The organism is Aquimarina sp. Aq78 (assembly GCF_900299525.1).
Classification (GTDB): Bacteria; Bacteroidota; Bacteroidia; order Flavobacteriales; family Flavobacteriaceae; genus Aquimarina.
On the sequence record NZ_OMKA01000031.1, the window covers coordinates 288358 to 346028 of the forward strand.

At 34.1% G+C, this 57671-nt stretch carries 35 protein-coding genes (2 of these 35 only partly in view); 16 read left to right on the plus strand and 19 right to left on the minus strand.

The window, feature by feature from the left end; all coding sequences use genetic code 11:
* The 3 genes from DG435_RS24370 to DG435_RS24380 form a co-directional block, all read left to right on the plus strand.
* Positions 1–1303 carry the 3' end of a T9SS type A sorting domain-containing protein gene (locus tag DG435_RS24370; RefSeq protein WP_106790863.1) on the plus strand. It extends 1928 nt beyond the left edge of the window, so the window shows 1303 of its 3231 coding nt (coding positions 1929–3231); the start codon falls outside the window, past its left edge; the stop codon is at positions 1301–1303.
* Between the two features lie 720 nt (positions 1304–2023).
* A complete protein-coding gene (locus tag DG435_RS24375) occupies positions 2024–10918 on the plus strand; it encodes an MBG domain-containing protein (RefSeq protein WP_106790864.1) in 8895 nt (2964 codons plus the stop codon).
* Between the two features lie 63 nt (positions 10919–10981).
* Complete coding sequence (locus DG435_RS24380; protein WP_106790865.1) at positions 10982–11680, plus strand: hypothetical protein; 699 nt, start codon at positions 10982–10984, stop codon at positions 11678–11680.
* Between the two features lie 325 nt (positions 11681–12005).
* Here DG435_RS24380 and DG435_RS24385 read toward each other — a convergent pair whose 3' ends face one another.
* The 3 genes from DG435_RS24385 to DG435_RS24395 all read right to left on the minus strand — a co-directional run bounded on the left by DG435_RS24385 (position 12006) and on the right by DG435_RS24395 (position 17041).
* Positions 12006–15563, minus strand: coding sequence for a caspase family protein (locus DG435_RS24385; protein WP_106790866.1), 3558 nt, complete (start codon positions 15561–15563; stop codon positions 12006–12008).
* 91 nt (positions 15564–15654) lie between these two features.
* Positions 15655–16368, minus strand: a complete 714-nt coding sequence (locus DG435_RS24390; protein WP_106790867.1) for a hypothetical protein — start codon at positions 16366–16368, stop codon at positions 15655–15657.
* Positions 16369–16378: 10 nt separating this feature from the next.
* Positions 16379–17041: a hypothetical protein gene (locus DG435_RS24395; RefSeq protein WP_106790868.1), complete on the minus strand. Its 663-nt coding sequence runs from the start codon at positions 17039–17041 to the stop codon at positions 16379–16381.
* Positions 17042–17243: 202 nt separating this feature from the next.
* On the opposite strand from DG435_RS24395, the gene DG435_RS25770 reads away from it, so the two are divergent.
* The 4 genes from DG435_RS25770 to DG435_RS24410 all read left to right on the plus strand — a co-directional run bounded on the left by DG435_RS25770 (position 17244) and on the right by DG435_RS24410 (position 21549).
* Positions 17244–17408 (plus strand): hypothetical protein, encoded by a 165-nt coding sequence (locus DG435_RS25770; RefSeq protein ID WP_159025425.1) that lies wholly within the window; start codon positions 17244–17246, stop codon positions 17406–17408.
* Between the two features lie 73 nt (positions 17409–17481).
* A complete protein-coding gene (locus tag DG435_RS24400) occupies positions 17482–19416 on the plus strand; it encodes a tetratricopeptide repeat-containing sensor histidine kinase (protein WP_159025426.1) in 1935 nt (644 codons plus the stop codon).
* A gap of 9 nt (positions 19417–19425) precedes the next feature.
* A complete protein-coding gene (locus tag DG435_RS24405; protein ID WP_106790870.1) occupies positions 19426–20094 on the plus strand; it encodes a response regulator in 669 nt (222 codons plus the stop codon).
* A 141-nt stretch (positions 20095–20235) separates the two neighbouring features.
* Complete coding sequence (locus DG435_RS24410; RefSeq protein ID WP_108840681.1) at positions 20236–21549, plus strand: CsgG/HfaB family protein; 1314 nt, start codon at positions 20236–20238, stop codon at positions 21547–21549.
* A 177-nt stretch (positions 21550–21726) separates the two neighbouring features.
* On the opposite strand, the gene DG435_RS24415 is transcribed toward DG435_RS24410, so the two are convergent.
* The 11 genes from DG435_RS24415 to DG435_RS24465 form a co-directional block, all read right to left on the minus strand.
* Positions 21727–22287, minus strand: coding sequence for a 3'-5' exonuclease (locus DG435_RS24415; RefSeq protein ID WP_106792726.1), 561 nt, complete (start codon positions 22285–22287; stop codon positions 21727–21729).
* A gap of 49 nt (positions 22288–22336) precedes the next feature.
* Positions 22337–22870, minus strand: coding sequence for a tetratricopeptide repeat protein (locus DG435_RS24420; RefSeq protein WP_106792727.1), 534 nt, complete (start codon positions 22868–22870; stop codon positions 22337–22339).
* 3 nt (positions 22871–22873) lie between these two features.
* Positions 22874–23569: a peptide chain release factor H gene (gene prfH / locus DG435_RS24425; RefSeq protein WP_106792728.1), complete on the minus strand. Its 696-nt coding sequence runs from the start codon at positions 23567–23569 to the stop codon at positions 22874–22876.
* Positions 23570–23706: 137 nt separating this feature from the next.
* Positions 23707–25098 (minus strand): RtcB family protein, encoded by a 1392-nt coding sequence (locus tag DG435_RS24430; protein ID WP_106792729.1) that lies wholly within the window; start codon positions 25096–25098, stop codon positions 23707–23709.
* Between the two features lie 945 nt (positions 25099–26043).
* Positions 26044–26412, minus strand: a complete 369-nt coding sequence (locus DG435_RS24435; RefSeq protein WP_106792730.1) for a nuclear transport factor 2 family protein — start codon at positions 26410–26412, stop codon at positions 26044–26046.
* Positions 26413–26423: 11 nt separating this feature from the next.
* The gene (locus DG435_RS24440; protein WP_106792731.1) at positions 26424–27167 is read right to left on the minus strand and encodes an SDR family NAD(P)-dependent oxidoreductase; all 744 of its coding nucleotides are present in this window, start codon (positions 27165–27167) and stop codon (positions 26424–26426) included.
* Positions 27168–27172: 5 nt separating this feature from the next.
* Entirely contained in the window at positions 27173–27367 is a 195-nt protein-coding gene (locus tag DG435_RS24445; protein WP_106792732.1) for a 4-oxalocrotonate tautomerase family protein, read from the minus strand.
* A gap of 300 nt (positions 27368–27667) precedes the next feature.
* On the minus strand, positions 27668–28231 hold the full coding sequence (locus DG435_RS24450) for a Crp/Fnr family transcriptional regulator (RefSeq protein ID WP_106792733.1): 564 nt from the start codon (positions 28229–28231) through the stop codon (positions 27668–27670).
* A gap of 176 nt (positions 28232–28407) precedes the next feature.
* The gene (locus tag DG435_RS24455) at positions 28408–29070 is read right to left on the minus strand and encodes a hypothetical protein (RefSeq protein ID WP_106792734.1); all 663 of its coding nucleotides are present in this window, start codon (positions 29068–29070) and stop codon (positions 28408–28410) included.
* 12 nt (positions 29071–29082) lie between these two features.
* Positions 29083–29823 carry a phytanoyl-CoA dioxygenase family protein gene (locus DG435_RS24460; protein WP_106792735.1) on the minus strand — a complete coding sequence of 247 codons (741 nt, stop codon included), beginning with the start codon at positions 29821–29823 and terminating at the stop codon, positions 29083–29085.
* 87 nt (positions 29824–29910) lie between these two features.
* Entirely contained in the window at positions 29911–30537 is a 627-nt protein-coding gene (locus tag DG435_RS24465; RefSeq protein WP_106792736.1) for an HAD family hydrolase, read from the minus strand.
* A 307-nt stretch (positions 30538–30844) separates the two neighbouring features.
* Between DG435_RS24465 and DG435_RS24470 the strand changes: the two genes are divergently transcribed.
* The 7 genes from DG435_RS24470 to DG435_RS24500 all read left to right on the plus strand — a co-directional run bounded on the left by DG435_RS24470 (position 30845) and on the right by DG435_RS24500 (position 36868).
* Complete coding sequence (locus DG435_RS24470; protein ID WP_106792737.1) at positions 30845–31348, plus strand: N-acetyltransferase; 504 nt, start codon at positions 30845–30847, stop codon at positions 31346–31348.
* Between the two features lie 103 nt (positions 31349–31451).
* Entirely contained in the window at positions 31452–31904 is a 453-nt protein-coding gene (locus tag DG435_RS24475) for a hypothetical protein (RefSeq protein ID WP_106792738.1), read from the plus strand.
* A gap of 210 nt (positions 31905–32114) precedes the next feature.
* Entirely contained in the window at positions 32115–33149 is a 1035-nt protein-coding gene (locus DG435_RS24480; protein ID WP_106792739.1) for a toxin-antitoxin system YwqK family antitoxin, read from the plus strand.
* 106 nt (positions 33150–33255) lie between these two features.
* Complete coding sequence (locus tag DG435_RS24485; protein ID WP_106792740.1) at positions 33256–33861, plus strand: macro domain-containing protein; 606 nt, start codon at positions 33256–33258, stop codon at positions 33859–33861.
* A gap of 156 nt (positions 33862–34017) precedes the next feature.
* Entirely contained in the window at positions 34018–34854 is an 837-nt protein-coding gene (locus tag DG435_RS24490; RefSeq protein WP_106792741.1) for a LytTR family DNA-binding domain-containing protein, read from the plus strand.
* A gap of 124 nt (positions 34855–34978) precedes the next feature.
* Positions 34979–35641: a CPBP family intramembrane glutamic endopeptidase gene (locus DG435_RS24495; protein ID WP_106792742.1), complete on the plus strand. Its 663-nt coding sequence runs from the start codon at positions 34979–34981 to the stop codon at positions 35639–35641.
* Positions 35642–36007: 366 nt separating this feature from the next.
* Positions 36008–36868 carry a polysaccharide deacetylase family protein gene (locus tag DG435_RS24500; protein WP_106792743.1) on the plus strand — a complete coding sequence of 287 codons (861 nt, stop codon included), beginning with the start codon at positions 36008–36010 and terminating at the stop codon, positions 36866–36868.
* Between the two features lie 256 nt (positions 36869–37124).
* On the opposite strand, the gene DG435_RS24505 is transcribed toward DG435_RS24500, so the two are convergent.
* From DG435_RS24505 to DG435_RS24525, 5 genes are all read right to left on the minus strand, one after another.
* Positions 37125–49097: a LysM peptidoglycan-binding domain-containing protein gene (locus tag DG435_RS24505; protein WP_106792744.1), complete on the minus strand. Its 11973-nt coding sequence runs from the start codon at positions 49095–49097 to the stop codon at positions 37125–37127.
* A 73-nt stretch (positions 49098–49170) separates the two neighbouring features.
* Positions 49171–52776 carry a hypothetical protein gene (locus tag DG435_RS24510; protein ID WP_106792745.1) on the minus strand — a complete coding sequence of 1202 codons (3606 nt, stop codon included), beginning with the start codon at positions 52774–52776 and terminating at the stop codon, positions 49171–49173.
* Positions 52777–53008: 232 nt separating this feature from the next.
* Positions 53009–53701 carry a hypothetical protein gene (locus tag DG435_RS24515; protein ID WP_106792746.1) on the minus strand — a complete coding sequence of 231 codons (693 nt, stop codon included), beginning with the start codon at positions 53699–53701 and terminating at the stop codon, positions 53009–53011.
* A 44-nt stretch (positions 53702–53745) separates the two neighbouring features.
* Positions 53746–54522 (minus strand): hypothetical protein, encoded by a 777-nt coding sequence (locus tag DG435_RS24520; protein ID WP_159025585.1) that lies wholly within the window; start codon positions 54520–54522, stop codon positions 53746–53748.
* A gap of 491 nt (positions 54523–55013) precedes the next feature.
* Positions 55014–55292, minus strand: a complete 279-nt coding sequence (locus tag DG435_RS24525) for a hypothetical protein (RefSeq protein ID WP_106792748.1) — start codon at positions 55290–55292, stop codon at positions 55014–55016.
* A gap of 312 nt (positions 55293–55604) precedes the next feature.
* On the opposite strand from DG435_RS24525, the gene DG435_RS24530 reads away from it, so the two are divergent.
* Positions 55605–56333 carry a S24 family peptidase gene (locus DG435_RS24530; protein WP_159025586.1) on the plus strand — a complete coding sequence of 243 codons (729 nt, stop codon included), beginning with the start codon at positions 55605–55607 and terminating at the stop codon, positions 56331–56333.
* Between the two features lie 406 nt (positions 56334–56739).
* Positions 56740–57671, plus strand: the 5' portion of a protein-coding gene (locus tag DG435_RS24535; RefSeq protein WP_106792750.1) for a SusC/RagA family TonB-linked outer membrane protein. 2278 nt of this gene lie beyond the right edge of the window; 932 of the gene's 3210 nt are visible here — the first part of the coding sequence; the start codon lies at positions 56740–56742; the stop codon falls past the right edge of the window.

A 57671-nucleotide genomic window follows, 5' to 3' on the forward strand; every position in this document is an offset into this window, starting at 1 on the left:
TTATATTTCATCTAATGGATTCATCACTTTTTCTGATGAGAATGAAGATGGATGTTGCAGCGGTCAATCGTTACCAGATACTAGTACACCTAACAACCTGATCGCTTTTGACTGGACTGATCTTAACCCAGAAGTAGGAGGTACAATACGCTATACTACGATTGGCACAGCCCCTAACAGAATAACGATTATTGATTTTGACGATGTAAGATATTATGATAACGATACTCAAGGGACCACGTCACAAATCAAACTATTTGAAGGTACAAATCGTATCGAAATCCATGGTACAAGTACCTTTGATTCTGGAGGAAATGATAAAACTCAGGGAATAGAAAATAGTGATGGTACAGCAGCTATTACTGTTCCGGGACGTAATGCAGATAGTTCCACATGGTCTACAACCAACGATTATGTTGCCTTTGCCCCTATAACGGGTGCTTTTGATAATTGTGGTATCGATACGATTGAGGCTTCACAAACCATTTTTGGGATTAATGATGCAAGAGGCACTGTCGTGACCCTAACCGTTACCGATGTTAATGGTAATGTTTCAGAACAAACAGTTACAGTGACTGTAATTTCACCTTGCCCTATTGATGAATTGCCAGATCATAATTTTCAGCTTCAGACTTCCAGTGAAACTTGTGTAGATAAAAATAATGGTGTCCTAAGTATCAATACTATAGAGAATTCAAACTATATAGCGACTCTTAACGGAGAAGCTTACCCGTTTAATTCTAGTCTTATTATTGAAAATTTACCTCCTGGTACTTATCCGATATGTATTGCCATTGATGGGATTACCGATTGTGAAAAATGCTATGAATTTGTGATTGAAGAAGCTCCTGTGTTAGTAGGAAAAGCAACTATAGATGATTTTAATAACCAGGTGTTTGTCGAAATTGAATCAGGTACAGCACCATATACGGTCACTATTAATGATAAAGTAGTTGGCGAATATAGTACTAATAGTTTTGTGGTCGATGCTAAAAACGGAGGGATTATAGAGGTGTCTTCCAGTATTGCCTGTCAGGGAAAATTATCAACCACCGTTGGTGGATCGGGAGATATTGCAGCATACCCTAATCCAACTCAAGATTATATTACACTCAATTTACCGCATATAAATACTGATACGGTTACTATTGATATTCATAATGCATTAGGAGTAACCGTTTCTTCTGAAGTGTATATTATCGAAGGAAATAAAGTAGAAGTATCAATGCAATCTTTACCCGCGGGAATATACTTTATTATGCTACAAGGTAGATCCAAAACAATAAGAATTAGTAAACAATAGATAAAATAACTCTCTTTGCTATAAATGACTGTATCTGTACAAGATGTACTAGTAGAGAGTTGTTGTTAAAATTTAAAAACAAGGGGCTGCAATTAGTCAGGTTTGGAATTATAGAACAGAATACTCTGAATTCATCAACAAATTGACTTTTGCAGAAACCACTCAAGAAATTGAGTGGTTTTTTTATGCGATACAAATAACAATTTGTACTGGTAATCTTTTGTAGGGGTGTTTGTAGGGGTGCTTTTTTCTTTAAAAACTACTGCCTAATATACTTTTGTCGAACCCAATCCCAAATCTTTAAACCTATATATTATGAACGCTATTAGCCTAATTTCTTTCTCGTGTAAAAGCCCTGCCAATAGGGTAACGCAAAAAAAATAAAAAAAATGCAACTAAAAATAGGGTATCCTAAAACTTAGCTGTACTACTTATAGACCAACAGAATATTATGGTCTGCTATCAGAACATGATACAGCAAATAATTAATTAGTAACTAAAGCCCCAAGCTTATGAAAAAAATTACTTCTTCAGTATGCTCAACAGTCTTTAATGACTTCTATAGAAAGTTTTTACCCGTACGTGGTAAAATCTATTTTCAATTCTTAAAGATATAGCAAAAATTAAACTGGATACCTGTCTGGGAATGTATGTCTACGACACGATCTAGATATGTAGTTATCTGTAACACTTTTAAACCTTAATAAACCCCCTTTTACTATGAAACAATATTATCAACGAACATTTTTTTTACGAAAAGCATGGTGTCTATTGCTCCTGTTGTTTATAGGAGTTAGCGGCATTTTTGCGCAAAACCTTGTAGAAACCGAACCCAATAATGCTTTTGGCGATGCAGGAATTCAAGAGATTTTTGACAGAGAAAGCCTTTGGGGAGAAACTGCCAATAATCCTTTTTTTGGTAGCCCTGATCCAATTGATATTTGGCATATAACCCCTACTTCAGGGACAGACCGTTATTTGTATCACAGTTATCAAGGAGCAAAAGTGTTTTCAAGTCCAGCAGGAGCATTTACAACTCCTGATGTATGGTTAGTAACTCGTAATGGAGGTCATAATGGTACAATGGTGAGTCAAGTAAAACTTGTAAATTCGGTGACGTCACGTTATTTATTAGATTATACAGGAACTAACTATTATTATTCTATCGAGGTAAGAGGGAATGATGGTTTGTATAATGCACAACCAATATTTGATGCGCGTATTACGGTACGTTCTAATAGTACTACATTTTGCCAGGATCCTAATTCAGTAACTGCTATTTCATCAACTTCTTCGAAGAATGCAATTAGCCTGAATGCAATCACAGTACCCGCCGGAGGAGCGACAGGATATATGGTAAAAATTAGTGATACGAATAGTTTTACAGATCAAATGGATAATTTTGATGTACTACCAACTGCGGATACTGCGTATAGTGGTACAGGAGAACAAGTAGTGTATTCAGGTACATCGGCAAATCCAAATATTAGTATTACAGGATTGACTAATGAAACTGAATATTATGTAAAAGCATATGCGTACACATTATGCGATGGCGATTTTTATTTTTATAACAATGCTGGTAGTAGTATCCCTGTACAAACTTGTGTTGCTCCAACAGCTCCTGTAGCAAACATCACCTTTGGAAATGAAACCAATAGCACTATAAATTTAAGTAGTTTTGATGCTGCTCTCGATGCAGAAGGATATATCATTAAAGTAAATACCGTTAATAGTTTTACTAATTTAGGAACAGTTTCAACTTTACCATCTACAAATACTATATATAATGGTTCTGGAGAACAAATAGTATATGCAGGAACAGCTAATAACCCTGATATTACTATTACTGGATTAAATGCATCTACAGAGTATTTTGTGAAAGTATATGGGTATAATGAGTGTTTAAGTAATTTTTATATTGAAAACACAGGAGCTACAGCTTCTTCTACGACATGTGGTAGTCCAACAGATGGTCAAATAAACTTAACCGCTAATAATGCTGCTAAAACAGAGGCTTCGGTTCAGGTACAGCAAACAAAACCGGCAACTGTTAGTGGCGTTTTAGTATATATCAACACAACAAATTCTTTTACCGCACCAACAGATGGAAACACATTACCAACTGCCAATGCAGTATATTCTGGTAGTGGGCAACAAGTAGTTGCTTCTTCGACTTTGGCAAATTCATCTGTAGCTATAACGAGCTTAAATCCAAATACTACGTATTATTTTAAAGCATATGGATATAACTCTTGTGCCGATGGGACTTATTTTTTCGAAACTACAGGAACAAGTCATTCTGATACAACGTGCGGAATTACAACCAATACAGTAAGTAACGAAGTGATTTCTTCAGTAAAAATGAACGCATTATCTATAGATAGTTTTGATGCACCTGTAGCAGATACTTTTGGGAATGACCCTACAGGATATGTAGTTGTGATGAATACAACAAACACATTTACACCATTAACAACTAGTGTTTCATTACCAACTGCCAATGCAGTGTACGCTAGTGGACAACAAGTAGTGTATGCAGGAACTTCTAACACCCCTAATGTAGCTGTTAGTGGACTTACAGAAAATACAGAGTATTACGTTACCATATACGCATACAAACAATGTGATACCAATATTTATTTTCAGCAAACGGGATATTCATTTACACAAAAAACGGAAGCAATTACTACTAATTTAGCGAGTACTGTTGTCGTATCTAATGTAGTAAAAGAGTCATTACAACTAGATAGTTTTACAGCAGCTGCAACCGATGCTAGTGCGGTAGATATAACCGGCTATGTGATAAAAATGAATACTTCTAATACATTTACACCTATAGGCTCAGGAAATATGTTACCTGTTGCAAATGCTGTGTATATTAGTGGAGAGCAGGTAATATATGCAGGAACTTCTAATACTCCTAATCTATCCATTACAGGACTTACAGAAAATACAACCTATTATTTTACAATAAATGGATATGCACTACAAGATGGAATTTATAATTATCAGTCAACAGGATATACCTTTTCACAAACTACCTTAACGATTAACTTTACGACACCAAGTTTAATTTTTGGTGGAGCAGATGTCACTTTAAGTGGAAATGCAAGTTCTAGTGGAGTTGTTAGTTTTAGTTTAGTAGATGATCCGACCACGAGTAGTATTAGTGGTGACATGTTTACTATCGGAAACGCTGGGGATACTACAGTACGTGTAAGTGCTGCTGCAAATGGAGTTTACGGAGCAGATTCCAAAGATTTTCCGGTTACGATTAACAGAATAAATCCAGTAATCACCTGGAGTCCAGTATCATCAAGTATCCTTATCAATGTACCTTTAGATGCCAGCTATTTAAATGCAGTAGCAAACACACCAGGTACTTTTGAGTATTATGAAAATTATTCATCATTTTATAAGGTTTATTCAGGTAGAATTACAGCAGGTGTTACAGCATTAACATATGCAGGGCCGCGTACAATTTACGCCAGGTTTATTCCTGCTGATGTAAATTATAATATTGTACCAGCGAGTATAGCAATTACAGTAACTGCTGCCCCGAAAATGGTCGATATTACCCCTGTTGATGCTACCAAAGCATTGGGTAGTGCCGATCCAACATTAACGTCTGCGCTTACAGGTGGGGTTTTAGCTTTTGGAGATAAAATGTGGGTGCCTTTAAAAAGAGAACCAGGAGAAACTGTGGGTACCTATGTGATTTCTATAGATCAAACCGCTCAGGCACCTGCAAGTTTTGATCCTTCAGGAGTTTGTACTACAGGTATTTGTATCCTAACTCCAGATTTAGATCCATTTGGTGAAGGAGGCGATATATTGGGTACCAGTAACTATACGATCCAAACGAATACAGGAACATTTACTATTGCTGATAAGGAACAAGTAACAATTACGTTAGATCCTTTTAAAGTAAGAAACAGATATTATACGGGTAGCCCATTTATTCCAGTAACCGTTTCTAATATGGTGGTTACGGGTACAGCAAATCCACCTGCACCAGCACCAACAGTAAATATGGTATATGCTGGTAATGATCAGCTTGGTGGTTCGTATGGGCCTTCTATAACGCCACCAACCAATGCAGGGACCTATACGGTAACGGGTAGTATTGATGCTACTGATCCTAATTATTTTGGGACAGCTACAGGTAGTTTTACCATTTACCAATCCGGTATTGTTACTTTTACAGCATCGAATGCACAAGTGAAAAAGTATGATGGTACCCCAAAAACTTTTGAGGTTACTGCTACAGGAGAATTAGGAGAAAGCTTACCTATAATTGTTAATTATGATATTGACCCAGGTGCCGGAACTTTATATTCTGAAGCCCCGCAAGTAGCCGTAGGAACGTACCCTGTTAGAGTAAGAACAAGTTTTGCAATGAACTATAACTCTGAGTATACTGGTACCTTAACGATAACCGATAAAACAATAGTAACTATCAATCTTGCAGGGTTAACACAGCCTTATACTGGTACTCCAAAATCAGTAACGGTTAGTAGCATAGAAACAAGCCCTGGCGTAGCGGCTACACCAACACCAGTAGTAGATATCACCTATGAAGGAATTAATGGGACATTCTATACTAAACAAAGTACACCCCCAACCAATGGAGGGCAATACAGAGTCATAGCCGAAGTAGATGCTGCAGATCCTAATTTTACAGGAACTGGGAGCGAAACTCTTAGAATTACTCTTAAAGAAAGAGTAACCTTTAATTTTGATACTTCAGATTTAAGTAAAACATATAACGGAAGCGGACAAGGAGTAACCATTATTAACGTTACAGATAGTGATGACGTGGTGATAACTCCTGGTTATACTTTTGTGTATAGTGGAACTGATGCTGATGATAATGCTTACGGGCCGTCACCTGTAGCACCAACTAATGCCGGTGATTATACGATAACAGCAACAGTAAGTCCTTTTGATACAACATATCAAGGAAGTGGATCAGAAAACTTTAGTATTAGCCGGATAGCACTTACTTTAATTGCAGAGGCAAAAAGCAAAGTATATGGTGATGCCGATCCAACCTTAACTTATCAAGTTACAAGTGGAAGTTTAATAGGAAGTGATGCCATCACTGGAAATTTAGCAAGAGCCAATGGAGAAGATGTAGGAACGTATACTATCAATAAGGGAACTTTAACAGCAGGTGTTAATTATGGTATTACATATACCAGTGCTGATTTTGAGATTACAAAAGCGGACCAAACGATAAGTTTTGATGCTTTAACAACGGTAACGTATGGAGATGCTAGCTTTAATTTAACCGCGACAGCTTCATCAGGTTTCGATATTACATATATAAGTTCAAATACTTCGGTAGCAACGGTTTCAGGAAATACGGTAACTATTGTAGGAGCAGGAAGTGCAACCATTACAGCAAGTCAAGCAGGGAATATAAACTATAATGCAGCTACCAATATAGATCAAGTATTAACAGTAAAGAGGAAAGATTTAAGTGTGTTTCCAGTGGTAACTACTGTTGAGTATGGCTTAATTATTGACACATCAGGAACAGTTCCTGTAATGGCTACAGGATTTGTTAATGGAGATGATATCAATACATTAACACCAAGTGGATTACCATATAGAGTAGATTATTATGATAATACAATTCCTGGATTTGTAGCAAGAGATGTAGGGATTTATCCTAATGGAGCACGTATTTTTGATGTAGCTGATCCTTATGAGTATCATCCTAACTATAAATATGTATTTACAGCAGCGCCTGTAGAAATTGTTCCTCTAGAAGTTACTATAACAGGAGATGTAAATCAGACTAAAACATTTGGAGATGCAGATCCTACATTAGCATATACAGTAACGCCGCTACCTGTAAATGGAGCAGAAAAAGCATACAATCACAGTGCATTTGCATTGTCTGGTAGTTTAGAAAGAGTTTCAGGAGAAAATGTAGGAACTTATGCTATTAATCAAGGAACCTTAGCCCTTACTACAGCAAATTATACGATAAACTTTGTAGCAAACGATTTTGAAATAACCGCCAGAGCTATTGAAATCACTGTAGATGCCAAATCAAAAATTTATGGAAATGCTGATCCAGCATTAACCTATCAAATTACTTCAGGATCATTAGCGGGTAGCGATACTTTTAGAGGAGTTTTAACAAGAGCTTCAGGAGAAAATGCAGGTACCTATGCGATTCGGCAAGGTACGTTGGCAGTAGATGCAAATTATGCAATTAGCTTTATAAGTAATGATCTTACGATTACTACAAGAACAATAGAAGTAACTGCCGATGCAAAAACAAAAACGTATGGAGATGCTGACCCTGCATTAACTTATCAAATTACCTCGGGTAGCTTAGCAGGAAGTGATACTTTTGCAGGTGCGATAGCTCGAGTAACAGGACAGGCACAAGGAAACTATGTCATTAATCAAGGAACTTTAACCTTAGGAGCAAACTATGATCTTAGCTTTGTTAATGGTAACTTATATATTGATTATCGTTTTATTAGAATCATACCTAGTGCTATCCAGAAGATTTATGGAAATCCGGATCCTGCTTTTAGTGTACCTTTTGCAATTACGATAGGCTCACTAGCTTATGATGATGCAGTTGTTGTTACAGGTAGTTCGAGAGATCTTGGAGAAAATGTAGGAGGATATCAAATTAGAGGCTTAAGAACCCAATTTACATCTACTAATGGAGGCCAATCTTCTTATAGTGTATCATTTATGAATGCTCCGTCTGCAAGATTAAATATTCGCTCTCGTGATATCCAAGTAACTGCAGATGCACAATCAAAAGTCTATGGCGATACCGACCCTGTATTAAGCTATCAAGTTACCAACGGTGCCTTACAGTTTAGTGATGCCTTTACAGGAAGTTTAACTAGGGTAACAGGAGAAAATTTAGGTACGTATGTGATTAATCAAGGTACATTAAGTACAGGTAGTAACTATACGTTAAGTTATGTAAGTGATGACCTAACGATTGGTCAGAGAGCTATTGAGATTACAGCAGATGCCAAATCTAAAACCTATGGAGATATTGATCCAGCATTCACCTATCAAATCACTAGCGGAAGTTTAGTAGGAAGTGATGCCTTTACAGGAAATTTAACAAGAGTTGCTGGAGAAACTATAGGAACATATGCTATTAATCAAGGAGATTTAGCTTTAGATTCAAATTATAATATAACTTATATAAGTGATAATTTTAGTATTGCTCCTGCCGATGTAATCGTAACCGCCATAGCAAAATCAAAAATTTATGGAGACTCGGATCCCGCATTAACGTATACAGTCACTACAGGAAGCGCAATAGGAAGTGATGCATTTACCGGTAGCTTAGCAAGAGTTTCAGGAGAAAATGTAGGAACGTATGCAATAAACCAAGGAACATTAGTAGTAGACTCTAACTATGCATTGACCTTCGTGAGTAATGATTTGACTATTGGTCAAAGAACTATCGAAGTTACAGCTGATGCACAAACTAAAACCTATGGAGATGCAGATCCTGCATTAACCTATCAAATTACGAATGGTAGTTTAACAGGAAGCGATGCTTTTACAGGAAATTTAGAAAGAATAACCGGTGAAAATGTTGGAGCCTATGCTATCAACCAAGGAAGTTTAGCGTTAAACAGTAATTATACGTTGAGTTACATTGGTAATGATGTAACGATCACTCCTCGACGGATTGGTGTAATTGCAGACCCTAAATCAAAGGTTTATGGAGATGCAGATCCTACGTTGACTGCTGCAGTATATCTTGGTTCGCTTGTAAATGGGGATGTTTTAACCGGATCTTTAATTCGTGACCCTGGAGAAGATGTAGGATTCTATCCGATTAGACAGGGAACTGTTGTAGTTAATGGAAATTATGATATTGAATTTAGGTCTGAGAACTTAAATATTACTCCTCGTGCTATCCAAGTAACGGCAGATGTACAACATAAAACTTATGGAGATGCAGACCCAACGTTAACATATCAAATTACCAATGGAGCTTTACAGTTTAGTGATACCTTCTCAGGAAGTATAACACGTGCAACAGGGGAAGCTGTAGGTGCCTATACAATTAACCAAGGAACTGTCGCGCTTAATAGTAACTACTCTTTAAGCTATATAAGTAATGACTTAACGATTGGTCAACGTGCTATTACGATCACAGCAGATAGTCATGTAAAAGTAATTGGTGCGGCAGATCCTACACTTACCTATCGAATTACCTCTGGTGGGTTACAATTTTCTGATACCGTAACTGGAAACCTTACAAGGGTAACAGGAGAAACCTTAGGAGATTATGCGATTAATCAAGGAAGTCTGAGTGTAGGAGGTAATTATAATCTAACCTTTATACCAGGTACATTAACCATTACCAATCTGATTCCGCAAGTAATTACTTTTGGTACATTAACTGATCGTTCTTTTGGAGATGCAGCTTTTGTATTAGCGGCAACAGGAGGTGCTTCTGGTAATCCGATAACTTTTGTGAGTTCGAATACAGCGGTAGCTACCATATCAGGAAATACTGTAACTATTGTTGGAGTAGGAACTACCACTATCACAGCATCACAGACAGGTAATACTACTTATGCAGCTGCTATAGATGTACCACAGGTGCTTAATGTGAACAAAGGAAATCAAACGATTACTTTTGCTCCTTTGGCAGATGTGAGTGTTGAAGCTCCTACTTTTAGCCTAAATGCAACCGCTACTTCTGGATTGGGAGTTACATATACCAGTTCAAACCCTGCCGTGGCTACAGTTTCTGGAAGTGTAATATCTATAGTAGGTATTGGAACCACAACGATTACCGCTTCACAAGCAGGAGATGTTAATTGGAACGCAGCAACCGATGTAATACAAACCTTAACTGTTGTAGAGGCTTGTCCACTAGCGAATCTTCCTGCAGACAATTTACAGGTACGAGCTTTTGGTGAAACCTGTACAGATAAAAACAATGGAATCATTAGTATAAATGCCGGTCAGGCTCAGAATTATATCGCAACGATAAATAGTCAAACCTATACCTTCACGTCTGACCTTACTGTAGCAGATCTGGCATCAGGAACCTATCCTGTATGTGTTGCTATAGCTGGATTTACCAATTGTGAGCAGTGTTTTGAATTGGTTATAGAGGAAGCTCCGATATTAAACGGTAAGACAACGGTAAATACAAACGGAAGTAACGCAAAAGAAGTATTTGTTGATATAGAGACAGGTACAGCTCCTTTTACGGTTAAAATTAATGATGCTATTATAGGAGAATATAATACCAAGAACTTCACGGTAGAAGCGCAAAGTGGAGACACGGTTGAGGTTTCTTCTAGTAGAGAATGTGAAGGTAAATTATCTAAAACTATTGATGCCTTTGCAGATGTTACCGCATATCCTAACCCTACCAGAGCAGGAGTGACACTTACGCTTCCTAATATAGGGATTGATACAATAGCAGTGGAGATTCATAATGCATTAGGAGTAAGTGTATCGACAAGAAGATATGCTGTTGCAGGTAGTAAAGCAGTGCTGCCTATGGAAAACTTACCTGCCGGGATATATTTTGTGACGATAAAAGAAGGAACTTCAAAAACATTTAAAATCATAAAAGAATAAATCAAATAGAATACGCTCTCCTATTTTTTGATAGGAGAGCATTATTATTTAAAAATAAATACAATGAAAAACATATTATATTTTATACTACTAGGTTTATGTGTACTACTATCATGTAGTCGTGAAGAATTTTCAGATGAAGGTCCAAAACCTGAACCAGTAAATGAAACTCCAACTATACCAAATTTGATATTTCCTGCTAATAACCAGGTTTGTACCAATTTTAAGCTAACATTTGATTGGGAAGCCTCATTAGATGGTAATGGAGATGCTATCGCTTATCAAATCGATATTGCTACGAATGATACATTTGATAATATCTTATTTTCGATAATAACTTCAGAAACGACCAGAGCATTCAATCTTGAAAAAGGAATTACATATTATTGGAGAGTGAAAGCAATTGATAGTAAACAGAGTGAAAGTGAGTATTCTGAGGTTCATACATTTTTTACAGAACCCAATGCAGGAATAAATCATATTCCTTTTTCACCATCAGTCACATCTCCTAAACCCGGAGATGCAGTATCAGGAAATACCATAACATTAGATTGGGATTCTACTGATAGTGATGGTGATCCATTATTGTATGATTTATATTTCGGAACTACAAATCCGCCTATACTACTAGCTCAGGATTTTTCGGTATCAAACTTTGATGTAAGTGTATCTCCAAATACTACATATTATTGGAGGGTTGTAGCCAAAGATGATAAACAAGGAGTTGCTATTGGTAGAGTTTGGAATTTTACAACTAATTAAATGATTTTTTTGATAAAGATTTAGATGTAATTATGCGTGAATAATGTTTAAGGACAGATACGTCACTTCGAGTGAAATTCTGTGAGAATTTAGTATCGAGAAGCACTTTTTAGCTATAAATTTTCTTGTTTTCGATACATCAAACCAGAGATTTGGCACTCAAACTGACGAAAATTTCTTATCCATTATTTACGTTAATTATAATTGTTTTTAAGAAAACGGCACATCTAATTTATGTGCCGTTTTTTTTATTAAGATTATAGTCTACGCACGGATGTTTAATCAATACCTACGATATTTTAGTTCGTAATCTACTCTTCAGAGCTTACCACATCCTGAAGTTATTATATATATTGTTGTGTCTGATTAATGGAATGTTTTTGTTGAGTTTACTCTCAAAAGGATCTTCATTACTTTTTGCTGTACAAAATTGAATGATGTCTTTACAAAATTCCTGAACTGTAATTTTTTCCTTCAAATTAAGTATATCTAAAATCGCAAGCGTTATTATCCCATTTCCTTTAGTATTACTTTCATAATATTTATTAGTTCCTTCTGAAGCAGAAATAACCGTAGTACCATTGGTTAATTTCAGATCCTCAAAAACTTTTCTCATTAGATTAACAGCTTCTATCTCTTTTATAGTATTGGCTTCAAAAACTTCACCAGAATAACATGTATTTAATATGAGTAGCCTGTTTCTGGATCGTGTATTTCCAAGAAGATCATCAAAATCGGTATAAGTAATACCAGTGGTGGTAATATTGTCAATTTTTGAAGTACTTGTGCAAAAGAAATATTCACTTTTTGCTTGAATTGCATGACCAGAAACAAAAAATAAAATCACATCGTTTTCTTTAGCTTGTGACAAAAATTCAGAAATTTGTTTTAAATTATTTTGGGTTACCTGCTCATTGATTAAGCTTAATGATTTTATTGTGGTCTTATTAATTTGCTTAAAAGCTTCTGCTATTTTTTGAGCATCTTTTGAAGAGTTAGGAGTGTTTTTTAGATGCTGATATTCTGAAACTCCTAACGAAACGATATACAAATCTGAAGAGATCGGTTGCCCCACATATTCTATATGTATTTCCTCCTGGTCAGAGGATGTTCCTTGTTCATTAATTACAGATATCAAGATTTTGTTTTTTTTATTAGATAAAACCAATGGGACAGTTTTAGAAAATGATTTTTCTTTTAACTCATAATCCGGATTTCTGATCAAAACACCATTAACGCTAATTTGAAGATTTTTTAATTGATATTTACGATCCGTTGCCTTTACATCAATATGGATTACCTGGTTATCTGTTTTGTTGGGTAATAGAGACTTATTTGTAATGGTAAGCTCTGGTACATTATCGTATTGTAATTCTTCTTCTTTTTTGCCAATTCGTTGTAGCCTTTTTTTATAGGCTAACTCATAAAGCTCTTTGGTACTATAGATGCTATCGCTTATGGTCTCTTTTATAGATGCTATAACCAAATCGGGTCTATGGTATTTTAGATCGAATTGCTCAAAACCGTATATTTTGTTGTTTTTAAACAAGGATACCAATTCATATCCTTTTCCTTTAATTGAATAATAATTATTAGGAAGAATGGTAATACTGCTATGATTATCAATGTGGTAGTATTTGTTGTAGAGTTTATTTTTAAAAGTGCCGTTATAAAAAGCAAGACTCCCGTTTGCAGCTACAAGTAGTTTTTGATCGTCATTACGATCAAAATTGTTAATAGAACCTTTTGCAATTCTATGTTTTCTTGTTGTAAGATCTACTATAAAATTATTCTTTTTTCCGTATATGAATACCTTATTTTTGTTAATAAAATCGAACTTTCCATTATTCCGTATACCTTTTTGAGTAAAAGTAAATTGTTTTATAATTTTTTGGGTATTCAGGTTTATAATTTTGACTTCATTCAGATTATTATCATTATGCTTTAACGAAAAAATAGTATTTGTAGATGGGATTATTTTAGTAATTCCGTCAACTTCTTTTGGTAGCGCTTTTAAAGTATTATGATCGATATCATAGATGTAATTTATAAAAGTAGTATAGTGCTCCAGCTGATATGAAACTGGGAGATTAAAAGTACAAATTAGCATTTGACTTGTTTTTGGTACAAAATCAATTTTTTGTATCAAATATCCTGGAACAATGATTTCTCGTATTGGAGTAAACGAGGAGTCCTTAATTTGATACAGTTTGATTTTAACACGTTGAGGATCTACCTTGCTTCCATCAAGTTTAATCATTTTATTCAAAAAGTGTTTTAGCAAATTTGCCCCCATTTTATCATAATCAGGTGGCTTATTTGGGTTTTCTTCTAGAGAAGAGAACATGTTTTTTATATCTTTTGATACCACTAGAGCCAGATAATTTAAATCTTTATTTATGTAATAGGGATAAAAAGGAGATTCGGGTATTTGTATAGAATCTGTTACAGCAAGTGGTTTGGCACTCCATAATTTTAAAGAACCATTAGTTTTGGTAATACCTTTATTACCTGTTCGACTATATATAAAACTGAAGAGTTTTCTTTTATTGTTTTCTTTTTTTAAACCTATCGCTTTTTGATTTTTGAAATCAAAATGTTCTAAATACATTCCTTTTTTATAGATAATTGTAGAATCAGAGGTAAAAAAGGGAGATTCGACTTTGACTATATTCGATTGAAAAATTTCATCGGTATTGTATTCATAATTCCAAACGTGTATCACTTTTAATGAAGAAATACTATAATAAACCTCTTTCTTATATGGGTCAACTCTCATGATATTGATTCGGGATGTTTTCTTCATAAATGATAGATCAAAATCTTCTTTTTTGATAATATCATTGGTCTTTAGGCTATTGATGAGTTGTCCTGTTTTTATATTCCAAACATGGATATTTCTTCTCTCATCCGAAGTAATCACTGTTTCTGAATCTGCAATAATAGCTTCATTAAATATGTACTTATGACTTAGCAAGTTGATCGTTTTATCGCTTGTAGTAGAATATACCTCTAAATAAGACTTATCATTGGGGTTGATATTTCCTACTCGTTTTGATCTCGAAAGAGATTGCATATATTTACAGTTAACAAACAACCCTTTTTCAAGATTCCACCCAGGAGTAGCTATTTTATGTCCCATATTGGAGTATACCTGGTTGATACCCCAGGTATCGATTCCAAAATCTTTTGAAACAACTTTTTCTTCTAATTCAAATGAATTGAGGTTCCATTTTTGATACACAACCGGTTCATCATATTTGATATCACTACCCGAATATATAAAGAAATGGGTATCATCATTCGAAAATTCAAAATCTAGGATACTCATAAAAAAGGAAGTATTTGGTTTCAAATGCTTTAAAACGGAAAAGTCCCCTTCATTACTTTGGTAAATTTCGATTCCATGTTCTTTATGAATCACCGCAAACTTATCTCCTTGTTTATTAAATCTTATTTTGGTAAAAGCATCTACCAAATTGTTAGATTTTGAATCTAATGATAAAAATGGTTTATGCTCCCTGATTCGATAGAATTCGATAATATGGTTTTTTTTAATTTTCGGATTACTTTTAAACAGTGCATATATGTTTCCTGAATAGTTAATTTCAAAATTGGTTATTTTTCTTACTGATTCATGTTCTTTTTTCAGTAGAATCCTTCTGGAGTTTGTATTCCATATTTCTACTTGATCATCAGACAGGAGAATTAGTTTCGATTTATCTCCGCTTAGTTTATAATTAATCCCAAGAGTTCTAGAGCTCTTAGATACTACAGTTGTTGGTTTCTGAGCCACTAGAATTTCTTCGTTTTGGGCATATACAGTAAATGATAAATGAAATGTAATTGAGAAAAATAAAAGTAGTATCGCTTTAAGTTTCATTGGTAACGTATTTAAGTTGATATTGTGATTGAATTACAATAAAAATAATGTTTCCAATACTAACTTTTTGCGGCAATCCGCAACCCTAATATTACATTTCAACCATAAACGGCTCTGATTGTATTATTTGCCCGTTGGTAAACTTAAAATTGATATGTAATAATACTTTAACTCTTTCAAAACTACCGTTCCAATGTTCTGAAGAAAATAACCTTAGATTTAATGCAAGTCCACCATCTTTAACCGCATGAGCCTGGTTTAATTGCAAAACTTGTTCCTGACCAATTTTAGTAATATCAATAATGAGTTTTTCTCTTTCGTCTTTTTTATGATTAAAATAATCATGATCGGTACTTAAGGGAATTTTAGCATGGTATACATATACCTCAACCTCATTGATATGATAGATAGTAGTAGTACTCTGAAGCTCAAAAGCAAACCTGATTTCTGGTGATGATTGTACATACTTACCATAACATGCTTTCAGGTTTTCTTTCCAAAAATTAGAAAAACCCTCATCCTTTTTATATTCTTTTTCTATTTTTTTTACCCTTAGATCACATGTTGCGGTATATAACTTTAGATCGTCATTAGGAGAAAATTCAAAACTTCGGATCATGTCGGGAAATATGGAGAACAAGCTATCTGAAGCTACATAGTTTGCAAAAAGATCTTTTGGATATGTTTTTTCGATATAATAATCGGTGTGAAGCTCTGTGGCGAGAAGTTTGATTTGCTCTTTGTTTTGAGCTGATATATTTATGGAAATCAGGAGTATACCAAGTGTGAGATATAAGTGCTTCATATTGTTTAATTCAGATTTTTGATAAGATAACGGGAGCCATTGATTTCCAGAAAGGCAGTACTTCTATAATTTCTGCACCGGGATATTCCTTTCCATCTTGTTCTTCTAATGAATAATAGTACAACTCTGTCTTTCCTTTAGATAACCAGGTATTAAATTGATATTGATTTTTCTTGGTAAGTCTTCCTAATTCGGTTTGGTTATCCTTATTGATTACAAAAACAACAATTTCTTTATCTTGTTCAGAAGTGATGTGCACTCTTCCAAAAAAGGAAAAAATAAAGACAATTATTAATACGAATACTGTAGAAATTATTAGAGTTATTTTTTTAAATACTTTCTTTTTTGGTGTTTTAATCTCGTCTTTTACAGCATCTATTTTTTCTAATGAATTTGTTGATTTGTCTATAAAATCAGAATAGTTTCTATAGCCTAAATACTGTATTAAATAATTAGTAGTGACCTCGGTGGGGTTTCCTCTTTCTTTTCCTTCTATAAATTTTTCATATACCCGCTTGATGGTTTTGGCATCAACGCTACCTTTTATATCAGGATTTTTATCTAGAGCCTCCGAAATATGATTGCAAATCGCATTTTTTGTAGGATTGCTAAGTTCTTTTTTAGCTTTCTCAAAAACCAATAATGCTATTTTTTTGATAACCTTTTGACTCATAAAGTAAAATTACAAATTAATTAGACATCTCTTAAGTACTGTATTTATTGGTGTCCAAAAATTGTCCACAACAAGTCCAAGCTTTGACAATCCCAAAATATGATCTCTGCATTTACTTTGTTCTCGTAGTTACAAGATAACGTAGTGTTATCAATCATATGAGAGGCCTCTCATTTTTTCTAACAATTAAATGTTTCAAAAGATGAGAAATTCAATTAAATTTTTATTTGCAATGTTAATGGTATTAAACCTTGGGATTATTTCCTGTACAAAAGATAGTCTGGCTGATATTGAAGAATTAGAAAATATCAATGCTACAGAAGGTGATGACGAAGATGTAATAGAAGAACCGGATGATGAGGAATAAAATCTGTGAAAAAGAAAGGTTGCATTTTATATGCAGCTTTTCTTTTATATCTTTAGTGATAAATCAAAGAAAAGTGAATTATAAGGCTTTTATCCTTTTCCTTACCCCCTTTTTATTTTCCTGTCATAATAAGTACACCACAAGCCCTAATCTTGGCGATGTGTATTTAGACAGTATTGTTTATTATTATGATGTATCAAAAGATAAAGCACAAACGATAGGTAACAGACAACAGGCAATCGATAAAGCATATCGACAGTTAACAGCACAACAAAACGATACCTTATATGCTAAAGTGCTATATAGAAAAAGCGTACTTCACTATTCGCAAAGACAATACGATAGTTTGATATATTATAATGATATGTTACTGGTGCAGGCAAAGAAAATCGATAATCTGTACTACATAGGGAAAGCTAATTACCTAAAAGCCTATTATCTTGATGCCATACGATTTATTCCTGATAGTGCTTTTTATTATTATAATCAATCTAAGAACAATTTTAAGATGTTAAAAGATAGTCTTGAAATAGGGAAAAAGTTATTGAATATGGCATACATACAAAAAAATAATAGTGACTTTTTTGGTAGTAAAGAAACTGTTACAGAAGCTTTACAATTTTTAGCTGAAGGAAAAAATATCAAGTATATGGCTTCAGCATATAATTTGTTAGCAACTAATAGTCGAAAACTTTTAAATTTTGAGGATGCAATTCACTATTATAACAAATCTATAGATATAGGACCTTCATCAGCAAATAAGATAAGTTATAAAAATAATTTAGGTACTGTATATATAGATACTCAAGAATATCAAAAGGCAATTGAGTTGTTTAAAGATATCTTAAAAGACTCTCTGATAATTAAGATACCAAAACAACGAGCCAGAGTTTCAGATAATCTAGCATATGCCAGATGGCGTAAAGATGCTGTAGATGTAGAAGATGAGTTTAGAAAAGCTCTTGATATCAGGATCAAACATAATGATCAACCAGGTTTGGTTGCCAGCTATACCCATCTGGGAGAATATTTTTTGCAAAAGAATAGGAATAAAGCCATATCCTGGTTTCAAAAAGCAATCCAAATTTCTAAGAGGATCAAAAACCCAAAAGGAGAATTAGATGCACTTCGGTTTTTGATGAGAACCCAACCCAATGATGTTGTTATTAAAAACAGGTATATTACATTAAGCGATAGCCTTAAGAAACAGGAGTTACGGGTAAAAACGCAGTTTGCCAAGATACGTTATGATGATCAGGTAAAATCTGAAGAAATTAAAAAACTGAAAGTGATGATGGCGAAGCAACGACTAGAAGTTTCTATGCAGAGAACTCAAAAAATTATATATCTGTTAGCTGGAATCATATTATTACTTACCATTGCTTTTTTTAGATATTATCTGGTTCAGAAATACAGTAAAGAAAAAGAAATAGAAGTCTATGAAACCGAAAAAAGAATTTCTAAAAGGATTCATGACGAATTGGCTAATGATATCTCTCACTTAACCAGTTTTGTAGAGAAAACTGAAGACATTCCTATTGTTTCTACAAAAGAACTGTTGGGAAACAAGTTGCAGAATATATATCTGAGAGCAAGAGATATTTCGATAGAAACAGCAACCATAGATGTAGATGATTTTGATGGAGAACTCATGAACCTGATACAACAATACAATACTGGTGATGTAAGCGTAATCACTAACGTATCAGAATTTGAATGGACTGCGATACCTGATTATAAAAAAATAGCAGTATACAGAGTATTGCAGGAGCTTTTTATCAATGCCAAAAAACATAGCGATTGTAAAAGGATAACATTGATGGCAAAAGACAGCGAAAAGAAAAGAGTGATCAAGTATATAGATAATGGAAAAGGGTGCAATATTAACGCTATAAAAACTAATGGATTGGTAAATGCGGAAAATCGCATAGAAAATATCAAAGGGAAGTTTACTTTTGAAACAAGCCCTAAACAAGGATTTAGAGCCACTATAGTATTTCAAAAATAGAGCGTAGTAATGTTTAAAAAAATACTGATCGCAGAAGACCAACAAAGTATAAGTAGAGGACTACAAAGTACCTTAACAGAACTTGATATCCCCCACATTGAAACTGCTGATTATTGCGATAATGCATTACTTAAACTAAAATCTTCTTTACTTAAAAACGTTCCGTTTGATCTTTTAATTACAGATTTATCCTTTAGAGAAGATCATAAACTAAGAAAATTATATTCTGGCGAGGATCTTATCCGGGAAGTCAGAAAAATACAACCCAACCTCGATATTATTGTCTTTTCTATAGAAAACCGTGTAGGAGTGATTAAGAAACTAATTGATGAATATAGGATTAATGGGTACATCTCAAAAGGAAGACGAGAAGCAGAAGACATGGGCAAGGCTATAAAATCAATTTTACAAGGTACCTCGTATTACTCCGAGGATATTGTAGCATTACTTCGCAACTCGAGTAACATATCAGAGGTAAGCACATCTGATAAATTAATCCTTGGATTATTAGCCAAAGGCCTTAATCAAAAACAGATTTCTGAGCATTTTAAGGCAAACAACATCCCTTCTGGTAGTAAAAGAAGTATAGAGTATCGATTGCAGGATCTTAAAATACTCTTTGAAGCCGATACTCTTCCTCATCTTATTAGTATTGTAAAAGATATAGGGTTGATTTAATACCATTTCACATCAAAACTGGTATAATCTTTTTTTAAAAATATTCCTGTTGCGCATTTCCGCAAGCTATTCAAGTACAAGGGTTATACATTTATCTATAAATAACGTGTAACTAATAAGAGTACACAAAAATCACAAATCATGAAGGCAAACAAAAAAATCAAGAATCTATTCCTGTTACAGATTCTAGTGCTTGGGATTAATATATGTTCGGCGCAACTTTTTAAAACTACATTAAAAGCTTCGTTACTCAACCCTCCAGAAAAAGATATAGGTGATGTAAAAAGAGTAGCGATACTAGATTTCGAAAATGTAAGTAATGAAGAATATAAAACCGCAGGAGTAGATATTGGAAGTAAAATGGCAGATTACCTTTCTGCAGCGCTGTTAAAAGAATATAGAGGAAAAACTGGGGATTCCTATATGAATGGTGGGCGTACAGATATATATGCAATAGTTGAGCGAGAAGAATTAGAAAAAATTCTTAATGAACAGGAATTGGGATTAGGAGATATTAGTGATTCAAAAGCGGTTGAGATAGGGAAAAAACTTGGAGTCGATGCTATTATAACAGGCAATGTTTCTTATTCTAGTAAAGATGAAAGGAGCGAAAATTCATATCGAAATGATGAAGGCAAATTAATTAGAACATATTCGCTTACAAGAACATGTTCGGCCGAAGCTCGAATGAAAATACTCTCTGTAGAAACAGGGGAAGTTTTAGGGCAAACCAACGGGCGTTCTTCAAGTCATGATAGCACAAAATCAAATACCAAACCAAGATATGATGCAGTGATGAGCCCGGATAAGATAGCAGAATATGCTTGCGAGAATATTGGATACAGATTGGCAAATTATATCGCTCCGTATTATAATTTACATACATTCGTCTTTGAAAATGTGAAACATAAAAAACTCAAACACCGGGTTAAGGATGCAAAAAAATATGTGAAATTAAAAGAAATTGATAAAGCTCATCAAATGTACGATGCTATTTATCAGGTAGATCCTTATAATCCCCAACTAGTTTATAATATAGGAGTGTTAAATGAGGTTGCGGGTAATTATAAAAAAGCAAAAGAGTTATATAGCACGGCTGTTAATATGGATTCTGAAAATAAAGCATATGTAAGTGGATTGAAAAGAGCAGAAGAGAATATAGAACTTACAGAGATTCTTGCTTATATGGGCATCACAATAGAGCCACACAGACTTTTGGAAGCATCTGATATCGAAAAAATACTAACCGAACGAATAAAGATAAAAGGCCCAAGGAGTAAGCGGAAAATAGCTTATGAAAATCCGTCTGAGGGTTCAGGAGAATTAGGCAAATTTCCTGGAGGTATGGAACTTGATTTGGTGAAAAAAACAGATGATGGAAAATGGGTAATGGCCACATTACCTAATGGTAAAAAAGGATATTTTAGAGAAAAAGATGTGATAACTGGTAAGTAATATTCCAAAATTTATGGATGATAATTATAAAAAGTAACAATAAATGAAGTTTGTAGCAGGCTATTTATTTTAAGATTGATGATGAAGTAGGAAGAAGATATCAGGTCCTAACGCGGTTTTAAATAATAAAAAGCAGTAATGAAAGTAACTGGCTTTTTTTATGAACGAAAAAACTAATCATTCAAAATCATTATCTTGTTGAATACACCAATGTAAGATTTTAGCAATATTTTTGGCATCATCGACTCCTCTGTGGTGCGTTCCTTCCAGAGGGATTTCTAAAATTCCTAATGCCCCTTTCATCCCAACCTTTCTTCGTAATCCTTTAGTTTCAGAAAAAAGCGCTTTCACATTGATATGATTTTGTGATAAAGGATATTTCATTCCTCTGTTAGCACATTGTTTCTTCATCATGTTTAGATCATACTGCCCGTAACTTGCCCAGGTGTATTCATGACCCTTGTATTGAGTTCTTAGCATTTCGCAGGCAGCTTCAAAAGAAACACCTTCTCGATCTACTAATTTTTGAGTGATCGTAGTGAGTTCTGTGCAAAAAGGACTTACTTCTGATTGCTCGGGTGTAATGAGTATCCCTTTATTTTTAGAAATGCTTCCCGTTTGAGTATCCAAAAGGCAGATTCCTATTTCTATGATTTCATTGACCTGGCCTGCAGGAATAGGTCCATTCCAGCAGGTAGCTTCTAGATCTATGACTATAATTGTATTTGTTGTTTTCATTTTTTTTATTTTCAATACATCACCCCAGCAAAAGCTAGAGTGATGTGCTTTATGATTTCTTCTTTGATTTTTTAGAAGAAGACTTATCCTTAGATTTTTTCTTCTTTGGCATTTTATTTTTAATTCGTTCTTCCTCTTCTTTTATGTCATTGATGAAATGATTATTGTAGGCATTCTCTTTTGCCAACTTCAGACATTTTATTGCTTTTTTATAGTCCTTTTTTTGCTCAAAAAGAATCCCTTTTTTTAGATATAGCATTGCCTTATCTGTTCCTTTTACGGTAAGGGCAAAGTCGATTAGTTTTTCGGCTTCCTCATAATCTTCATTCCAAAGTAAGACATTGATATACTTTGGATATACATCTAATGCATACATATCCTCTGCTAAAGCATGCTGATAATACTCTTTTGCAACCTCATAATTCTTCAAATTTTCTGCATATATCTGACCCAAAAGACTTAATGCAATTGGATTTTTTTCATCATAAGACAATGCGTAGTTCAAAGACTCTACGGCTTCCTCTAAGTTATAAGGATAGGCGTCTAATGCCTGAAATAAATATTTGTCTAGTAAATTACTCATTTTCTAATTCTTTAATTGATTGTATAAATCATTTTTTAATTGATTTCGTTTGTTTTTAAAGGTTTTTGTCTCTCTTTTCTTTTTGAAATCAGTTCCTTTAAATACTCTAATCGGATTACCACGTTGAACATTCAAGTGATTTTCCCATTCGTCTACCATCGATTTTTTTAATTGTTCTAACTGGACTTCAACTACTTTGGTTTTTAATCGTTCGACAGCAATTTTTCGATTTTGATGTTGTGAACGACTATCCATTACCACTACACTTGTATCTGTAAGCTTGTGTGTTGCTCTAACTGCAGAATTTACCTTATTCACATGCTGGCCCCCTGGCCCCGAACTTCGCATGGTTTTAAATACAATATCTTTTTCTGCTATTTTTTCTATCGGCTTAAGATCTAATTCATAGATACCTACGAACCAATTTTTTCGTTTATGATATTTTCGAAAAGTTGAGGTTCCTATCCATTGTACAGTGCCCAACCACGAGTTTAACAAAGAGTTTATTTCATTGCCTTGCAGCTTTATTGTTGCAGATTGCAATGTGCCGTTTTCTATACCTTTTACTCTCTGCATGATGCTATAGGTTATTCCTGTATATCGTATGTCATCCAAAAAATACTTAAGCACCTGGGCTACGACCCAGCAACATTCTGCCGGGCCTCTTCCTGCTGTTATTTGTATAATCTTTTGATTCATTTTTTTATTTTTTACAGACCTCACAGGTTTTTAAAACCTGTGAGGTCTTAATTTTGCGTTAGGGATTGAGGCTTTGTTGAAGCTCCTCGCAGAGAGCGACTGCCGAAAGCCCGACCCTTTGGGTAACGCCCTAACTTTTATTTATCCATTCGAACAATTTTTGGCGTAAATGTTCCAAGAATTTCTACGAGTTCTTGTTGATTGGCCATTACTTTTTCAATGTTTTTGTATGCCATTGGTGCCTCATCAATTCCTCCTCCTATAAGAGTTACATCATGTGCTTTTAACTGCTTTTTGATTTCACTTTTTGTAAATTTCTCTTTACATTTTCTTCTAGAGTGCAAGCGACCAGCCCCATGTGATGCAGATTGTAAACTTGCTTCGTTTCCTAATCCTCTTACGATGTATCCCGGGGCCGTCATAGAACCAGGAATTATTCCCAATTCACCTTTGGCGGCCGGTGTAGCTCCTTTTCTATGCACTATACACTCTTCACCATTAACCTCTTGTTTCCAGGCAAAGTTGTGATGATTTTCAATTTTTGCTATGGGTTTAGACCCTAATAACTTTCCTATCCTGGCATGAATATCATCGTGACAAGCTTGTGCATAATCACCCGCAAGATTCATAGCCAACCAATATTCCTGACCATCGTGAGTATTTAAATCTAACCATGCCAATTGTTGTACATGTTTTGGCAACGGACATTGTTTAGTAGCTAAATAAGTATAGTGCTTGGCTATATTGGCTCCCAACCCTCTTGAACCACTATGTGATAACACTCCTAAATATTCACCAGTCTTCAATCCCCATTCATTCGATGTATCTGTAATAGTTACTACTCCAAATTCTACAAAGTGATTGCCACCACCCGAAGTCCCTAATTGTTTATAAGCTTTGTCTTTCAATCTTTTGACTAACGGAATGGTTTTAAATTCATCTCGTTCGAAGATATCATGATCATGCTTTATCTTATGAGTTTCATACATTCCGAACTTGGTATGTTCAGAAAGTATATTCTCAAGCTGATGCTTTTTTCCTTTGAGGTAAGAGATTGCTATTGGATAGATCGTTAAACACATTCTACACCCAATATCTACTCCAACTCCATAAGGAATCACAGCATTCTTTGTTGCCAGTACACCACCAATAGGAAGGCCATACCCAGTATGTGCATCTGGCATTAAAGCTCCTGCAGTTGCAACCGGTAATTTTAAGGCATCAAACAATTGATATTTTGCTTGTTCATCAATTTCGTTTTCACCATAAATCTGAAAAGGAGAGCGAGTTGTTTTCAATGCATGCTTTTTGACCTCTACAGGTTTTAATAAACTCTCTGCTATCTTTCCCCAGATACCATCACCATGATATGCTTCTGGATTAAGCAATACTTTTTTGGCTTCAATTAATATGTGTTCTTTTTTTACTCTCTTTTGATATCGATTAATCTGACCCAAAGTCACATTAATACTATTATTCTTTGGAAAGCCTAATTTAATTAGGTCTTTTCCGCTTAGTTTCTTTCCCATTAGTATAGGTTTTGATATTTGTCAATAATGAGTGATGTAATGAATTTTCATTACTGACATAAACTTGATAAAATGTTTCGAGAGATTTTATTGAGATTTCAATTACACTTCGACAAAGCCTGTCCTGAGTTTACCAAAGGACTTAGTGTGACAATGTAGTCTGATTAAAAGGAAAAATAAAAAATCCGAAACTTTATGGCTTCGGACTTCTTCTCATATATAATGGAAATTATGTATTGGTGAAGTCCCGAAGCATACTCTTAAAAGAACTTGGTTCTTTTGGAGTGTTGCAATATATGTCTGTAAAAATCATATTACTTCGGTTATTAAAGATTAACTATTCATGGTTTTGCAATTTACGAACTGCGGTGCAAATATGTAATCTATTTTTAAATTATGCAACTAAAATTCTAAATTTAATTTATTGATATTCAGTATTTTATGTTGATTTTAAGCATGGGAATCCCTGTCCGTTTTTTAACGAATATTAGCCTGTTTGGTAACCAATTGCTGTTCTGATGTTTATCTCTCAAATACCATTTTGTTTGATAAAATAGATATACAAAAAAAGATGATAAAAAAAAGCGTCCAATATATTGGACGCTTATGTTTTTTATATCTTATGTATAGTTTACTACCTATATTCTTGATTTAAAAACGGCTTTACAGCGTCCTTTTTATATGTAAAAAATAATAACATAGGCTTAAAACTTGTTTTTTGGTTCAAAATTATGACGCAAATATGAGGTTATTTTTTAACCCTTCAAAGAGTTTATTAGAATTCATAGCTCTAATAGACTTTATCCGCTATAAGAAACTCTTCATCTTTTTTGATCCCAAATCCTTTCTCGATACACTTCTTCCCATGGTCGAAGCACTCGAATTGACAAATTTGGAATTCAAAAATATCAAAATACACAACAGGTTAAAATGGTAATACTTTATTTATTGCACATGAGTGAATAGCTTATTTACAATTTTCCAATCATTATTGATTTTGGTTAATGATAAATAGTCGTAATAATTATAACCTAGCATGGGGACGTGTAATTTTGCCATGGCAATTTTACCCATAATATCTATTCCTATAATTTTCATTTTTAGATTCTCGTTTAAATCTCTAGGGCTTTGTCTACTTTTAACTCCTTCGATATATTCTTTCACGCTTTTTAAATAATCAACACCTTTGATATCTCCATAGATATATACGTTTTTATGAAAACAAGATTCAAGTTTGGTTATATCTCCGTAAAAAATTCCCTCAAAGTAATTGGTAATTAGACTTTCGATTTCTTTTATATTTTCTTGATACATAATTTATTTTTTTAGATGGCGTGTCCAACTGTATGTCCTCCTGCCACATTAATCGTTTCTCCGGTTACAAAATTTGATGTAGCCAAATAATATGCTGCTTCTGCAATTTCATTGGCTTCTCCAATTCGGTTTAATAAATGCAATCCTGCTAAACTATCAGCATCTTCAATTCCGATTTTACCTTGTAATGGGCTTCTAATTATTCCCGGAGCGATTGTGTTTACTTTGATATTATCTTTACCAAATTCGGCAGCAAGTTGCCTGGTTAAAGCATGTATGGCACCTTTACTTGTTAGAGGAGCTGTTGCTGGGAATCCATCAATGGCATGGTCTACTAAGACGGTTCCGATGTTTATAATTGAACCATTTTGTTGTTTTATCATATGAGGAATCACCGCTTGCGATGTAAAATAGGTTCCTTTTAGGTTTACATTCCAATAATGATCTAAATCTCTTTCTTCAACATCTAAAAAAGGTTTTGGAGAAAATACTCCTGCATTATTAATTAAAACATCTACAGTATTGAATTTTTCTATTGCCAGACTTACGAGTTTTCGTCCTGTCTCTTGTTTGCTTATATCCCCGACCAGGTAGATTGCATTCGAAGGAGAACCGAGTTCTTCATAAGCGTTTTTTAAGTTTTCTTCGTTAGAAGAATTCATTATAACATTACTTTCTCTTGCTATAAAGTATTTTGCAATTTCTTTACCAATTCCTGTAGATGCTCCTGTAATAATTACTGTTTTGTTTTTCATTTTCTTTATTTTTTAGTTCCTAAATACTGTTTCCCGTTCACTCCCCAATTTTCGATGGGTATTTCTTCAATAACCACATGAGTTGTTTTTGGGTTTTTGCTCAGTATGTCAACAACGAGTTGTGTGGCACCTTCTATTAATTGACGTTTTTGGTCTGTCGTTACTTGTTCATCGGTAACTTTAATGTTAATGTATGGCATGACTTTTTTATTAAATTAATTGTGATACAAAGGTGTTGTAGAATGAGACTATTACGAAGGAGGATTGTCACTTCTTTAAAGTGATACATATCACTTTAACCCGAATTATACATTAGAAAATCTATTACCTCTTGAAGCTACTTCAAAATATACCCGTTGCACTACATTTTTCAGTTTAACCGTAGCGATGCTATGCCAAAACTAAGAAAATGCCATATTTTATGGTACTTTCAAGTCTCATAACGAAGTTCTAATGTATAATTCGGGTTGAAGCGTATAAATGAAGTAAAAGAAATAAAATTAAGAGTTTAATCTGCTAAGCGTTTCTCTGGAAACCCCTAAATATGCAGCAATCATTTTTTTGGGAACACGTTGAAAAAGTTTTGGATAGTGTTCGAGAAGTAATTCATATCGTTCTTTAGACGAATTTTTTAGTAATGATAAGATTCTATTCTGAAGCGCAATTCGACCAATTTTACTTTTTTTTGCCCAAAAACGTTCCATTTTATGCATTTTGGCCGTTAGTTTTTCTCTATTTTCAAAAGTTATATAGAGTAACTCACTATCTTCTATACAGTCTATAGAGGTTTTGGACTTGGTTTGTTTTACAAATGATTCGTAATCTGTAATCCACCAATTCTCCATCCCGAATTGTAGTATATGTTCTTTTCCTGTATGATCTATAAAATAGCTTTTTAAGCACCCTTTTATGATCCAGTATTCTTTGTTAACAATTTCTCCTTCCTGAACGATATATTGATGTTTACGTCTTTTGATTTGCTCAAAATGACTCAAAACGAAATCGAATTCTTCATCAGTTAGGCTGATTATTTCTTCAATATGTTGTCGTAAAGGATGTATCATTTTAATTGTTATTAACGCTAAATATACGAATCAAAGCAAGGCTAATATACCTGAATCAATTGATTATTCTGTGTTATTTTTATTTCTTGTTAAACATATAAAATTTAGAACTATTGTCAATAGAAAAAGCCTTTGATCTATGACTACGCTACTCTAGTTTTATAAGTTATACCGGATTAATATTCTTTTTTAGGAATGTCATTTGGTATTAAGAATATACTTTGATTTAATTTTTTTGATTCAATTTGAATAGCGGTATATGTTACAATATAATCTCCTAAATCAAGTTCCATTTTCATAAAAGGTGATTTTGCTTCTTTAATCAAATCGTAGGTGTAAAAATCTTCGAAGTTTTTAAAAAGTTCAGGTTCTAAATACGGAAAGCCACTATAAGAATATTTTTGTATTACTTTTTGTTTTCCATTTGGTTCAAATCCTTCAATTTGAATATAATCACAGGGCTTTCCTAAAATTTGTTCTGATTTCCCACTTGTTTTATTGACAAATTCTAAAGCTTGTTCTGAAACATTATAATGATAAATAGTATCTAAATTTTTCCATTTCGCATAATAGTAATTATTCGAGTTTAGATATAAATTGAAATCATAACCTCTTTCTCCTGTATTGAGATATTCTTTAAAAATATCACCGTTTTTGTTATAATATACCTTTAATGTATCTCCAAACTTTTGCTCAAAATATTCTCGATATTGAACGTTGTCTTTTTTAAATTTTATTTCAACTTTGTAAGTTATGATACCTTCAAAACTCTTCTTTTCGGAGCTGAAAGATGCAAAAATTAGAATTGTAATTAAAAGAATGATCGATTTCAGACTCATTTGTTTAAATTATTAGATATCGTTATAAGTATATGTCTTTTCATTCCAATATTCCAACCATTTCAACGGTTCAGCCAACTTATGCTTATTTAACTCTAAATGGATTACTCTTCTTTTCTGTCTGTTAGTTGTTCTATTTGATGCGTGTAAAGTTAGGGGTTTCATTAACATTACTCCGCCTTTTTTAACTTCACAGATATGCTCTTTTTCAATTTCCCAATCTTTTGAATCTGGCCGAATTATTCCCTTTAGATGTGATTTTGGAATTACTTTTAGGGCTCCATTATTTTTGTCTGTATCGTCTAAATGAATTCGGATTGTGATGGTATCTTGTAAAATTTTAATTGGCGGTTGAACGCCGTATTGGTCTTTTTTAAAAGTCCAATTCACATAATTTTCTAAATCCACTTTTTTGTCTACCGAGATACTCAAATCCTGATGATACCCTACAAACCAATTCGATTCACTTGGTTTGTCAAAATAGATAGCTTTAGTTAAGAAATAGTCAGATTCAGAAAGGTCAGAAATTAATGTAGTCAGTTTTGCATTAAACAGTAACTCGGTTAATCCAGGAACATTTTTTGTTAGCTGTCGAATTGCAAACAAATCCTTTGTTTTTAGAAAAGAATTCCCTTCTTGTTCAGTGTTTTTTATACAAGTCAAAATTTGACTTATTTCATTTTCTGAATATAAGTTGGCTAAAACAGAATATCCATTTTCTTCAAGCTCTATTCTATTCTTTGCGTAGTTCATTTTTTAGCTTATGGATACTATCTTTTATAGGTTAGATTTGTACTTTGATGGGAAGCATGTGCCTCAATATTTCGTATGAAATGCGTTTTAATACTTTTCATGCATTGTTATGTGCTTTTTAATTTCGTTCAGGTTTTTTATTTCATACTCTTTTGAAATAGGAGTGTAACGATTAATTCTCAAATAATTCCATTCCATGTTTTTTGCTCCTACAATATCTGATTTAAAAGAATCTCCAACCATTAATATTTCATTTGGTTTGTGACTTGTCAATTTTTCTATTTCTTCAAAAATCTCTTTATCGGGTTTTAAAAACCCATGATCACAGGAAAAAACCATTTTCTCAAAATACTGATCAAGATTATTATAAAAAACTGGCTCCTTATATGGTGATGCTAAATTTGAAATCAAGAAAATCCGAAAGTCTTTTTTTAAGTCTTTAAGAACATTAAAAACCTCTTCATAAATAACGATAGAGTTTAATTCTCGTTCTAACTCAGGTAGTTTTTTATCATATAATGTGCTAAATTCAGGAGGTAAAATATCCCTTAATTGGTTAAGATCATTTTTCATCATGAGCTGTAGGTATGCCGAAACATCCATATCGAAACCGTTCTGAGAAGTTTTAAATAGTTTCAAAAAGAAATGATTTGATTCTTTTATTTCAATCAAAGTATTATATAAATCAAAAACTATTGTTTTAATATTATTCATCTCAATTCTTCACAACGATTATACAAAAGACATATGTCCTTTATATGCAATATGCATTCACAAATCTAAGGGATTTTTGATGAATCGAATAGTTTCATCCAGATGGGTGGATTTAAGGTGCAAATCCGTGCCATTTGGGTATATCCAAATCTTATCGAGGCATAGTAATACGAAAACAATAGAAAATATATACTCAAGTAGTAGTAAATAATTTTACGTTAATCAAAAATCTACTAGATTTGTCCAACACCGCTAAGCTAAATATACAGCTATTCATTGGCGGTAATTTGAAAAATAATTTTGATTAATGAATATTATATTTAAGCGGATTGAGATTAAAGACAAAAATATAGTCCTAGACTTATTTAAAAAGACTGCTGAAAAAATCAATAAAATGAATATTGACCATTGGCAGTATTGGAAAAATCCACCTATAGAAAAGGTTAAATGGGTTGAAAAAGGTATTCTAAATAACGAGTTCTTTTTTATCGATAACCAAAACGAGGAAAATTTAGGTATGGTTAGAATACTGAATGAAGACTTGTTATACTGGGGAGAACAAAATAAAAAAGCAAAATATATTCATTCATTAGTAGTCAAAGAAAAATATAATGGAAAAGGAATTGGAACTAAAATAATTAATCAAATAGGGGGTATTGCTAAAAAGGATAACTGTAATTATTTAAGACTTGATGCTGACTCCAAAAACTCAAAACTTTGTAGTTACTACGAAAAAATAGGATTTAAGAAAGTTGGAACAAAAGAGTTGCCATTATCAGTTAATAATCTCTATGAGAAAGAATTGAAATAAAACTACCCAATGGTGCGGATTAGAAAAAAGTTTAATTGACAATGAAACCGGTGAAGGTATTATGGGGAAGTTAAAATAGTGTTTGAAATTTTAAAATTTTAAAATGGAATTAATAGTTAGAGGAAATGAATGGGGAGTACAATTAGATGTTAAGAAATTCCCTTTGTTCTGCCCTTCTTGTAGAAACTATTTAAACGAAATATACGAACATACTGGTTCTAGATATGGTCAAGTAGGTTTTATAAAATGTGATTGTGGAGAAGAATTAGCTTTAACTGATAGTGACAATATTGTTGAATACATTAACATTCACATTAGAAAACTTAAAACCGTTTTGAATTTTAAAGACTTATTCAAAATGCATAAAGTTGATTTTGAAAAATTGAAAAATCATTATGGTTATGATATTTACGAAAAGAATCTAAATAAAAGAATTCGACTCGATAATTTAATAATTGATATTGAAACCCATATTGGAAAAAGAATATCACCAATAGAAACTGAATTTCCAGCAACAATCGGAATTAAAAAATGGTTGAGTTTGATGGAAAAATAGCGAAAGCACAACAATGACTGTAATTAATACGGGTTTTGGTACTTAACCCAAAGTTCAGAGCTTTAAACGGAGTCCGTCAAATCTTTTGATTTGGCTTTAGAATAAAAAAGATAAAACAAAATACAAAAGATTTGGCTTGTGGCTAATCCGAAAAATTAGCGTCTTTTTATACGCTACGTTTCATGCACAAACCGTTAGGTGCTATTACCAATGAAAATATCGAATACAATCATATTAATATTTACAAGCTTAAGTTTGATTGCTCAAAAAAATCAGATTCAGCAAATCTCTTTTAATGGAGAAAATTATTGGAAATACGAATCTGTGGATATCCATAATAATACTCCTTATAAGTTCCCTCCAAGCGGATATGGCCAATTTCCAAAAGATGGAAGGTGGATTAGCTGTTTTGAGGAAGACACAACTAAAGTCGCTAGTATATTTGAAGTAAGAAATGGTAAGCTTGATGGGAAATCCATTCAGTTTCGTTTGGATGAAAGTAAAGAAAGTGAATACGATTTCTTAAAAGGAGAACAAAATGGTTACGAAAGATTCTGGAATAAAAAAGGGGTTTTAGTGTTTGAATCTCAACATCAATATAAAAACTTTGTAAATTTTGAATCTTCTGTACGAATTGGGGAATTGAAGAAATGGAATGATAATGGTAAACTTGTTAAGATTCAGAGGTTTTTAGATGATGAACCTAATGGAAGACAATTAGAAATATACGAAAATGGTCAAATAAAAAAAGAAGAGTTCTACATTAATGGTAAAAAAGATAGTACTATCACAAAATTTCATTCCAATGGACAAATAGAAAAACAAATAAAATATACTCAAGGTCGATTTGTAGAAGAAAATCCAAACGTGGAATATCACTCAAACGGGAATGTTGCGGGAAAAGGTGACTTAAAAGCAGGCCAAAAAACTGGAAAATGGATATACTATTATAATGATGGAGCAAAGGAATCTGAAGGGAAATATGAAACCTATATATTTAATTATCATAATGAAAATACATATTTTTATCATAAAAAGGGTTTATGGAATTATTGGTATACAAATGGAAGACTAAAAGCAAAGGGAATATACGGTAGCCCAAAAATCGAGGACTTAGAGTTTAATGATCAATATCAAAACACTAAAGGCGTTAGAAAAGACAGCTGGAAGTATTTTGATGATAATGGAACAGAAATATCTCTTAAAAAATTTAACTCCATGATGATAAAAATGACTGATTATTAAAAACATCACCTAACAATTTGTATAATGCATATGCACCCTTCGGGATGCAAACGCACCATACAAGAGACGTTGTAGATAATTACCTAAGTGAAATAAAAATAAACTAATGTCGACATCTCCGAAATTATTCGAAATAACATTAATTGATCTTCAAGAAGAATTATGCACTGAATGGAAAGAATCTTTTAAAGAATTTCCTGAAATTCAAATTGTAAATGGAAATTTCGAATATGTTAGGAAATTTGACTGCTTGGTTAGTCCTGCAAATTCATTTGGTTTAATGGATGGCGGAATAGATTTGGCTATTCGAAATTATTTTGGAATGAAAATCCAATATAATGTTCAAAAAAGAATACAAAAAGAATTTTATGGAGAACAGCCTGTCGGAACTTCAATAATAGTACTTACTGAAAACGAACATCACCCTTTCTTAGCACACACGCCAACAATGAGAGTACCTACAGATATTTCCAAAACGGATAATGTTTATAATTCTTTTTTCGCAATGCTTACTGCTGTTGCAAACTATAACAAAAATAACAAGGTTAAAATTGAAAAAGTACTTTGTCCCGGAATGGGGACGGCTACTGGAAGAGTTACTCCTAAAGAAGCGGCAAGACAAATGTCTATTGCATATAAAAACTTTTTAAATCCAACAACGAATATGAATTGGAAAAATTTAAGGAAACGTCACGACGAAATAATTGGATAAAAACTATCTACAACACTATATATGTGATCATAGCTAATTAGTGATTAATCGATTGGTTCTTGTATATTTATAATGGCGCAGCAATATTCTTGGCGAAAATTCTATAGAGAAATTATTCTTTACTTTTGAATCTGATAAAAAAAGAACTTCTAATTCATGAGTACCACACAACCAACCAAGAATACAGTAAAAACAGTATGGCATACATGTATCAGTAGCGCTGCATGGCGTTGGTCTCAGAAAGCAATTATATTGATCATTTTTTCTTTAGTAACAAATCATTTAGCAGCGAGTGATAATTTTCTGGATAGTGAATCGTATAGATTCCCCATAGAAGGTTTTCTGTCAACTATTGTTTTATCTATTCTCGTTGGAATCATAGCAGATCTCAATTTTAGATTTTATAAGAAAAAATATTTCTCTAAAAAGGTAGAAATTGTTACTATCGCAAGGTTTATGGTTTCTACTCTAGGATGTATTACAATCATGTATATCCCTATAAATATTATTATAGATAAAGTTGTAGGTGGACAGACAGTGTTCTATTATTTATTAATTGGTTTACTAATTACTTTATTATTATGTTTTATTTTCATAGGTTTATTGTATGCTCAAGACATATACAATTTATATAAGTTATCTATAAGAGAAGCTAAAATTACTATTGACAGCGGCACGAAAATGACGAAACTTACCTACGAAAATATTGCGTGCTTTTACAGCGAAAACAAAATTGTGTATACTGTTCAAAATGACGGCACAACAATTAATACCGATTTTACATTGAATGAGCTCGAAGAAAAAATAAACGATCAATTGTTTTTTAGAGCCAATCGGCAAATTATCATTCACAAAGATACTATAGACTTAATTGAAAAGATTGAAAATGGCAAGTTGCGTATTCGGTTAAAAGCTTTCATTAAAAAGGATACGATTGCTGAAATCAATATCAGTCGTTACAAGCGAAAAGCATTTATGGATTGGTTTCAATAAAAGATGCTAAAAACTACCGACTATTCAGTTATAAATTTCGACCATTCAGTAAAAACATAAGTGTTTAAAGGAGATTTCAGAGATTTTGTTCATTATTTCGTTTAGAATTTAAAATCAAAAAACAATGAACAAAATCACCTTACGACAAATATTAATTCCTTCAATTACCTTTGCAATCATCTGCTTTTTATGGTTTGGACCAATTAATTTAAGTTTCCTTCCAAATATTATTGCTTCAATAGTAATCATCATAGCAAATTACATAGAATACAAAGGAAAAGCATTTTCAGAACTTGGGTTTCAACGCGAAAAATTCACAACCAAAAACATTTTCATACTTGCTCCATTAGTTGCACTAGGGCTCTTTATTTTTTATTTCTTTGCATTGGTTCCTGTAATTACAAAACTAACTGGAGTTCCTATAGATTATTCAAGTTTTGATGAATTAAAAGGAAATCTTCCTGCCTTATTACTTACTTTATTAATAGTGTGGGCTACTGCGGGATTTGGAGAAGAAATAATCTTTCGCGGTTATTTTATGCAACAATTTGTAAAATTCTTTGGAGAAAGCAAAATCAGTATAGTGCTTAATATTGTCCTAGTTACTGGTTTTTTTGGTTTCATGCATTGGCAACAAGGCATTACAGGACAACTTGTTACCTGGTTTACCGGAGCACTCATAGCTCTGATATTCTACTTGCGTAAATACGATTTGTGGTTTGTTATTGCTGTACATGGTTTTTTTAACACCATTGCTTTAACTTGTGTATACTTTGGTTTGGCGTAGCGTTACTAATTAATAACACCTACGCCTGAATTCACCTAATAAAATGCATCTTTTTTAAACACTATATTTTGTTATAAAAATAAAACAGAACTATGGCTATGCCTGATGAGTTTTTGAGATTTAGACGAAGTTGTTGTGCTTAATCTGAGTCGAAAAAATAATTGAGATTATTCCAGTTGGTGTGTTTCGTACTTTAGCCAACATAGTATATACTTCATAGCTACTAATTGCTGGTTTACGAAAATATTTGTTATCATTTTATTTGCTTTTAATTTACTATATTTTAGTGCGTGAAATACGCTACAAAGCATATACAAATCCGTTATGAACAATCAAAATACAAAAGAGTAAAAACATCCATCAAGAATGAATTTAGCACAAAAACTAGGGTTTCAGGAAAATGCAAAATTGTTGATAATCCATGCAGACGATGCGGGACTTTCGCATTCTGAAAATATAGCAACAATTCAATCACTAGAGAAAGGCTTTGTGAATTCATATAGCATAATGGTTCCGTGTCCGTGGTTTTATGAAATGGGTATATTTGCAAAAAATAACCCACAATTTGATAATGGAATTCACTTGACACTAACCTGTGAATGGGAAAATTATAGATTTGGACCTGTTTTACCTGTTTCTGAAGTTCCAAGTTTGGTTGACGAGAATGGTCATTTCTACAAAAAAAGAGAACAACTTAAAAAAAATGCATCTGCCGAAGATGTTAAAAATGAGTTGGAAGCACAAATAGAAAAAGCAATTAAATTTGGATTAAAACCAACGCACATTGATTCGCATATGTATAGCATTGGTGCAAGTCCTGAGTTTTTTGACATCTATAGAAACTTAGGGAAAAAATATGATCTTCCTGTTTTAATAAATAAACAATTGATGAAAATGGTTGGACTAAATCCTGAATTAAATATTAAAGAAGGAGATTTTCTAATTGACAGAACTTATGTTGGAGAACTTGAATATTTCGAGACTAATAAACTAAACGATTATTACGATTCAATTTTAGAAAATTTGACAAGTGGATTGAACCTTATTTTAATTCATCCTGCATTTGATGATAACGAAATGAAAGGAGTAACCGTTAACCATCCAAATTTTGGTTCTGAATGGAGGCAAATCGATTTTGACTTCTTTACAAGTGAGCAAAATAGGTCGAAACTTAAAAAGAACAATATCGAATTGGTTACTTGGAATGATATTAAAAAAAGTGCATAATAATATATCCTGTGTAAAGCTCTTTCCTAATTCCTAGGTCATAAAAATACGATATTTTAATATTCTAATTGTCTCAATGATTAATGATTTTACGTTGATGTATTGCTGGTATTCACCTTACATAGCAGATACATGTAGAACTGGTATAAGAGCGTATCGGACCCTTTAGGTCACGGCCATGCATACCTGCAAGATGAAAACCCCATACGACTAGTCGTATGGGGTTTTGGTTGGCTCGCCTGTTTTTACATATGTATTACATATCCGTAATATAATCTAGTGATAATGTTAATGTTCTTAATCGAATTAATGGTTTAGGTTGTGCAGTTAGATTAGAAAATATAGTAAGATCAAACCAAAGTGATGCTTCGGTATTATCTACTTGATTTGTACTATACCATTCTTTAATGCTATTTGCCCAATCAGAAATCATTTGTTTGAGTGCTTTATCCGATCCATCACCTAGTACTTGTATTGCTTGTAATGGTTGCATAATTACTGGAAGAAAAATATCACTTAGCTTGCTGTTTGCCTGATAGCTATAATTAGCATTCATCAAAATACTAATAGTATCCTGGGAGTTTTCTGCTAATAACGTATCAAATAAAATGGTAAGCTGTTGTTCTAATGTTCCAACATTCGGGCTGGACGGATTGTTTATCGTTGCAATATTGAGTGGTTTGCTACTATCTATTGTTGGATGAAAAGCATTTGAAAACCCAATATTACCTGTCGTATATACAAAATCATCTGCAGATGGTTTACCGGGTACCAATTCTACATTACGCTTCAGGTTTGCAGTGGTATCAGCATCCTGTCTGTTTAAGATATTCATCGTAGGAATAAGTACTTCACGATTTGCTATAGATTGCCCAATAGAAGCTTCAAGGATTTTGCCTGTATCTTTAGAAGTATAATAATAACTATAACTGGCTCCATCCTGAGGATCAATAGAAATTGCATTGTAATCAGGTATATTCACAATTGGGATACCTATTCCTTCTGGTACTGCACCAAAAATATTAACTAATAATACTCCTGTATTGGTTTCTATTGTTGTAGAGTTTTCTTTGATATAAAAAGAATATGGATCTGCAGTATAGCCTTGTTTTAATAGCTCATTAAAGGTATTAAGAGCAAAGCCATTACTGGTTTCTGCAGCATCTGCCATTCTGGAAACCATTTTATTATAAGACGATAAGGCTACTGCTGCAGACTCGAACTGAGAAGCATCTGTAGTCGTAGCATCGATCTTGATCAATGTATCATTAAATACCTGATTGATGTTAGGGAAAACAGAAATAAACTCGGCCATCTGTGCAAATGCATCTTCAAAACTGCCAAGAGCTTTAGCCATATTCTCCTGAACATTAAATAGAATCTCAAAATCAACCTGATCCTGAGGATAATGGAAGGTTTGAGAATAGGTGATCTGGTAGTTCCAATTTAGGATGTCATCTACCGTATTTGTATTGGTAGTATAAGGATAAGAACCTTCTTGTTTAACCATTGCAGGTGCAGTAGGGAAGGACCTTAAGATCAAAGGAACTTTAAAATTACCTAATGAAGTTTCTAATGGATGGGTTTTGCTTTTTGAAATAAAACTTAACCATGAAGAAGCTTTATAATCCTCGATTCCCGGAACCGAACTAATTTGATGCTCGATAGCAAAGCCAGCATAGGTAATACCCAAATCTACATAGGATAATACTTCATTTTCGGTACCTCTAATAATATCTGGAGAAGAAAGCAGGAAGGGCAGCTTGGCGTCTTTACTTTCACTTAATGCCAATTTTGGTGAACTTAGACTAAAGGATGAGCTGAAGTTACCGCCATCAACGTTTTTCTGTACAGTATGACTTAGTGGAGGTGTAATAACGTTTCCAACTTCATCAAACAATGTATCTGTTATAGTTACTATAGTTTTGTCGATTACAGCATCGGCACTTAATTTTAAATGCACAATTCGATTATTCTCGCTAAGTAATGAAGCATTTAAAACATTTATGTCATCCGAAACGGTATAATTGCCTATTTTTTCTGCTTCTTCTTTACTCATAAAATTAGAGAAGAAAAGATACACTATAGTAGCTTCTTCCTGATCTAATTCTACTCCCATAAAGATAAAGTTCAGATTGATATTTCCGTATAGTTGAGGAGTATCTGTACCTTCGGGAATGGTATCTGCCTGTACCGTGGCAGCAAACTGAATTCCGGCACGAGTGGTATACGCATTACTAAGTTTAACTAATAATTGCTGTAAAAAGGTTTCCTGAATATTAGATGTATCTGCTGTCTGCCCTGCAAAAACGGGCACCATTGATAGCTTAAGGATTTCTGCCAGTCGTTTTTTATTGGCCAACATATCAGTAAGGAATGTTGTGCTTCCGAAATTATCAACTAATTGAATAGCAGCTGTAAATTCTGGAGTTAATACATCATCAATACTCGAAAAGATCTGTTTACCCCAAAGATCCATATCAATATTTTTAAAATCAGTATAGGTAGAAGGAGTAGAGAAATCTATCCCCGTCTTAGGGTTAAAATAATAGATAGGAATGTGATCTTTTGTCTCGAGCTTATTAGATATTGGTTTTGGCGCAAAAATCACCGGGTTACTGGTATCGTTGATTTCATATCCAATACTGGTAGTCGAATCAAGACCTAATCGAGTAGCCCATATTTCTGTACCCCCGACATTACTTAGATTCTCATCACGATCTACACCAGAAGTAACTTTAAGTTGATATACATCATTTTTAGATAAAGCAGTTTCGAAACCAGCAGCAAAGTCTTCTAAACCTGTTGTTTTTCCTGCTTCTGCTTTTGATAAAGGCGGAATACTGGTACTGGCAGACTTAATGCCTCCGGTAGTTTCAAAATCACCAGAAATAGAACCTCCGATACGCTCGATGGTAAAACTTAATTCTAACCTGAATATTTGATCGGTATTTACCTGTGCAGCATCTATGTCGAAAGATATGGTATGATCATTATCTGGTGTTGCAGTAGCAATTTCACCCAAACTACGATTGGCTAGGAATAGATAAATAGAAGCAATCCATTCTTGAACCAGGCTGTTCACATCATCTTTACTTAGTACAAAAGGATCAGAAGCTAATGTAGATTCTAATTGAAAAGCAATACCATTAGGATCTGTTAACTGATACCAAATCTGAGTATAGGTTTGTAGATCTCTTGTGGCTTGCTCTATTACTGTAGAGGTAGCCAGATCGGTATCATTATCAGCGCTAAATTTAGACCAACCGTTAAATACAAGAACATCGGTATCGCTAGGATTTGTTAAATCTGCTTTAACATTACTTACGGTAACTGTGATTTCTACATTTTCGGGAATGTTATCAACTGTAATGGTAACTGATTTTTTATCGGCATTAAGGACAATCGACTCGATATTGACATTTTGATCAATTGTATAATTAGTTTTGTCTATAGCACTGGTTTCATCTACAGTTACAGTATATTGACCCAGTATAGTAGTACTGCTTTTTGCTGTTGTAGAGATTAGTCCCTGATAATAACTAGGGTCAAAATTTAACCCCATATCCAGTTTAGCTTGTCCTTCTGCTCCGGTTACTAACCAGGAAGAACTGATTGAAGGCCACTGGTTAAGGCCAAGAATAGCATCTGTATATCCTGTTAATACAGGAGGTTCATTTAATGGTTCCTTACTGGTTGCAGATGGATCTGATAACTCGCTTATAATACTGTTACCATAAATATCCTGCCATGCAAAATTGACTTGCAGAATATCGCCTAATCCTAAATATGGACTGTCGTTTCCATCTGGCAGATCATTTTCTGAAGCGACTATCTCTTTACTAAAACGAGTATAAGGTATACTTACCTGATAGTCCCAGGTATCATCAGCTGTCAGTGTTTTTGGAACCTGGATTTTATCGGTACTCTCTGTATCTTCTGCGTCTGTTGTCGGACCAGAAGGTAAACCAATATTACTACTGTTAAAATAATCATTAGCTACCACCTGGTAGGTTAGTGAACTATAGACATTTTGTAAAAATAGTTCTCCAAAACCTGCTGTTTTTGGATTATCGGGAATAGGAGCCGGTATTGGTCGTATCGCATCTATAGAAGTAGTGCCTGCTGCAACGGTAGCTGTTCTGATTTTTGGACCACCGGCACTTGTAATGTTTTGACTATCTGCGAAAACCCCAACAACACCCTGATTGTAATTGGCTATAGAGGAAATATTCTCGCCATAAAAATCGGATAATGAAGTGAAGGTAGTGCCGCCAGGGCTGGTACCTATCGTGATCGTAAGTTGTGGTAAGAAAATAGAATCAAATAAGTTCAGCTGGTCTGGTAATTCGCTACCTGATTTCTGTTTATTGATTTCCTGTATGGCAGCAACAGTAGTCTCAAAACGAGTAGCAATTTCCTGAAGCGTATTACCACCAACTCCAACTTCATAAATGCCTTCATTGATATTTAGTTTAATTCCTGATCTAAGGGTCAACTCCTGATTATCGGTAGCTACATCTGCAATATTTCCGTAGTAAGCATAGGCCAGTTCACGTAGTGTTTGTGTATTGGAAGATGCTAATTTTATAATATTAGGATTTGATTGCGCAAAGAGTACAGAATTATCTTTATTAATAGCCTCTCCATTAGCAAAAACATTCATATACGAAGTTATTGTATTTTGAAGACTTTCTTCAGAAGGTTTGCTATACATTACAATAAATGATAATGTCGCCTCACCGTTATCATCAAAAATACGATCCGGAAGTCCTTGTTTACTATCTGCATTATAGTAGTATAAATAATAGCCTCCGTTTCTGGTGATGCTGGCTTGCCATAGTAAACGTAAGAAGTCTGTTTGCGTATTGAGGAGTAGCATTTTTTGATCTTCAGTAATTGCTGCACTTTTTAGCATGAGATCAAAAGCCATATCAGGTCTGGTTTCCGTAGAAAGGTTTACTTGGGCTAATCCCATAGTGAGTGCATTTTGTGCATCTGTCTGGATACCGTTTGGTGTACTTCCATTAGAATCAACTGCATAAGCAGGGATCAAACTGGCAATTAACGAATTATTATCCCCAATTTCGCTAACTATTTTTTCAAGAATATTAGCATTATTACTGTTTGCCCCAACCACTTCATACGTGGTTTGTGTGGATGGACTATCAGAAACTACAGGTACTTTCTTTATAGTAACTTCTACCAGAGATCCAAGCCCATAGTATGCAACATCATGATTGATCATTTTTTTAGATACCTCATCATATTGGCCTGTTAAAAACTCCATTCTTGGATTAACCGCTCGGGTGCTTAGATCCGGTAGTTGCAGTAACGTATCTGGTAATGGCCATAAACTTAATGCCGGCACACCAGTAGGAGTACCTCCATACGGTAGGTTAATAGAAGAAGCGGCATTCCAAACAATCTCTGATGTATATGGATAGCTAGCTTCACTATTCGTAAACAAATCATTAACGCCTAAGAAACTAAGACCTGTGTTTAGTTTGTTTTTGGTAGCATATTCAGCAACCTTATTTATACGAGTTGCATCATCACTATCGGGTTTAATAGTGATCACCATTTTAGAAGGATCACTACCATTAAACGCTAACCATTTTAGAGTGTCTGATTTTTTGCTAAAGGTAATTTCGAAATTATTACCTTCTGTAAGAGTGGGGATAGGAAACTGCTGACCATCTAGTGCATATAGTCCTGCAGATTCAAGATCCCCGTATGATAAAACACCTTTATTATCTTCTACCCACATACCTTTATAGTTTGGAGTAACTCCATCTACCGGAAGTTTAAGACCCGCCAGGTAATATCGAGAAGTCATACCAGATAAGTGTTGTATGCCCTGAGTAGCCTGAATTTCTTTAAGTAATTCTCCTACTTTAAACTGCTCTAGATTTGCCATATCCAATGTAGCAGAATCAAATAGATCTGGAATCTTATCGTTATTATGATCTTTATCGTCAGAATTAGCAAGATCTTCTGGAGTGACATTGAATTTGGAAGCAATACTTCTCAGGCTATCTCCTTCAATAGTAATATATGTAATTAAAGGAATACGCAATGTAGCAACAGGAAGTAATAAGTTCGCTATAGAAGCAATACCACCATCAGTAATCAAAATGTCGATGGTAATTTTGTTTCCGTCTGGCACAATAACATTGATAGCTTTAACTACTTGGGTTAGAGATTGAGAAGGTAAGGTGGTGTAATCATATGTATAATTGTTATAGGTAAAACTAATAGCAATACCTTCTTGTAAAATGTTTTGAGTTTCTTCGTTTAGCGTTGCGAGGCTATTTCCGTCAAAACTATTTCCATAAATAGCTTGATTAGCAACACTGTCAAAGGTGTCACCTTGTTGTACTGTGTATGTGCTATTGGGGATATACATGGTCTTACCAGAATTCAATGCTATTCCAGAATTATCATTAAAAAGTTCGGCAATAGTATACGCCATATCACCCGAGAGATCACCATTATCATTAATCCATTTTACAATACTGTCTGGACTATCTCCGCTATTGGTATAATATTTAAAATCTTTTAAAGAATCCTGCGCATTCTGAACCATTTGTTTGGCAATCAATAAGAAATAGTCACTAAATACAAAATTACCTACAGAAATATCTTCTCCTTCTGCAAAAGCTGCAAAAGTTGCAGGATCTTTCTCTTGCATCTGGATTGCTAATTGATCAAAGTATTTTCTAAGATCACTTATATATGTAGAAGAAATAGTATTATAACTTTCAAAATCATAGGTCACTCCTTTATAATCGGCACCATAATCTGGTGTCGATAATTCTAATGATAATGCCATTGGGAAAAATGTGGCGTTGACATCTGTTTCTTGCTGTGGTTGTTCTTGAATAAGCAAATTAAACTGATCTGTCATAAAAGAATCTATAGCCTCTGTTGGGATTGGACTAGGGTTGGAAGGATCACTAAAATAAGCTAATAATTGTGTTAATTGTGAGCTGGTAACAGGAGTATTATCTACTTGTTCACTAGTGATAGGTCCATTCTGAAGTGCAGCGACTGTCCACCTGAAAATTTCTTTACTTAGTAATTCAAAAGAAGAATCTGCGGTGTCTTTAAAAGCTTTTTGATATCCATCTACACGATCTTCTTGTGGTGGTGTCATCGATTCTAAGAAGAGCATAGAGATATAACATGCTTGTTGCTCGCTTAATTGAGTAGCTTTATCACCGGCCATAGTAAGTCCTAGTCCCAAATATCCTGTTAGCGGCACAACTGCTGCTGCTTTTTCCAGGTTAGACCAATTTGGTGTTACCTGAGTCAATGCTACTGTAAGTGGGTTATGTAAAGCGATACGAAGTTGTTTTGCGTTTTGTAATTCGTTCTGCGCATACGCTTTTAAAGCAATACCAGAAGTGGCAGTTTGCCAAGGCGGATTGCTTGCTATTGCTTTGATCGTAATGCTTTGACTGATGCTTGCAGAGAAACTGAAGTGCATTTTTATCTTGAATAACCCCAGATTTATACTTACACTTAGTGAAACACTTACCGAAGCTGATAACTGAATTACAATAGGCTCGTAAGGAGAGAAGGTTAATTGAGCCAGTAACCTGATATCAATATTAAGATCAGCCTTAATAATGGCAAAATCAATAGTACCATATAGTTTTCCGATAACACCTACTGTACCTCTAAACCAGAAATAATATGCTTCTGCTACCTGGGCATCATTAGATGAAGAGGTAGTCGTTAATTGATACGGATTAAACTTGGCCAGAACCCCTTCTAAAATCGCTACTGCAGTAAGGCTAAATCCTGCTTTTAAAATACCAGCATCAAAATCATAACCAAATCCAAACTGTATACCGAAACCAAATACCAAAACAGGGTTAAAGGTACCATTAGTAGCATCAGGTACTTTATTGGTTGTAGCACTACTAAGTTTACCAAAATAAACTCCGGCAGAACCCATAACAGGGATCGGGATACCTATCGGTGTCCAAATCAGGGTTTGGAAGGTAAATGATCGGGAAAAATCTTCTTTCCACGGGAACCCTATATCTACTTGAAAATCACCATTGGTGAACAATTCTATACCAAAAATTGGTAATGTAAGGTTAACCTGGCCTAATTGTATTTTTCGCATTACTGTGGGTAAAGCGATTTCTGCTTTATACAGCCCTATGGTATCACTGATCTTTTTGTATAAAATCTGAAAATCCAAACCTTTAAAAATACGAGCGGGTTCTCCTTCGAGAGCCAGGCGTAGCGCATATAAATTAGGATCATTAAAAACGATCTGCATGGTGATAAAGTAACCACTGCTACTAGCTTCAGATCCATTTGCCAATGCCACTGCCGATGTAGATTTTTTATCTTCCTCAAGCTTAAGTACTCCAAAATCCATTCCTACCAGCCAGTTACTGTTAGCATCAAAATTGATACCGGGAATTTCTCCTGGCTCAGTTGACGGAAGATCTTCTCTCATAATTTTTATAGCTTCCTGTACTTTTTCGACACTTTGAAAACCAGGAATCGTAACATGTTGCCCTAATGCCAGTAAACGTAAATCCAAATATTTGTTTCCTTGTCCCGAAGGAGAAGGCGTGGTTTCTGGTTTGGCAGCATCCCACTCTAAAGGATCATTAGACTTCTTGCCTTCTCGCGGCCAGAAACTCCCTTCTAAAGCTACCATTACACCATTATCTTCTGGCTTAGGTTGATTTGATTTATATGTAACATTGATATACTTTATTTCGGCAAACCCTAGTTGAATCTTGCCTATCCCCAGTCTGAATCCAACCTGTTTTGATGTGAAATCATATTTTAAACTCAGGTTGTTAAGTGGTATCTTATCGAGAAGATTCCAGGGAGCAGCTAATCCAAACTGAGTTCCTGTTGCCCAGGACACCATTTTTTCTACCATACTACCGATAGTTGTAGACTCGGTAAAGCTTAATTCTGCGATATAATGAGGTTTTGCTGCGGTGCCAGTGTTTGTTACTTCACCTTTTAAGAATTCCCAGATAATCCCAAAGGACTTTACACCAGGATCGAAATCATAAAATGCCTGAAAATTGATACCCAACCAGGTAACATCAGCATTAATATTACCGTAGTATCCTACTTGTGTTTCTTCATCTTTTTTACCATACGCTACCATAGCGTTACCTTCTACACTAAGATCAAGGAAATTAATCTCCCAGGGTTTAGCGGTTTTACCGCTAAACTCCCAATATTTGGTTTTTGATTGGATTTTAAAACCAAGGCCATCAATAGCATAATCAAATCCATCATTAGGCTTCCAGGCTGGTGCAATATAGAAAGTAAGTAACTGGCCAATTTCTAGAGCCCCAGAAGTCTGTATTCCTGTAAATGTCCAACCATTTCCAGTAGCATAGGAAGATTGTAGCGATAGCCCAATTTTCATACTTTCGGGTAACACTACAAATTCACCTCCGATACTAACTTCATTATTACCTGTGTTGTGAATTATATTAACTGTTAGTTTATTAATCGTAAAAAGAGGTCCTATAACTAATGGTTTATCAGCTTCAAGAATGGTATTTAACTGATAGTATTTTTCATTTGGTTTTAGGTCAAAGTCCAATAAGGTCACGGCGGTTTCTAAATCCAATGGTCCAGCTCCAAATAATTTCAGTAGGTCACTAAGCTGGATTACACCATCACTTAGACCTCCGTGGACTTTAAAATCGGGATAGGTACCTAAAACACTAACCGTTCCTTCGCCTATTGTAAAATCACCGGTTACCGTAAATTCAATTTTTCTGTTCGCTACGTCCTGTACATTATAGATCTGTACATCTACGCTAGGATTAATTTGGAAAGGAGGGTTTGCAGACAATTCCCACGGTGTATCCGTACTCATTGCATATGACATATAATCAAATGCATGAGTTTGATTGTTATAGTTTAGTTGAATGTCTTTTAAACCAAAACCTGCGATTCCATTCAAAGGAGGTTGAAGTACTTGAACCAGATTAATACCTCCGGCCATCTGGAAAAAACTGGATACACTAAGAGGACTGCTAAAACCACCAGTAATAAGCCAGGTGTTCTCTTCTTCAGGGTATTTAATCATTGTTTCCAGTAGTATAGGATCATTATTGGCATCTTTTCCAGATCCAATAATATTCCCCTTCAAACCTCCTTCTACCGCACTTCCGGCTTCGTTAATTTTTAAACTGAAACCAGGTTTTTCGAAACCTATCCAAGGGATTCCGTCGATATTCCAACTTTGATCTATTTCCGTTTCAATCTCTGTCACAACCGATTCTTCGGGACTGGTAAAATTTAATGTAATATTAAAATCAGGACCAAAGGCAGTTGTTGTTCCTTTGGATAAGGTAACCTGTGTTACCGTATCCCCGTCTTTTTCTTTTGTAATATCATCTTTGGCTACGGTAATAAAAAACAAATTACCTGTTACGAGTTTGAAAAAAGATGATAAATATGTGTCTGGTAATGCATTTAGGATATTTACACCACCATTATTATAATTATTGATAAGTTTATTATATACACCTTCTAATGTAAGTGCCTCTTCTTCTAAAACCATTAGATCAGTATCAGAACTGGTTTTGGTACGAGCTTTTGAAGATGCTAATAAAGTAACAATAGGTAAGACTAATTTTACTCCTACCAGACCAAGCATTAATTTATCATGAATATCTTGTTGATAATAGACTCCTAAATTCGTGAAATAGGTATGTACATCATTAGATTCTGCATATGAATTAACCATAAATGTTCCCGAAACAGCTAATGCATTGTAGTATTCTTCGGGTTTACCTGGGTTTGTTTTTTTTAGATAGGTATTAAAAGTTTGATTTCTGATGTTTAATGAAGCAGTTTTTGCTGCTTCTGCAACGGGTGAATAATTTACAGCAGATAAGGTCGAAGGATAATTAGCCCTGTCTTCTTCTCCTGTTTTTGGAATTTGTAGAAAGGGTCGTCCCAAACTAATTGGTAAACTGGATGATCCTTGACCTTCAAAAACTCCGGGTAATCCCGAATTGGCATAGTAATAATTATAAACTTCCTGAGGGACTGGTCCGAGAGTGATAGCCACGATTTCTTTATTTCCTGCCCCGGTAAGTGTACTGGTTAGGTCATCAATTTTTACATAGCTCCCATTTTTGTAACCTTCTACTAATGATAATGTATATCCTCCATCCATTAATGGTTTTACTTGTTGTCCCAGTTTAAGAATAAAATTATCTAAACTTAATTGAGCATAAGCCCCAAACATATCATTATCGATGTAAACTTCTTGGATTTTTGCTTTTAATTTTGGTAAGGTTACTTTCTTGTTCTTGAGATCATCCGCAAATGCCGAGGCATAATCGAAAGGCATTTCCTGATATTTTTCTTGTATTTTGGCAATATCACTAAGTATAAAAAGCGTGATGGGTGTATTGCTACTCATTTGTGCGGTAAAAGCAGAAAGGATTAAGTTTAAAGTCATTTCTGCAGGACTAGAAAACTGATGCAAACCATATATTGGCCAAAGTCGAAGTTCTTTTTTAGTAGTATGGGCATTATAAATCGACTCGGCATTTATAGATCTTATTTTTAAATCGGGATTATAGGTTTGATTTTTGGCATACCATGTCCATAAGGTTTCTGGAACGGTTGTTAAGGAATCAACAGGGAATTTGAACGCTAATTCTGCAAATGAAGCTGATTCTTTTGTTAAGTCATATGGATCTTTATCTTTACGTTCTATTTGATTAGGTGCTTTTTCCCATAAATAGGGTTGTAGTCTTAAAAAATAGGTGACATTAAAAAGATCTGCATAATTTACTTCACTGTTATCGGCTCCGCCAGTAAATCCAAAATCGATTTGCTCCAGATTTAGCTTTGTGTCTTTATATTCTAAAAAAGTAATGGTGGCTTTACCGTAGGTTATACTAGTTGTCAATATATCTTTTGGAATAAGATCGGTAAGTAATATAGCCAATTTGTCTGGAGTATCTGCTCCAGAATAGATCATTAGAATATTTTTAGAATAGTCTGTAGCATCAACTATTCTTTTCATAATATTTACTGTAGTGGCCTGATGCCCAAAATTTGGAGTACCGTCTACATAAAATCGTAGCTCATCCTTACTTTTTATAAGTGTAAGCATGTCCTTTATTGATGCGCTGGTAGTAGACTCACTAGCTTCCTGCCCCTGCATTAATTTGGTTAAAAGATCATTGAAGTCGCCCATCTTAAAATATTTTTATGATTTGTGTAATTCTTTACAGAATTATGATATGTTGATTATAAATGTCGTGTCTACACTATTCTACTAGTGTTGCTGTTTTCTTATTACTTTTTAGACTTTTTATAGTGCTGGGATCATCTTTATTATACATGGCATACCAGCCTAATCCAGATGATTTTCCTCCAGAATTAGGATTGCCAAATAGGTAAAACAAAGAAGAGCCATTAGGCGGAATTTTAAGTAAGCCTAAAAATTTCAAAGCGATTTGGGTAAACATAAGAAGGAATGATTTCTGACTCTCGTCAAATGCCAATCGAAGCTGTCCTATAGAGAGTTTGAGTACAGATTGTAAACTAATCAATTTTGCTCCTCCTCCTGTACCGGGTAGAGAAATGCCAATATTGGCATTGTAATTATCTCCTGTGCTATCGGGTGTCCAGCTTAATAGCAGAAAAGAGTCTAAACTTACCTTGCCTGCCAATTCCCCGGGAGTCCCCATATTTAGTTTAAAATCCAAACCATACCAGGTAGAGTTATCAACCCCAGACAATCTAACATCGGAGATTACAGTTAAGAATCCTTTGTCCTGAGGGCTTTTTTCACTGTTTCCGATAATTAAACCCTTTAGGTCCAGTGCAAAATTGATAAACAAACTTTCGCTTCTGGCTGTACTGGTGGTGATATCAAAGGTGATTTCTCCTGCATCAAAATTCAGAGATTTATTTTGTTGTGGATTTGCAATTTCATAAACCATAGAAATCCCCAGATTGCTGAAATTAAGACCACTTCTTGGAGTGAGATTGTCATTATCAGGACTTCCAAAAGAGAAAATGTCAAAATTGGTTATATTCTCTGAATCACTTGTATTCTCAATAATTTTATAATCAATGAATCCCTGCATACTAAACCAGGACTCATCATATCCTTCTTTAGGGGAGTCTCGTGTAGTTAATAGTACATTAGTGATCTCTATTTTATTATAGATATTGCTATCAAACAGGAAGATGTTATCTTCAACACTACCCATGCTATATACTGCATTGCCATTATTAATCTGAAAACTACCTTTGAGTAAAATATTTTTGAAAATATTTTTGGGATTTCCCATACTTAATACTTCACTATCAAAAAGTTTATTGATGGTTAGTTGAGAATAACTTTCGAAGTTTTTTACTGCAGTATTTTCGAATAAAACTTTTAACGATAGTAGCCTAAAGTCATAAGTATCTGCAGTAGTCGGTGAGATGGTTTCTGGCGGATTGAGTGTATCATCAAAGTCTGGGTCTACATAATAAATCAAACCAAACATAGTACTGGGTTGATCAACAACGGCTCCTGTATTTTTGGTATCTCCTTTTTTCACAGGGCTTATTTCTACTGCAAAATGATGTGCATTAAATGCTTCGGGATTAGTAATCCCAGCCATGATGCCCTGGAGATTCGTTGGTATTTCTTTAATATCCATTCGCAATACCAGAATACCCGTCCAGTTTTCATCGGTAGCGATTTCATTAAATTTAGAGAAATATTCGTTGTCAGACTGTTCATATGTTTCTTTGAAATAAGATTGTAGCCATTGTGATAGTATGATCAATTGATCGGTATCTGGTTCTTGTTGAATCCCTTCAGAATTAATGGTAGATGGAGAACCAAATTGATCCCGTTGCGTCCATTTTTTTGGATTAGCAACAAGGCTTTCTTTAGCACTTATTTCTGAGTCAGGATTAGGGTCGTATAATTTACCTTTACGCCCTTTAATGATCATGATGTTTTTATAGTTGTTGTATTCACTTCCTTGTCCTACATTGGCTTGTAATTGCCAACTATCAATACTCATGATGTTATTAAATGTAGCCGTTAGAGGGTCTTCTTCACCTAATGCTCCTAAGTATTTTGAATTTGCAGTGACTAGAAAGAGGTCACTGGTTTGTAGTGCCTCGACCAGTTCGTTTTCAGGATTTAAAAATTCTAGTTTATACTTTTCGTTATGATCTGTATTTTGGCCTAGGAAAACTTCGTTCCATAGGGTTTGCCCTCCGCTTTGTGTTGTAGTGGCCAAAAGCCCTGACGGAGTGGTAGAAGTAATGGGAGTTACTCCGTTTTTATTTACCATTTGTTTTGCAGATAGTAATGATGTATTAGTGCTTGCTTTTCCGATGTTACCTCTACGAGTTTGACTGATGATTTGACTTTCAAATGTTTCTGTATCTGATTCAGAAAAAGAAGTGACTCCATTTCCTACGGTTAATCCCAGGTATGGAACTATCGGAAATAAGGTTGTGTTATCTGCGGTATATGTAAACCCCAAATTATTATGAACAAATAAATCCTGGTATTTATATGAGGAATTACCTTCTCCAAAAAGAGCCGAACCTTTTGGTTGAGATACATAGGTAACCGTATTACCAGAAGTGTTTAGTATAGTTGCCCAGGAAGTTTCTTTTGTATGAGTTAATAAAGGTGCGGTTGGTGACTCTGGCGCTTTTACAGATGAAGCTGCTTCAAAAGGAAATTTAGGTGCCAATGCTGCATTTTTAGAAATAAAACGAATGGTGTCTCCTTTTTGACTCAGAGTGAAAAATTCTGTACCCTGTAGGCCGCACATCATATAATATTCACCAGTGGTTGTTTCTTTTTGAAATTCAATTTCAAAATCTCCTTCGGGAGTAAAATGAAATTGTTCGGTATTACTATTATCGTTAATAGTACCTGTAGAAATTACCAGACGAGCGTTATATATATTGTTAGCTTCTTGTTTAGGTAACAGTGCTATTTCATTTCCGTAATTGGAAGTGAAATAAGAGTATAAAGTAGTATCTCTTTGATCGCTGTTTTTGCCGGTAAAGTTAAAATAAGTCCTTCTTGAGTTGTATGCAGTATTGATATTACATACAGAAGAATCATCATTAGGGCAGGGGTCAAAGGTTTCATTAGTAACATCTGATGGATCAATAACAACACTAAAACCAAGATAATCTCCTGCAGGAGTACTTTGAGCCAGTGGTAACCATTCTGATAGTGAGTCTTCATCTCCTTCTTCTTCTGGGAATAAGTATTGAAACCCCCATTTTAGATCATTTAAAAGAGAAAGTCTATTGATAAAAAAATTAGAAAAGCGTATACAACCACGTAACTCTCCCGAGAAATCGATGTATCCTATTTTGGTAGGGATAGTTTTTGGAGACGAAGTTCCTGAAAAATTAATGACCAGATTACCTGGGTTACCATTAAGAGTAATTACACTGGAGGCATCATCTAAGATGAGATCCATTCCATTTTGTATCGTAAGGTTTAAACTTGGGGTAAGAGGTGCTTGTAATCCTGTATTTAAACTAGAACCGTCTGCACTAAGTCCCATGAGTGATGTGTTAGATTTGTCGATTTCATTGATGTCAATCTGTTCAAGCCATATCATCGCTCTATTGGCAGAACTAGAGGAAATTAACTCGTTTATGTTTTTTACAAAAATTTGAGCATCTGCATCATTTTCAATAGAAGGTGCCTGTGCAGAAAACACAAAATTTCCATTATAATATGTATTACTCAGAGCATCTTTTAGGTAAATAGTGCCATCGGGAGGATCAATACCTTCTGGAGTAACAAAAGCAATAAAACCACGATCACCTGTTGCATTTTCAGCGATGTATAACTGATTGATAAACTTCTTAGAGAAAACTGTCATGTCTAACTAATTAAGATGGATAAAAGCAATAAGCCTTTCCTTGTTTTAAGAGAATATAAGAGCACTACTAGTTTGTTTTTAGACAAAAAAGCATTGATGATGATCGGGGTAATGTTTCTGAAATTCAGGTGAGTAAAGGCCTATACATGCATAGACCTTTACTTCTCTGAATACACAAATTAATGCTTACTCCTGATCATAGTGTAAAGGAGATAATGATTGACCTGAACTATTAATTAGTAAACGTATAGGCAGCAGCCATAGTTTCTTGATTACTATTTGCTGTTGCGCTATATCCGCTCATGAAAATAGCGATAGTATAGGTAAGACCTCTACCGATACTTATATTATTAAAGGCTCCACCATTATTACTCGTGATCTGAACTGCAGATAACGGACGAGCGTAGTATGAAGGAGCTCCTGCTTGCCAGATAGCTGCCCAGGCACCATTTCCTTTAAGATCGATCTGATTTGGGAAATTCTCCAAACCAAAAGATACACTAGTTGTACCAGGTTTTACGTTAACGATTGTTCCTTCAAAATTGTTAGATGGACTTGGTTGTCCAGCTGCAGGAATAAATGAAGAAGAACAAATGTTTCCATATGTCTGTGCAGGTTCGTTTAATGTTGGGCCAACAGCATACCCAACAATGTAACTATTGTTATTAAGATCTAGACCATCAAAGTTTAAAGTTCCTGCCTGGGTGTTACTTGGGATTACTTTTCTTTCAAGTGGCGGAGTGCCAAAAGGGATCTCGTTACTGTTCTGCCATAATACTACTTGGTTCCCAAAAGTATTAGGTTGATTCCCCGAAAGAGTATCGTAAGCAATGTCAAGAGAATTGGCCGTAATGGTGGTAATCTCAATTTTTGTAGTTAATACCGTTGTTGATTTTCCTTGTTTTTCTAATGTTGCAGTACTCATAATTGTTTAGATTTAAATGTTAATTTTAGGTTTTAAAAATGTATCTATTTATCCGATGCCGGATCACTTGTGTTAAAATTTAATATGGCTGCAGCAGTGGTATTATCTGCCCCCATGAAATATATTAAGGTATATTCTGTATCTCTACCTAGTGATAGGTTGTTTAGCGCTACAATCCCTTGATTAGAGTAACTATCTATTTTTGTTTTAATAAGAGCATCAGGAGGTAGGTTATATGGCGAAGCGTAGCCTTTCCATAATCCAACCCAATTCCCATTTTTTTTGGGCAGGTAGCCAGAAAGAGTTTGATAGAAAACTGATAATGAAGTTTGCCCTAAATTTTCAATTCCAATATGTACATTAGAGAGCGGTGCCTTGATACCTCCTGCACCTAGAATTGCGCTGGCACAAATATTTCCTGTTCCAGAACCTACTCCATATCCCACCACATAGCTGTTATACGTAATAGTAAGATCATCTATAGTAACGGTACCACTTTGGGTATTAACTCCTATTTCTATCATCTTTAAAGGCGCTACTGTCCAGGGAATAACAGATGATTCCCAAATAGCTATAAAATTTTTGTATGTTGATGGTTGATTAGCAGGAAGTCCCGAAAAGGCTACAGTAATTGATTCTCCGGTAAAACTAGTAATTTCAATCTTACAAGTATTGAGTTTTGCCGTTTCAATTGCTACAGCAAGAGGTTGAAATTCTTTCAAAGCAATAGTATTAATATTAGAGGTATTAAATTTCACTACAGGACAGGATGCTAAAACGCATGATGACTGATTCGAGAAATATAAAAAGAGTATAATCATACTTAATGATATAACTCTCTTAGTAGTAAATCCGTAAAACCCCGGTTTAAAGAAATAGTTGAAATTTATTAGCATTGCTATTTACTTTTCGATTTGTGTGTGTAAGTTGGTATATTGAGTATGAATGTACTCTTGTACTAAGATACCTTTAAACTAAAACATTTCCTATAGGTATAAACCCGTGTTTTTTAGGAGTTTACACTGATGTTTTTGGGGATTAAAGTAAGGGTTTAACCATAAAAAAGAAGAGAAAACAGGATGGTTATTGCTTAAAATCAGAAGGTTTGCAACTACTCTAGATAAGAGACAGTACTTTTCCTAAAAGTGAAATAATCATGACAGAAATTAACGAACTGTCATCAAAAACTAAATATTTATAAACTAAAAAAAGATAAGTTGAAAAAAGCTAAAAAAAGAGTTTAATTATATAGTATTGAAATACACTGAAAATCGAAAGTTATATATTCATTCTTAAATTTAAGACTCATAAATCACAAAACAGGTGTTAGATGAGATCTGGTATTTGAATTTTGTTCTTTTAAGTAGAATCCGAACTTAAAACCTACCTCTTCTACATATACATAACTTTGTGTAGAAACATCATAGCTAATAGGAGCATTTAATTCTTTCATGAGATCTATAATACGGTAGAGTTTTGTTTTTGAAATCCCCAGACGAGATGCTAATTGTTCTGGTGACCCTGTGGCTTGTAAACGAGTGAGTTGATCTATTCGTTCTATAGTTTTAATGTGTTTAATAATAATACCCATAACTAAGTTTTTCTTTTATGATTACTGTTTTTAATACACTTCGATTTTGATCTATGACAAATTTTTAACTTTTCTTAGAATTCAAAATTTTCAACTTCTATAGAGTGGTAGTATAGGGGGTAATTCAATTTTATAGTACTTAATACAGGTGAAAATGCTTTTTTGTTCATTTTTTTGTATATTTGATTATGGTTAATACAAATATAGTTCAAAATATTGAACCAAACAAGCTTTGGGTTTAGTATTTTGGTTTTATTGATGTGTATTAATATGTTTTTAAACTATAAAGTTTATAATGTTAACTTTTTAAGCATGGATTTACAAAAGATTAAGGAAATAGCAGACGAAAAAGGCAAGTTAATCAAGGATTTGATTGAAGAGACGGGAATTAAGAAAGGAACTCTTTTCAATTATATGAAAGGAAAAACGGCTATTACTTTAGAAGCTTTTCTAAAAATATCAGACGTTTTAAAAGTTCCGCCTTTAGAATTATTGGCTGTAGTTCAAAATATTAAACTTAACAATGATGCAGCCGAAATGATTCATGATATGGAATCTACTAGAGATACAGAACAGATCAAATCGAATTCTATTAATGTTATGATGATTCCTTTGGTAAACCAATATGCATATGCGGGATATTTAAGCGGTTTTGAAAATGAAGGTTACGTAGGAGAATTACCAAAAATGCCATATTTAGCAGATAGACAATATAAAGGTAATTATGTGTTTTTTGAAGTAAAAGGAGATTCGATGGATAACGGTAGTTATGAAAGTTATCTAGAAGGTGACCTTATCCTTTGCAGAGATGTTAGACAGGATTTTTGGAGTAGTAAATTACATATTAATAAATGGGATTTTGTAATCGTGCATAAAGAAGAGGGTATTCTTTTAAAAAGAATTATAGAGCATGATGTTGAAAAAAGAATGTTAACCCTCCATTCTTTAAATGAATACTATGATGATATCGAAGTGCATCTAAAAGATGTTGCTAAGATTTTTAATGTTGTAGACGTAAGAAGGCATAAGAATAGACGATAATCATAAGTTTGTTTTAAAAATTCTTTTAAATACAAAATGTTGGTACTGTTACAATTTCCTCATTTCTTAATAGCCTTCATTTTTGTTAGAATTAAAAATATAAAATCGATTCAATTAACACCCAGAACTCTTTGGTTGCAAGGGTATAATTTTCAAATATAGATTTTAGTTCTAATACATGTTTTTCCTTATCAATCATTTCTTTTTATAGTAATTTTTTCAAAAAGAGTAGCTCATTTCTTAAAACTAGAAACAGAGGTTAAATTAAGTTAATCTTTTTAACGTTAGGTTTACGATTTGTCATTATTATAGTAATGATTAAATAATGTTTCTATTTTACTAATATTAAAATTTATGTACAATTTTGACCAGTAAATTTAGTATTAGTAAAATTTAAACTTAACAAATGAAAAGTTCATTAACACTTTTTTCAGTATTATTTTACTTTTTTTCTACGGTAGTCAGCGGTCAGGAATCTAGTATTAAGGGAATAATTACAGACGGTCAAACCCCGCTTCCCGGAGCAAATGTTATGCTTCAGGAAATTCAAAAGGGGGTAGTAACAGATTTTGATGGTAATTTTGAAATCATCGGAATTCAGGAAGGGCAATATAGTATTGCTATTTCTTATCTTGGTTTTGAGGATAAGGTGATTTCAATTACTATACATCCAGGGGAAATTAAAAATTTAGGAAGCATTGAACTTGTTGCTTCAGCAGAAGCTTTGGATGAAGTTGTAGTCACAGCTTTGGGTATAGAGAAAGAAAAAAAACGATTAGGTTATGCGGTACAAGAAGTGCAGGGAGATCAACTTACAACTGCAAGAGAAACTAATGTTACTAATTCATTAGCAGGTCGTGCAGCCGGAGTTCAAATAACAGGAGGAGGATCAGGTGTAGGGTCAACTTCGTTAATTACAATACGTGGAGAAGGTTCTCTTATCCCGGGTAATAACTCTCCTTTGTTTGTAGTAGATGGTATCCCGATAAGTAACCGTACTGTTAGTAATCGGGCCGAAGGAAACCTTGAAACTGATTATGGTAATGGAGCACAGGATATTAATCCAGATGATGTTAAGTCTATTTCTATTCTTAAAGGACCTAATGCAACTGCTCTTTATGGATCTCGAGGATTAAACGGGGTGGTTTTAATTACTACTAAGTCTGCCGAAAGAACAAAAGGACTTGGGATTAGTTTTACGCAAAATGTAACCTTTGAAAATGCATTAAGAATACCAAAATATCAAAATCAATACGGCCAGGGTGCCGGAGGAGAATTTGCATTTCTTGATGGATTTGGAGGCGGTATAAATGATAATATTGATGAGAGTTGGGGACC

Coding starts and splice junctions, on each gene's coding strand:
- DG435_RS24440 (WP_106792731.1), bottom strand. CDS start 27,167: ATGAAAAACAAAACAGTAATTATTACAGGAGCATCTACAGGAATTGGT.
- DG435_RS25770 (WP_159025425.1), top strand. CDS start 17,244: ATGAGAAATTCAATTAAATTTTTATTTGCAATGTTAATGGTATTAAAC.
- DG435_RS24455 (WP_106792734.1), bottom strand. CDS start 29,070: ATGAGTCTGAAATCGATCATTCTTTTAATTACAATTCTAATTTTTGCA.
- DG435_RS24460 (WP_106792735.1), bottom strand. CDS start 29,823: ATGAACTACGCAAAGAATAGAATAGAGCTTGAAGAAAATGGATATTCT.
- DG435_RS24480 (WP_106792739.1), top strand. CDS start 32,115: ATGAAAATATCGAATACAATCATATTAATATTTACAAGCTTAAGTTTG.
- DG435_RS24470 (WP_106792737.1), top strand. CDS start 30,845: ATGAATATTATATTTAAGCGGATTGAGATTAAAGACAAAAATATAGTC.
- prfH (WP_106792728.1), bottom strand. CDS start 23,569: ATGAATCAAAAGATTATACAAATAACAGCAGGAAGAGGCCCGGCAGAA.
- DG435_RS24375 (WP_106790864.1), top strand. CDS start 2,024: ATGAAACAATATTATCAACGAACATTTTTTTTACGAAAAGCATGGTGT.
- DG435_RS24475 (WP_106792738.1), top strand. CDS start 31,452: ATGGAATTAATAGTTAGAGGAAATGAATGGGGAGTACAATTAGATGTT.
- DG435_RS24390 (WP_106790867.1), bottom strand. CDS start 16,368: ATGAAGCACTTATATCTCACACTTGGTATACTCCTGATTTCCATAAAT.
- DG435_RS24385 (WP_106790866.1), bottom strand. CDS start 15,563: ATGAAACTTAAAGCGATACTACTTTTATTTTTCTCAATTACATTTCAT.
- DG435_RS24430 (WP_106792729.1), bottom strand. CDS start 25,098: ATGGGAAAGAAACTAAGCGGAAAAGACCTAATTAAATTAGGCTTTCCA.
- DG435_RS24450 (WP_106792733.1), bottom strand. CDS start 28,231: ATGATACATCCTTTACGACAACATATTGAAGAAATAATCAGCCTAACT.
- DG435_RS24500 (WP_106792743.1), top strand. CDS start 36,008: ATGAATTTAGCACAAAAACTAGGGTTTCAGGAAAATGCAAAATTGTTG.
- DG435_RS24420 (WP_106792727.1), bottom strand. CDS start 22,870: ATGAGTAATTTACTAGACAAATATTTATTTCAGGCATTAGACGCCTAT.
- DG435_RS24410 (WP_108840681.1), top strand. CDS start 20,236: ATGAAGGCAAACAAAAAAATCAAGAATCTATTCCTGTTACAGATTCTA.
- DG435_RS24415 (WP_106792726.1), bottom strand. CDS start 22,287: ATGAAAACAACAAATACAATTATAGTCATAGATCTAGAAGCTACCTGC.
- DG435_RS24445 (WP_106792732.1), bottom strand. CDS start 27,367: ATGCCATACATTAACATTAAAGTTACCGATGAACAAGTAACGACAGAC.
- DG435_RS24520 (WP_159025585.1), bottom strand. CDS start 54,522: ATGATTATACTCTTTTTATATTTCTCGAATCAGTCATCATGCGTTTTA.
- DG435_RS24495 (WP_106792742.1), top strand. CDS start 34,979: ATGAACAAAATCACCTTACGACAAATATTAATTCCTTCAATTACCTTT.
- DG435_RS24515 (WP_106792746.1), bottom strand. CDS start 53,701: ATGAGTACTGCAACATTAGAAAAACAAGGAAAATCAACAACGGTATTA.
- DG435_RS24380 (WP_106790865.1), top strand. CDS start 10,982: ATGAAAAACATATTATATTTTATACTACTAGGTTTATGTGTACTACTA.
- DG435_RS24465 (WP_106792736.1), bottom strand. CDS start 30,537: ATGAATAATATTAAAACAATAGTTTTTGATTTATATAATACTTTGATT.
- DG435_RS24505 (WP_106792744.1), bottom strand. CDS start 49,097: ATGGGCGACTTCAATGATCTTTTAACCAAATTAATGCAGGGGCAGGAA.
- DG435_RS24405 (WP_106790870.1), top strand. CDS start 19,426: ATGTTTAAAAAAATACTGATCGCAGAAGACCAACAAAGTATAAGTAGA.
- DG435_RS24525 (WP_106792748.1), bottom strand. CDS start 55,292: ATGGGTATTATTATTAAACACATTAAAACTATAGAACGAATAGATCAA.
- DG435_RS24485 (WP_106792740.1), top strand. CDS start 33,256: ATGTCGACATCTCCGAAATTATTCGAAATAACATTAATTGATCTTCAA.
- DG435_RS24510 (WP_106792745.1), bottom strand. CDS start 52,776: ATGACAGTTTTCTCTAAGAAGTTTATCAATCAGTTATACATCGCTGAA.
- DG435_RS24530 (WP_159025586.1), top strand. CDS start 55,605: ATGGATTTACAAAAGATTAAGGAAATAGCAGACGAAAAAGGCAAGTTA.
- DG435_RS24490 (WP_106792741.1), top strand. CDS start 34,018: ATGAGTACCACACAACCAACCAAGAATACAGTAAAAACAGTATGGCAT.
- DG435_RS24395 (WP_106790868.1), bottom strand. CDS start 17,041: ATGAGTCAAAAGGTTATCAAAAAAATAGCATTATTGGTTTTTGAGAAA.
- DG435_RS24435 (WP_106792730.1), bottom strand. CDS start 26,412: ATGTATCAAGAAAATATAAAAGAAATCGAAAGTCTAATTACCAATTAC.